General features: G+C 61.9%; 55 protein-coding genes (1 of these 55 running past the window's edge). 34 read left to right on the plus strand and 21 right to left on the minus strand.

Going from position 1 to position 55,813, the window contains the following annotated elements; translation table 11 throughout:
- Positions 1-73: 73 nt before the first annotated feature.
- The 4 genes from NTD84_RS14790 to NTD84_RS14805 all read right to left on the minus strand — a co-directional run bounded on the left by NTD84_RS14790 (position 74) and on the right by NTD84_RS14805 (position 3,667).
- Positions 74-280, minus strand: coding sequence for a hypothetical protein (locus NTD84_RS14790; RefSeq protein ID WP_262166768.1), 207 nt, complete (start codon positions 278-280; stop codon positions 74-76).
- Positions 281-725: 445 nt separating this feature from the next.
- Complete coding sequence (locus tag NTD84_RS14795; RefSeq protein WP_262166771.1) at positions 726-1,046, minus strand: DUF6124 family protein; 321 nt, start codon at positions 1,044-1,046, stop codon at positions 726-728.
- A gap of 659 nt (positions 1,047-1,705) precedes the next feature.
- Positions 1,706-2,743, minus strand: a complete 1,038-nt coding sequence (locus NTD84_RS14800; RefSeq protein ID WP_262166773.1) for an AraC family transcriptional regulator — start codon at positions 2,741-2,743, stop codon at positions 1,706-1,708.
- A gap of 9 nt (positions 2,744-2,752) precedes the next feature.
- Positions 2,753-3,667, minus strand: a complete 915-nt coding sequence (locus tag NTD84_RS14805) for a GGDEF domain-containing protein (RefSeq protein WP_262166775.1) — start codon at positions 3,665-3,667, stop codon at positions 2,753-2,755.
- 392 nt (positions 3,668-4,059) lie between these two features.
- Here NTD84_RS14805 and NTD84_RS14810 point away from each other — a divergent pair, with 392 nt between their 5' ends.
- The 6 genes from NTD84_RS14810 (at position 4,060) to NTD84_RS14835 (ending at position 11,964) form a co-directional block, all read left to right on the plus strand.
- Positions 4,060-6,588: a TonB-dependent receptor gene (locus NTD84_RS14810; RefSeq protein WP_262166777.1), complete on the plus strand. Its 2,529-nt coding sequence runs from the start codon at positions 4,060-4,062 to the stop codon at positions 6,586-6,588.
- Between the two features lie 44 nt (positions 6,589-6,632).
- Positions 6,633-8,546: a phytase gene (locus NTD84_RS14815; protein ID WP_262166779.1), complete on the plus strand. Its 1,914-nt coding sequence runs from the start codon at positions 6,633-6,635 to the stop codon at positions 8,544-8,546.
- A 97-nt stretch (positions 8,547-8,643) separates the two neighbouring features.
- Positions 8,644-9,345, plus strand: coding sequence for a protein TolQ (gene tolQ, locus NTD84_RS14820; protein WP_262166781.1), 702 nt, complete (start codon positions 8,644-8,646; stop codon positions 9,343-9,345).
- Positions 9,346-9,358: 13 nt separating this feature from the next.
- On the plus strand, positions 9,359-9,805 hold the full coding sequence (gene tolR, locus NTD84_RS14825) for a protein TolR (RefSeq protein WP_262166784.1): 447 nt from the start codon (positions 9,359-9,361) through the stop codon (positions 9,803-9,805).
- Positions 9,802-10,599 (plus strand): TonB family protein, encoded by a 798-nt coding sequence (locus NTD84_RS14830; RefSeq protein ID WP_262166786.1) that lies wholly within the window; start codon positions 9,802-9,804, stop codon positions 10,597-10,599. The genes tolR and NTD84_RS14830 overlap by 4 nt, the downstream gene beginning before the upstream one ends.
- A gap of 144 nt (positions 10,600-10,743) precedes the next feature.
- Positions 10,744-11,964: an MFS transporter gene (locus NTD84_RS14835; RefSeq protein WP_262166789.1), complete on the plus strand. Its 1,221-nt coding sequence runs from the start codon at positions 10,744-10,746 to the stop codon at positions 11,962-11,964.
- A 2-nt stretch (positions 11,965-11,966) separates the two neighbouring features.
- On the opposite strand, the gene NTD84_RS14840 is transcribed toward NTD84_RS14835, so the two are convergent.
- Positions 11,967-12,854, minus strand: coding sequence for a LysR family transcriptional regulator (locus tag NTD84_RS14840; RefSeq protein ID WP_262167231.1), 888 nt, complete (start codon positions 12,852-12,854; stop codon positions 11,967-11,969).
- Between the two features lie 164 nt (positions 12,855-13,018).
- Positions 13,019-14,125, minus strand: a complete 1,107-nt coding sequence (locus NTD84_RS14845; RefSeq protein WP_262166792.1) for an alkene reductase — start codon at positions 14,123-14,125, stop codon at positions 13,019-13,021.
- A 182-nt stretch (positions 14,126-14,307) separates the two neighbouring features.
- On the opposite strand from NTD84_RS14845, the gene NTD84_RS14850 reads away from it, so the two are divergent.
- The 4 genes from NTD84_RS14850 (at position 14,308) to NTD84_RS14865 (ending at position 19,375) form a co-directional block, all read left to right on the plus strand.
- Complete coding sequence (locus tag NTD84_RS14850; RefSeq protein WP_262166795.1) at positions 14,308-14,817, plus strand: sigma-70 family RNA polymerase sigma factor; 510 nt, start codon at positions 14,308-14,310, stop codon at positions 14,815-14,817.
- A gap of 3 nt (positions 14,818-14,820) precedes the next feature.
- Positions 14,821-15,774: a FecR domain-containing protein gene (locus tag NTD84_RS14855; RefSeq protein ID WP_262166797.1), complete on the plus strand. Its 954-nt coding sequence runs from the start codon at positions 14,821-14,823 to the stop codon at positions 15,772-15,774.
- A gap of 117 nt (positions 15,775-15,891) precedes the next feature.
- Entirely contained in the window at positions 15,892-18,378 is a 2,487-nt protein-coding gene (locus tag NTD84_RS14860; RefSeq protein ID WP_262166800.1) for a TonB-dependent siderophore receptor, read from the plus strand.
- A 301-nt stretch (positions 18,379-18,679) separates the two neighbouring features.
- A complete protein-coding gene (locus tag NTD84_RS14865) occupies positions 18,680-19,375 on the plus strand; it encodes a GNAT family N-acetyltransferase (protein ID WP_262166801.1) in 696 nt (231 codons plus the stop codon).
- Between the two features lie 288 nt (positions 19,376-19,663).
- On the opposite strand, the gene NTD84_RS14870 is transcribed toward NTD84_RS14865, so the two are convergent.
- Entirely contained in the window at positions 19,664-20,794 is a 1,131-nt protein-coding gene (locus NTD84_RS14870) for a P1 family peptidase (protein ID WP_262166802.1), read from the minus strand.
- A 40-nt stretch (positions 20,795-20,834) separates the two neighbouring features.
- Positions 20,835-21,938 carry a polyamine ABC transporter substrate-binding protein gene (locus NTD84_RS14875; RefSeq protein ID WP_262166804.1) on the minus strand — a complete coding sequence of 368 codons (1,104 nt, stop codon included), beginning with the start codon at positions 21,936-21,938 and terminating at the stop codon, positions 20,835-20,837.
- 111 nt (positions 21,939-22,049) lie between these two features.
- Between NTD84_RS14875 and NTD84_RS14880 the strand changes: the two genes are divergently transcribed.
- Positions 22,050-22,817, plus strand: a complete 768-nt coding sequence (locus tag NTD84_RS14880) for a helix-turn-helix transcriptional regulator (protein ID WP_262166807.1) — start codon at positions 22,050-22,052, stop codon at positions 22,815-22,817.
- Positions 22,818-22,970: 153 nt separating this feature from the next.
- On the opposite strand, the gene NTD84_RS14885 is transcribed toward NTD84_RS14880, so the two are convergent.
- Positions 22,971-23,906 carry a class I SAM-dependent methyltransferase gene (locus NTD84_RS14885; protein WP_262166809.1) on the minus strand — a complete coding sequence of 312 codons (936 nt, stop codon included), beginning with the start codon at positions 23,904-23,906 and terminating at the stop codon, positions 22,971-22,973.
- A 251-nt stretch (positions 23,907-24,157) separates the two neighbouring features.
- Here NTD84_RS14885 and NTD84_RS14890 point away from each other — a divergent pair, with 251 nt between their 5' ends.
- The 7 genes from NTD84_RS14890 (at position 24,158) to NTD84_RS14920 (ending at position 30,759) form a co-directional block, all read left to right on the plus strand.
- On the plus strand, positions 24,158-24,775 hold the full coding sequence (locus NTD84_RS14890) for a cytochrome b/b6 domain-containing protein (RefSeq protein ID WP_262166810.1): 618 nt from the start codon (positions 24,158-24,160) through the stop codon (positions 24,773-24,775).
- Positions 24,772-25,551: a molybdopterin-dependent oxidoreductase gene (locus tag NTD84_RS14895; protein ID WP_262166812.1), complete on the plus strand. Its 780-nt coding sequence runs from the start codon at positions 24,772-24,774 to the stop codon at positions 25,549-25,551. The genes NTD84_RS14890 and NTD84_RS14895 overlap by 4 nt, the downstream gene beginning before the upstream one ends.
- A 71-nt stretch (positions 25,552-25,622) precedes the next feature.
- Complete coding sequence (locus NTD84_RS14900) at positions 25,623-25,898, plus strand: pentapeptide MXKDX repeat protein (protein WP_262166815.1); 276 nt, start codon at positions 25,623-25,625, stop codon at positions 25,896-25,898.
- Between the two features lie 342 nt (positions 25,899-26,240).
- Positions 26,241-26,753, plus strand: coding sequence for a formaldehyde-activating enzyme (fae, locus tag NTD84_RS14905; protein ID WP_008043405.1), 513 nt, complete (start codon positions 26,241-26,243; stop codon positions 26,751-26,753).
- A gap of 10 nt (positions 26,754-26,763) precedes the next feature.
- Positions 26,764-27,798 (plus strand): aldo/keto reductase, encoded by a 1,035-nt coding sequence (locus NTD84_RS14910; RefSeq protein ID WP_262166818.1) that lies wholly within the window; start codon positions 26,764-26,766, stop codon positions 27,796-27,798.
- The gene (locus NTD84_RS14915; RefSeq protein ID WP_262166820.1) at positions 27,795-29,228 is read left to right on the plus strand and encodes an NAD-dependent succinate-semialdehyde dehydrogenase; all 1,434 of its coding nucleotides are present in this window, start codon (positions 27,795-27,797) and stop codon (positions 29,226-29,228) included. Before NTD84_RS14910 ends, NTD84_RS14915 begins: the two co-directional genes overlap by 4 nt.
- Positions 29,229-29,394: 166 nt before the next feature.
- A complete protein-coding gene (locus NTD84_RS14920; RefSeq protein WP_262166823.1) occupies positions 29,395-30,759 on the plus strand; it encodes an MFS transporter in 1,365 nt (454 codons plus the stop codon).
- A 125-nt stretch (positions 30,760-30,884) separates the two neighbouring features.
- On the opposite strand, the gene NTD84_RS14930 is transcribed toward NTD84_RS14920, so the two are convergent.
- Positions 30,885-31,760: a LysR substrate-binding domain-containing protein gene (locus tag NTD84_RS14930; protein ID WP_262166825.1), complete on the minus strand. Its 876-nt coding sequence runs from the start codon at positions 31,758-31,760 to the stop codon at positions 30,885-30,887.
- Positions 31,761-32,063: 303 nt separating this feature from the next.
- On the opposite strand from NTD84_RS14930, the gene NTD84_RS14935 reads away from it, so the two are divergent.
- Positions 32,064-32,471 carry a response regulator gene (locus NTD84_RS14935; protein ID WP_262166828.1) on the plus strand — a complete coding sequence of 136 codons (408 nt, stop codon included), beginning with the start codon at positions 32,064-32,066 and terminating at the stop codon, positions 32,469-32,471.
- 80 nt (positions 32,472-32,551) lie between these two features.
- Complete coding sequence (locus NTD84_RS14940; RefSeq protein WP_262166831.1) at positions 32,552-33,220, plus strand: HAD-IA family hydrolase; 669 nt, start codon at positions 32,552-32,554, stop codon at positions 33,218-33,220.
- A 104-nt stretch (positions 33,221-33,324) separates the two neighbouring features.
- On the opposite strand, the gene NTD84_RS14945 is transcribed toward NTD84_RS14940, so the two are convergent.
- A complete protein-coding gene (locus NTD84_RS14945; RefSeq protein WP_262166832.1) occupies positions 33,325-33,984 on the minus strand; it encodes a methyltransferase family protein in 660 nt (219 codons plus the stop codon).
- A 110-nt stretch (positions 33,985-34,094) separates the two neighbouring features.
- Positions 34,095-35,039 carry a GlxA family transcriptional regulator gene (locus NTD84_RS14950; RefSeq protein ID WP_262166834.1) on the minus strand — a complete coding sequence of 315 codons (945 nt, stop codon included), beginning with the start codon at positions 35,037-35,039 and terminating at the stop codon, positions 34,095-34,097.
- A 124-nt stretch (positions 35,040-35,163) separates the two neighbouring features.
- Here NTD84_RS14950 and NTD84_RS14955 point away from each other — a divergent pair, with 124 nt between their 5' ends.
- Positions 35,164-35,955, plus strand: coding sequence for an SDR family NAD(P)-dependent oxidoreductase (locus tag NTD84_RS14955; RefSeq protein WP_262166836.1), 792 nt, complete (start codon positions 35,164-35,166; stop codon positions 35,953-35,955).
- A 134-nt stretch (positions 35,956-36,089) separates the two neighbouring features.
- Here the strand turns inward: NTD84_RS14955 and NTD84_RS14960 are convergent, their stop codons facing one another.
- From NTD84_RS14960 to NTD84_RS14975, 4 genes are all read right to left on the minus strand, one after another.
- A complete protein-coding gene (locus NTD84_RS14960) occupies positions 36,090-36,407 on the minus strand; it encodes a DUF2388 domain-containing protein (RefSeq protein WP_262166839.1) in 318 nt (105 codons plus the stop codon).
- Positions 36,408-36,473: 66 nt separating this feature from the next.
- Entirely contained in the window at positions 36,474-36,827 is a 354-nt protein-coding gene (locus NTD84_RS14965) for a RidA family protein (RefSeq protein ID WP_262166842.1), read from the minus strand.
- Positions 36,828-36,855: 28 nt separating this feature from the next.
- Entirely contained in the window at positions 36,856-38,100 is a 1,245-nt protein-coding gene (locus tag NTD84_RS14970; RefSeq protein WP_262166844.1) for an NAD(P)/FAD-dependent oxidoreductase, read from the minus strand.
- A 4-nt stretch (positions 38,101-38,104) separates the two neighbouring features.
- Positions 38,105-39,523, minus strand: coding sequence for a PLP-dependent aminotransferase family protein (locus tag NTD84_RS14975; protein WP_262166847.1), 1,419 nt, complete (start codon positions 39,521-39,523; stop codon positions 38,105-38,107).
- Positions 39,524-39,873: 350 nt separating this feature from the next.
- Here NTD84_RS14975 and NTD84_RS14980 point away from each other — a divergent pair, with 350 nt between their 5' ends.
- The 7 genes from NTD84_RS14980 (at position 39,874) to NTD84_RS15010 (ending at position 46,274) form a co-directional block, all read left to right on the plus strand.
- On the plus strand, positions 39,874-41,307 hold the full coding sequence (locus NTD84_RS14980; protein WP_262166848.1) for an amino acid permease: 1,434 nt from the start codon (positions 39,874-39,876) through the stop codon (positions 41,305-41,307).
- A 78-nt stretch (positions 41,308-41,385) separates the two neighbouring features.
- The gene (locus tag NTD84_RS14985; RefSeq protein WP_262166851.1) at positions 41,386-42,351 is read left to right on the plus strand and encodes a transporter substrate-binding domain-containing protein; all 966 of its coding nucleotides are present in this window, start codon (positions 41,386-41,388) and stop codon (positions 42,349-42,351) included.
- A 16-nt stretch (positions 42,352-42,367) separates the two neighbouring features.
- On the plus strand, positions 42,368-43,144 hold the full coding sequence (locus NTD84_RS14990; RefSeq protein ID WP_262166853.1) for an amino acid ABC transporter ATP-binding protein: 777 nt from the start codon (positions 42,368-42,370) through the stop codon (positions 43,142-43,144).
- A 3-nt stretch (positions 43,145-43,147) separates the two neighbouring features.
- Positions 43,148-43,828, plus strand: coding sequence for an amino acid ABC transporter permease (locus NTD84_RS14995; protein WP_262166855.1), 681 nt, complete (start codon positions 43,148-43,150; stop codon positions 43,826-43,828).
- A 1-nt stretch (position 43,829) separates the two neighbouring features.
- Positions 43,830-44,477, plus strand: a complete 648-nt coding sequence (locus NTD84_RS15000; protein WP_262166857.1) for an amino acid ABC transporter permease — start codon at positions 43,830-43,832, stop codon at positions 44,475-44,477.
- Between the two features lie 286 nt (positions 44,478-44,763).
- Positions 44,764-45,552 carry an SDR family oxidoreductase gene (locus NTD84_RS15005; RefSeq protein WP_262166859.1) on the plus strand — a complete coding sequence of 263 codons (789 nt, stop codon included), beginning with the start codon at positions 44,764-44,766 and terminating at the stop codon, positions 45,550-45,552.
- 128 nt (positions 45,553-45,680) lie between these two features.
- On the plus strand, positions 45,681-46,274 hold the full coding sequence (locus NTD84_RS15010) for a DinB family protein (RefSeq protein ID WP_262166862.1): 594 nt from the start codon (positions 45,681-45,683) through the stop codon (positions 46,272-46,274).
- Here the strand turns inward: NTD84_RS15010 and NTD84_RS15015 are convergent.
- Positions 46,234-46,449, minus strand: a complete 216-nt coding sequence (locus tag NTD84_RS15015; protein ID WP_262166864.1) for a hypothetical protein — start codon at positions 46,447-46,449, stop codon at positions 46,234-46,236. The genes NTD84_RS15010 and NTD84_RS15015 overlap by 41 nt on opposite strands.
- Positions 46,442-47,392 carry a LysR substrate-binding domain-containing protein gene (locus NTD84_RS15020; protein ID WP_262166865.1) on the minus strand — a complete coding sequence of 317 codons (951 nt, stop codon included), beginning with the start codon at positions 47,390-47,392 and terminating at the stop codon, positions 46,442-46,444. The genes NTD84_RS15015 and NTD84_RS15020 overlap by 8 nt, the downstream gene beginning before the upstream one ends.
- A gap of 117 nt (positions 47,393-47,509) precedes the next feature.
- On the opposite strand from NTD84_RS15020, the gene NTD84_RS15025 reads away from it, so the two are divergent.
- From NTD84_RS15025 to NTD84_RS15035, 3 genes are read left to right on the plus strand one after another with little or no spacing between them, the layout of a single operon-like run.
- On the plus strand, positions 47,510-48,526 hold the full coding sequence (locus tag NTD84_RS15025) for an aldo/keto reductase (protein WP_262166867.1): 1,017 nt from the start codon (positions 47,510-47,512) through the stop codon (positions 48,524-48,526).
- A gap of 2 nt (positions 48,527-48,528) precedes the next feature.
- Positions 48,529-49,326, plus strand: a complete 798-nt coding sequence (locus NTD84_RS15030) for an SDR family NAD(P)-dependent oxidoreductase (RefSeq protein ID WP_262166869.1) — start codon at positions 48,529-48,531, stop codon at positions 49,324-49,326.
- A gap of 27 nt (positions 49,327-49,353) precedes the next feature.
- On the plus strand, positions 49,354-49,764 hold the full coding sequence (locus tag NTD84_RS15035; RefSeq protein ID WP_262166871.1) for an SRPBCC family protein: 411 nt from the start codon (positions 49,354-49,356) through the stop codon (positions 49,762-49,764).
- Between the two features lie 116 nt (positions 49,765-49,880).
- On the opposite strand, the gene NTD84_RS15040 is transcribed toward NTD84_RS15035, so the two are convergent.
- Both NTD84_RS15040 and NTD84_RS15045 read right to left on the minus strand, forming a co-directional pair.
- Positions 49,881-51,275, minus strand: coding sequence for a sensor histidine kinase (locus NTD84_RS15040; RefSeq protein WP_262166873.1), 1,395 nt, complete (start codon positions 51,273-51,275; stop codon positions 49,881-49,883).
- On the minus strand, positions 51,253-51,936 hold the full coding sequence (locus NTD84_RS15045; RefSeq protein WP_262166874.1) for a response regulator transcription factor: 684 nt from the start codon (positions 51,934-51,936) through the stop codon (positions 51,253-51,255). The genes NTD84_RS15040 and NTD84_RS15045 overlap by 23 nt, the downstream gene beginning before the upstream one ends.
- Before the next feature lie 278 nt (positions 51,937-52,214).
- On the opposite strand from NTD84_RS15045, the gene NTD84_RS15050 reads away from it, so the two are divergent.
- Entirely contained in the window at positions 52,215-53,144 is a 930-nt protein-coding gene (locus NTD84_RS15050; RefSeq protein WP_262166876.1) for a hypothetical protein, read from the plus strand.
- Positions 53,145-53,428: 284 nt separating this feature from the next.
- On the opposite strand, the gene NTD84_RS15055 is transcribed toward NTD84_RS15050, so the two are convergent.
- A complete protein-coding gene (locus tag NTD84_RS15055) occupies positions 53,429-54,034 on the minus strand; it encodes a glutathione S-transferase (protein WP_262166878.1) in 606 nt (201 codons plus the stop codon).
- Positions 54,035-54,439: 405 nt separating this feature from the next.
- On the opposite strand from NTD84_RS15055, the gene NTD84_RS15060 reads away from it, so the two are divergent.
- Positions 54,440-54,844, plus strand: coding sequence for a TraR/DksA family transcriptional regulator (locus NTD84_RS15060; RefSeq protein ID WP_224536388.1), 405 nt, complete (start codon positions 54,440-54,442; stop codon positions 54,842-54,844).
- 579 nt (positions 54,845-55,423) lie between these two features.
- Positions 55,424-55,813, plus strand: the start of a protein-coding gene (locus NTD84_RS15065) for a methyl-accepting chemotaxis protein (RefSeq protein WP_410017358.1). It continues 834 nt past the right edge of the window; only the first 390 of its 1,224 coding nucleotides appear in the window; the start codon lies at positions 55,424-55,426; its stop codon lies off the right edge, out of view.

Genomic DNA, 55,813 nt, shown 5'->3' on the forward strand with positions numbered 1-55,813 from the left:
CGCAACAGGGCTGTTTGTTACCGAGTGCTACACGGTGAGTAGCATCCGCCAAGCCATTTCGTGACTGGAACCGTCAGAGCGCGTAGCCGACAACCGGGCCAAGAGGGTTGTCCTGGGCGCTCGCGATCAGGTGCAGTGGTACGTGTGGTTGTGTGTCAACTGAAGTGACTTCGAAGCCACCGACCACCAGGGGTTGGCGCTCACACATTTCGGTCGACTCTCCCGCCAGTTTTTCCGCCATTTTCGCGTGGTTCGCTGCGATTTCATTGAGAGTTGACACGGTAAATCTCCGGGTAACCGACCCAGCGTAGTGCTGGCGTAGGTGAGTATAGATGATGGCCGCCACGTCAGAATTACGTCGTTCAGAGGTGGCTACGGCGAGCGTGTGCAAACCGTGCGCCAGACGCTGTGGTGTTTTCTTGGCGGTGGTTCTCAAGCGACGAATGGTGAGGTGGGATCACGACTCCATCGCACGACACGGACCTGTAGGAGCTGGCTTGCCCGCGATGGACGTTAACGATAACGCGGGCTGCCTGAATGAACACGGCGCACTCGAGTCCATCGCCAGCAAGCTGGCTCCTACAGGTTTTTGCGTGAACCCGGCCCTTTGGCACACCACAGAACCCTGTAGGAGCGAGCTTGCTCGCGATGGTCGTTAACGATGACGCGGGCTACTTGAATGAACGCGGCGCACTCAAGTCCATCGCCAGCAAGTGTGACGGCTGCTATTCGCAACCATCGAGTTGATCCAGCGCCCGGTTCACCGAGAGTTCACCGAGCATGATGACCTGGGCAATGCCCAACAGGGTGTTGACGCACGGCCCGTGGGTTCGATCCGCCAGGTCCAGGGTCATTACATGCGCCGAGGCCAGTGATTCGCAGGCATCGCCCAACAGGGTGATGACATCGATTGACGGGTCGATGGTGTACATCGCGCAAGGTCTGCGCGGGAGGGCCCGGATGTCAGCCGCAGAGGGAATGCGATCGGAATCTTCGAAGGTGAAGGCCGGATCTGGATTTGGGGGATTGGGGGTTGGTTTGATCATTGATGAAACTCCTGGAATGAAAAGAGGAGCCATCACCCCTCGCTACCAAACGATGGGTGGCAGCCATACGCAGGTTGGTAGACCGGTCCAGGAACCCGGCGCGTCCGAAAACGCCCCGCGCATGGCCACCATAAAAAGCAGAAAAACATGCACTGCATAAGGTGGCGCGATGCGCCTGGAAAATCCGGGCTACCAAACCCGATCGCTGTTTTTTTCAGCGACCGACCAACGATAGAGCCCGACCCCAAGGCGCACAAGCCGGCGGATTCTGGCGTAACCGTAGGCAATGACGCAAGGCGCTGTAGCTTTCGCGAAGTAACCTGCAGGGCTTTTAAACACGCGAGTGTTTATCGGATGGAATCGATATCCAGCCTGTACGGTGCGCCGATGGTGTACCCGTAGATCGACGCCATCAGCGCAGGGTGATTCGGGTCCATCGGCGCCATTGCCTACAGCTCCTTGACCTGGTTTTCAGGATGTTCCAGCCAGCGTGTCAGAATTTTCTCCAATTGCTGGCTCGGTGTAGCGCTAGCCAGCGCCCGCAGGAATTGATGTGTCAGACGCTTCCTACAATGTTGTTACACATCCGTCAGGTGAAATGGAGGCGAAGGTTTCGCGAGCGAGTTCGGGAACAACCGCGCACCCGCTTCGCCGCCAACTCAATTGGACGTGAACAGCTGCCGAATCAGGTTCGGCGTACTCCCGGTCCAGCGTTTGAACGAGCGCCGAAAATTCGCTGGATCGTTGAAGCTCAGGTACTCCGCGACTTCTTCGTTGCTGAAGCCCTTGATCTGATACAGGTACAGCGCCACGTGTTTGCGCACGCGGTCTACCTGTTGCTGGAAACCGGTGTCGTGTTTTTGCAGTTTGCGCTTGAGGGTGGCGGGGCTCATGGCGAAGGCCTGGGCCGCCTGTTCAAGGCTGGGGGCTTGGCGCACATGGGTTTGCAGGTAGCGGTAGAGGCAATCGACGAAGCTGGAGGCGAAGCCCAGTTGGTCGATCTGCCCTTGGGCCTCCTGGCGGGCGACCTGGCCGGCGGTGGCGGATGCGGCCGGCCAGGCCAGTGCGAGGTATTCCCGCGGGATGCGCATCAGATCCAAGGGTCGTTTGAACTGGGTGTGTTCGCCCAGATGCACCCAATACTGCTCAACGTAGCGCGGCTCGGCGTGACTGAAGCTGCATTCCCACGGCAGGCGCTGGCCACTGAGTGCCCGGCTCATGGCCACCAGCGAGGTCATGCTGGCCTCCAGCAGGAAACGCCATTGCTCTCCCGCCCCGCAACTGTCCAGCCAATAGAACCAGGCGTGTTTGTCATCGAGCACCAGCCGCGGTGTCACCAGTGGACTGAGCAGGGCTTGTTGCTGCACCAGTGTGTCGAGGGCCTGGTGCAGGTTCTGCGCATGCTGCAAGGCGTGGCTGGCCGGGCCGTAATGCCCGGGCAGCAAGCGCTGGCCGAAGAGGAAACTGCTGTCGTCGGCGTCGAGCAAACGCCGGCTGTTGCTGATCAGACCAAAAAACTGCTGCGGACTGAGGCGGGTCTGACCGGCGAGAATGTCTTCATGGAACAGGCCGGTCCCACGCAGCAGGCGATGGCTGTCGATGTCCCGGGACAGGGCCAGATCGATCAGGGTCGCCGGCTGGTAATGCCCGGGAATGAAGCGACTGTCGGCTTCGTACCAGGTGGTTTTCAAGGTCATGAGCGCGCCTCAGGCAGTTTTTGCCAGGGGTTGCTTGGCCCGGGCCAGTGCCAGGTTGAGGCGTTTGAGCAAGGCGTCCGGCGCCTCGTCGACCGCCATGACCACGGCGGTGCTGGCGGCCAGGTGCACGCGTTCGCCGTGTTGCCGGGTTTTGTGCGCCAGGCCTTGAACCGCCTGTTGCAGCTCCAGCGCCAGCAAGCGCGCCTGACTCTCGCCAGTGTTGGGCAACAACACCACGAAGCGGTCGCCGGCCAGGCGGCAGAGCAGATCCTGACGCCGCAGGTTGAGCAGCAATAAATGGCTGAGCGCCTGCAACACCGCATCGCCTTCAGCGTGGCCGAAGGTCTGGTTGATGGCGGTGAAGTTATCGATGTCCAGCGCCAGCAATGACAGCGGTTGCTGTTGCTGCCGACTTTCTTCGAGGCTGGCGGTGAGCTGCCGCTTGAGGTAGTCGGCGCCGCCCAGGGGGGTGAGTTTGTCGAACAGCCGATGCTCGCGGAACAGCTTTTCGCGTTTCTCCATCTGTGCACTGATCGCCAATTGTTCGCGGTGCCAGTGATAGATGCCGATGGTCAGCAGAATCATGCCCACCGGCATCGGCCCGGACTCCAGCCAGTGGTCCCAGGTGATGCTGTCGGGCAGGCGAATGAACTCGTCGAGGCTGTCGATCCACCAGGAGAAAAAGATCCCGCTCAAGCCAAGCGCCAGGTAATTGGTGACCCGCCCGGCCGGGCGACTCTTGAGCACCAGCCCCAGCCAGACCAGGGCCAGCAGCGCGGAGCCGCCTTCGCCGACAATGTCCAGCCAGACCCATTCACTGACGCTTTTCAGCTCGCCGCAGGCCAGGTGCAGCAACAGTCCCGCGTTCGCCGCCAACAGCAGCAGGCCGAGTTTCCAACGATGGGGTTTGAGCACTGAGAACATGGCCGGGATCCTTTGGCGAAGAGGCAATGGGCGTCAGCACAGCAGATGTTTGTGACAGTGGGGTGACCGCGGTTTCAGGCGCATATGGGGTCGAATCAGCTCATCCGGTCAGGCATTTTTTTTTCGCCGCACTCTGCAGGAGCCGGCTTGCTGATGCTGGTCGTCCTCGCAGCACTGCATAGTTGAAGATCAATCGCCAGCAAGCCGGCGCCTGCCGGGGGCGTGTCGGCGGGTCAAATCAGCTCAATTTCGCCTTGATCGCCGGCAAAACCCCGGTTTACCGCGTCTTCCGCCAACCCCTGTCACAGAACCGTCATCCCCCGACCCTAGCTTGCCCTCCCAGTTGCCGGGCTACTTGCCTGGCGTCATCGGACTCTTGGGGGAGGACCAACATGTACCAGCGCAGCAGCACCGCCGGGCTTGTCAGCTTTACGCTCACCGCATTGGCCATGGCGATGGCCAGCGAACGCCTGAGCGCTGCCGAAACCAGCACGAACACCGAACATGTCGAGGTCGTGGGGCAGGCGGCAAGCATCGACCAGGCGCTCAAGGAACAGCGCAATTCCGACAGCATCAAGAGCGTGGTGCACGCCGACGGCGTGGCGCAGTTGCCGGACGAAAACGTCGCCGAAGCGGTTCAGCGCTTGCCGGGCGTCAGCGTCGAGCGCGACCAGGGCGAAGGGCGGTTTGTCAGCGTGCGTGGCCTCGGGCCTGATCTCAACAGCGTGACCATCAATGGCACGCTGGTGCCGTCGCCGGAAAGCGAACGCCGCGCCGTGGCCCTCGATGTGTTGCCCTCGGAGCTGGTGCAGTCGTTGTCCGTGATCAAGACCCTGACCCCGGACATGGACGCCAACTCCCTGGGCGGCACTGTCGATGTGAAGAGCCTCTCGGCGTTCGATCACAAGGGCCTGTTCTATACCGGCAGCAGCGAAGCCAGCTACGACAAGAACACGCACCAGACCAGCCCGAAGTTTTCCGGTGCCGCCAGTAACCGCTTCAGCCTCGGCGACGGCGTCGACAACTTCGGTGTCGCTGCGGCGCTGAGCTGGCAGAAGCGCGACTTCGGTTCGGACAACGTCGAAACCGGCGGCGACTGGGATTTCGAGCGAGGCGCCAGGCTCGAAGAATTCGAACAGCGCGACTATGACATCAGCCGCGAACGCGCCGGCGGCGGCCTGAACTTCGACTACAAACCCGATGACCTCAGCAGCTATTACCTGCGCACGCTCTACAGCCGCTACAAGGACAGCGAAACGCGCAACGCCGCCGCTTTCGAATTTGCCAACCCACAGGCCCCGGGCGAATTGGGCGACTCCGAAGGTTCGCGCAAACTCAAGCAACGCGAAGAGACCCAGGAAATCCAGTCCTACGTGTTTGGCGGCGAGCGCATGTTCGGCCTCTGGACCCTCAGCGGCCAGGCCGGTTACAGCCGCTCCAGCGAGGACAGCCCGGGGCACATCGCCAATGCCGCGTTCGACGGCATCGATGACTTCGCCGACAGCGGTTTCTACGACAAGGACAAACCGCGGCCGATCATTGGCCAGAGCTTCTACGACCCGGCCAATTTCAGCCTCGACAAGGTCGAGTGGGAAAAGCAGAACACCACCGACACCGAGAAAAACCTGCGCCTGGACCTGGCCCGGGATTACGACTTCAAGGGCTACGCGTCCCAGGTCAAATTCGGCGGCAAGGTCAGCCGGCGCAACAAGGACAACGACCTCGACGCGTGGGTCTATGAAGATTTCGACGACCTGGGATTCAGCGATGACCAGCTCAACCTGTCGCAGTTCAGCAAGGGCTCGGTTGACTATCGCCTCGGCCGGTTCGGCCCGGGGATCAGCGGCAGCGCCATCAAACAGTTGATCGGTGGCCTCGATCGGGCGGACTTCTATGACGAAACCGAATCGCGGGTCAACGACTTCAAGATCAGCGAAGACATCAATGCCGGCTACCTGATGAACACCCTCGACATCGACGACTGGCGCTTCATCGCCGGCCTGCGCTACGAGGGCACCGAGTTCGAAGCCAAGGGCACCGGTGCGACCGATGGCGAATTCCGCTCCACCGAGACCAAGCGCCGCTATCACCACTGGTTGCCGGGCCTGCACGCGCGCTATCAACTGGACAAGAACACCCAGGTGCGCGCGGCCTGGACCAAGTCCGTGGTGCGCCCGACCTTCGGCCAGTTGGCGCCGGGCTTTGTCATCGACGATGACGAGGCCACCTTCGGCAACCCGGAGCTCAAACCGCTGGAGTCGAGCAACCTCGACCTGGGCATCGAGCACTACATGGGCCGCGCGGGCACCGTCTCGGCATTCGTGTTCTACAAAGACATCAAGAACTTCGTTTACAACACCGACCTCGCCGGCACCGGCGCCTGGGTCGATTTCTCCGAGGCCCATACGTTCGCCAACGGCGACAGCGCCAAGCTGTATGGCCTGGAGCTGGCGTACTCGCAAAAATTCGACTGGCTGCCGGCGCCCTGGAACGGCCTGCTGATTGGCGCCAACACCACCTTCAGCCGCTCCGATGCCGAGATCAAGGGCTTCGATGGCGCCAGTGGCACCAACCGCAAGCGCGGCATCGACCTGCCCAATCAGTCCGACACGGTGGGCAACCTGATGCTCGGTTGGGAAGACGACACGCTGAGCCTGCGCCTGTCGGCCAATTACAAGTCGGATTACCTCTACGAACTGGCCTCGATCAACGACAAGGCCCACGACCTGCACGTCGATGCCCAGACCTTCATCGACTTCAGCGCCCGTTACTCGCTGACCAAGAACCTGCAAGTCAGCTTCGAGGCGCAGAACCTCACCGACGAGTCGTATTTCGTCTACACCGGCCACCGCTCCTACAACGGCCAATACGAAGAATACGGCCCGACCTACAAGCTCGGCCTGACGTTCACCCACTTCTGACAAGCGCCGATGCGGCTGCCCCACGACAAGGATTTTGCCTGTTCATGAGCATTTCATTGCTACCCAAGCGCCACTGGCTGGCGGTACTGATCAGCCTGGCCGCCGGCCAGGTGCTGGCGTCCGCGCCAAGCCTGTCCCTCACACCCTGGGCGCCGAACCTGACGGTGGATGCCGTGACGTTCGTTCCCGCCGATCCGGCCGGTAAACGCCTGGCTGCCAGTGGGCGTGACGGCTTGTTGCTGCTCGACGAGCAAGGCCGGGAGCTGGCGCGTCTGCCGGGATCGTTCAGCGGCGTGGACAGCCGCGCCTCCGGCCAGCAAGTGTGGGTCGCCAGCCTCGACAACAGTCGTCAGCAAGCGCTTCTGGTCAGCCTCGATCCGCACAAGCGCAGTTGGGGCCAGCCGTTGTACTTGCCCGCACGGGATTATCCGGTGAACGGCCTGTGCCTGTATCGCGACGAAGCCAGCAACCTGTTCGTGTTCCTGGTGGGCGAGGAGGGCAAGGGCGAACAATGGCTGGTGGGCCACGGCGCGACGCTGAACGCGCAGCCACAGCGTGTGCGCGGCCTGTCGCTGCCGCCTTCGGCCACGGACTGTCAGGTAGACGACGGAGCCAATCAGCTGGTGGTCAATGAGGAGAACGTCGGGTGGTGGGCCTATCCGGCGCATCCCGAAGCCGAGGTCACGCGCACGCCGGTGGCCATGCGCGAACCGTTCGGCGAGATCAGCCACAGCGCCGGTGCCATGGCCCTGGTGCCGGGCGGCATGGTCGCGCTGGACCCGAAAACCGCGCAGTTGCATGTCTATCAACAACAAGGCGAACGCTGGGCGACTCAGGGCAATGTCGCCCTGAGCGGTTTGAAGGAACCGGAAAACCTCGCCGTGCGCCCGACGGACAAGGGCCTGCAGATCCTGCTGCGCGACGATGACAACGGCCATCTGTATCAGGGCGAACTCGACTGGCAGCCTACGCCGGTGCCCTTGGCCCCGGTGTTGCCGAACGTGAAGGCCCTCGGCCAGAGCGAGCCGGTCGGGCGTCAGGGCGACGCGGCGGATGACCCGGCGATCTGGATTCACCCGCAGCAACCGACGCTGAGCCGGGTGCTGGGCACCAATAAAAAGCAGGGCCTGCTGGCGTATGACCTGCAAGGCAAGTTGCTCCAGGAACTGCCGGTCGGGCGCCTGAACAACGTCGACGTGCGGCCGAATTTCAAACTCGGGCAACAGACCGTCGACCTCGCCGTGGCCAGCAATCGCGATCACAACAGCCTCAGCCTGTTCAGCATCGATCGTCGAACCGGCGAGCTGCGCGAAGCCGGGGAGATTGCCACGCCGCTCAAGGAAATCTATGGCATCTGTCTGTTCCAGCCCGCCAGCGGCGAGCTCTACGCCATCGCCAACGGCAAGGACGGGACCTTCCTGCAATATCGCCTGAGCGCGCCGAATGGCAGCGTGCAGGGTGAGCTGGTGCGCCAGTTCAAGGTCGACAGTCAGCCCGAGGGCTGTGTCGCCGACGACCAGCGTCAGCGGTTGTTCCTTGGGGAAGAAGATGTCGGCGTGTGGGCGGTCGATGCCCGCGCCGATCAACCGGCGACGCTGACCAGTGTGATCAAGGTCGGCCCGCAGCTGCATGCCGATGTCGAAGGCCTGGCGCTCTATCAGAGCGAGGCGCGCGACTACCTGGTGATCTCCAGCCAGGGCAACGACAGCTACCTGGTGCTGGACGCCGAGCCGCCGTTCGCCTCACGCGGCGCCTTTCGCGTCGGGCTGAATGCGGCGCTCGGCATCGACGGCGCCTCGGAAACCGACGGCCTGGAAGTCACTTCGGTGAACCTCGGCGGTCCCTGGAGCAAGGGCCTGCTGGTGGTGCAGGACGGCCGCAAACGGATGCCCGAGCAGACCCAGAACTTCAAATTCGTGCCCTGGGCCGAGGTCACTCAAGCCCTGGAGCTGCCCTGATCCCGTCCCGTCATCAACCTGTCATCGCACTTTCATCCAATAGCTGGACGGCCGTCGCGCATCGACGGCCCGACAGCGCCAGACAAGGAGTTTCACCATGCAGGCCACGCTCGAACACATGACGATCTGGGGGCTGATCAGCGACGCCAGCCTGTTGGTCAAGGCGGTCATGCTCACCCTGTTGCTGGCGTCGTTGCTCAGCTGGTACCTGATCATCCAGCGCAGCCGCGTGCTGCAACAGCATGAGCGGCAGATGAACGCCTTTGTGCAGCGCTTTCGGGGCGCTTCGGACCTGCTGCCGCTGTACCGGGAAACCGCGGGCAGCGACAGCGGAGTGGCCCCGATCTTTCACGCCGGGCTGCACGAGTTCAACCACCTCAACCAGCGTCAGGGCAACGCTCCCGAGGTGGTGCTCGACGGCGTGGAGCGTGCGTTGTACGTGGCGATCAGCGAGCAGGAAGTGCAGCTGGAAAAAGGCTTGCAGGTTCTCGCCACGGTGGGTTCGGTCAGTCCGTACATCGGCCTGTTCGGCACGGTGTGGGGGATCATGAATTCCTTTCTCGGCCTGTCCCAGGTGCAGCAAGCTACGTTGTCGACCGTGGCCCCAGGCATCGCCGAAGCGTTGATCGCCACGGCCATCGGCCTGTTTGCGGCGATACCGGCGGTGATGGCCTACAACCGTTTTTCCTCCCGCAGCCAGACCTTGCTGACCCGTTACTACGCCTTCGGCAATGAGCTTCAGGTGCGCCTGCACCGCACGTTGCACGGCACGCCGTCGACCCTGGCTGTCGCCGCCTGAGAGGAGCGTGAAGATGCTGATCCGACCGCAACGCAAGCACGGGCCCAAGGCTGAAATGAACGTGGTGCCGTACATCGACGTGATGCTGGTGCTGCTGGTGATTTTCATGGTCACCGCGCCGATGCTGACCCAGGGTGTGAAGATCGAATTGCCCAAGGTCGCCAGCGAGGCCCTGGCCACGGATACGCGCCAGCAAATCCTCACCCTGTCGGTGAAGGCCGAGGGCGGTTACTACTGGAATCTTGGCGGTGAGCTCGACACCCGACAGCAGACCGACAGCGCCGTGAGCCTCGACGAACTGCAGGCGAAAGTCTCCCGGGTCGTTGCCGAGCGGCACGATACCCAGGTGTACATCCGCGCGGACAAGGATGCCGGCTACGGGAGTGTCGTCGCGGCCATGGCGGCGCTGCAGCAGGGTGGTGTCAGCAATCTCGGGCTGGTGACCGAGGCCCCGCAATGACGGCGATGACCATGCACAGTCCTTTGATGACGACGCAGCGTTCCGGGCGTAGCGGGTTCTGGCAGAACAGTCTGGCGGCGAGCCTGGCGGTCGCGTTGCACGGGATTGTCCTGGCGCTGCTGGTGCATGGCTGGTCGCCGGACACCCCCCGCGCCGATCCGCCCGCGGTGCTGAGAACCCAACTGGTGATGTTGCCCCCGGCACCACCGCTGGTGGCCCCGCCGCCAACGCCGGCATTGGTCGAACCGACACCGCCTGAGCCGGTCGTTGCGGCGCCCGTCAAACCTGCCGTCGACCCACAACTTCAGGCGCAAAAGCTCGAGCAGGCCGCGTTGGCGCGCAAGCGGGTCGAAGACAAAAAACGCGACCTTCAGGCCGAGCAGCAACGTCAACGGCTGGAATCGGAACAGCGCAGCCGCGAGGCGGAACAACAACGTGTCGCCGAGCAGCAGGCACAACACGCCGAACAGGCACGGCTGAATGCCGAGCGCGCCCGCCAGCAATCGGCACAGGCTGCCGCCAACAGCCGCCAGTACCTGCCGTTGAGCAAAGAAGCCCCGGACTACCCGGAGCGGGCGCTGGACAAACACATCGAAGGCGATTGCACCGTGGAATACACCGTCAACCCCCAGGGCAAAATCGAAAACCCCAAGGTGCTCGATGGCTGCCATCCCCTGTTCATCCGCCCGTCATTGGCGGCCGCCAACACCTTCCGTTATCAGCCGAAAGTCGTCGACGGCCAAGTGGTTTCAGTGCCGGCGGTGCGCAACACGTTTCATTATCGGATCAAGTGACTGGATGTCCGGCGCCTTTGAAATCGCCGCCGCCAGCCCCTCCGATTACGGACTGATTGATCCAGAGTGATCGGAGCCGCGGCCCGTTTTTCTGCGGCGACAAGCTGCCTAGCATGGCTCCACTTATGACTGTGGAGCTTTCTTATGAACGATAGGCATGCAATACCCGCCGGCGTTGCGCTCGCGCCAACGCCGGCTTCCTCCTGGCACGACTGGCTGTCGGTGTTTTCCGTGGCCTTGGGCGCCTTCGCCTTTGTCACCACCGAATACCTGCCGGTGGGCATACTGCCGCAGATCGCCAACAGCCTGGCCATCACCGACGGGGTCGCGGGGTTGATGGTCACCGTACCGGGGATCGTCGCGGCGGTATCCGCGCCGGCGATCATGCTCGGGGCCGGGAGGATGAACCGTCGTCATTTGTTGCTGCTGTTAACACTGTTGCAGGTGGCGGCGAACTTGATCTCGGCGTTCGCGCCTTCGTTGCTGGTCATGCTGTTGGGCCGCGCGTTGTTGGGGGTCGCGCTGGGTGGGTTCTGGGCGGTGGCGATTGCCGTGGCCGCGCGTCTGGTCAATGAATCCAAGGCGGCAAAAGCCACGGCGCTGATCTTCGCCGGGATCACCTTGGCGACGGTGTTTGGCGTGCCGTTCGGTACGTTTCTCAGCACACTGTTTTCCTGGCGCGTGTCGTTCGCCGTCGCCGCAGGGTTGGCGCTGTTGGCGTTGATTGCACAAGGCCTGACCTTGCCTTCGCTGCCGTCCCGTGAAGGCTTGCGTTTGCGGGCGCTGCTGGAGTTCCTGGCGCGCAGGAATGCGCGTCGCAGCATGTTGCTGCTGGCGCTGGTGGTCGCGGCACACTTCTCGGCCTACACCTACATTGCGCCGTTCCTCGGTCGTGAAGCGGGCTTCTCCGCCAGCGCGATCACCTCGGTGCTGCTCGGTTTCGGCCTGGTCGGGATGCTGGCCAATTTCGCCATGGCCAGCGGTGTGGCCCGGCATCTGCGACTTTCCCTGGGCGCGGTGGTGGTGCTGATGATCATCGCCCAACTGGCCTTGCCACAATTACAAGGAGCAGGCGTGGTGCTGGCGGTACTGATATGGGGCATTGCCTATGGCGCGATTCCACTGGGCGTGAGCACCTGGATGCAACTGACGTCGCCACAATTGCCGGAGGCCAGTTCTGCGATGCTGGTGACGATGTTCCAGGTGGCGATCGCTTCCGGTTCGCTGTTCGGTGGTCTGATGGTGGATCATCACGGCGTACCGTCGGCACTGTGGCTGGGCGCCGGGATCGGCGTGCTTGGCCTGGCGGTAATGCTCAGCTTCGGCATCGGCAAAGCGCCGATTGCCGAAGCCCTGCAACGCTGAGTTCATGCTTTGAGAATGTTGTCCTTGAAGTAGTCGATCAACACACGCAACCGCGGTGCGGTCTGCTTGGACGCAGGCCAGAGCATCCACAGGTTACCCGTGTGGTCAGTAAAATCCTCCAGCAGCACCTTCAGCCTGCCGTCGGCCAACGGCTGACGGATTGAAAAATCCGGAAGGCAGGCAATCCCCACCCCATCAATCGCCAGGTACGTCAGCGGATCCATCGTCGTGCACGCCATCGACTTGGCCAGGTTCGGCTCGATGTGCGTGTCGCCGATGCGCAGCGGCCAGCGCTCGATCATTCCCGTCGCCGGAAACTTGTGCAGCAGGCACACGTGGTTGATCAGATCATCCGGATGCTCAGGCTCGCCATGCCGTTCCAGGTACTCCGGCGACGCCACCAGTTGCAGTTGATAACCCCCGAGCTTGCGCGCCATCAACCGTGAATCCTGCGGCGCACCGGTGCGGATCACCGCGTCGAAGCCTTCCTCGATCACGTCGACCATGCGGTCGGACATGTCCACGTCCAGTTCGATGTCCGGATAGGCGCGGATGAATCCGGCCAGCACCGGCATGATCAGCACGTTCTGGATCGGCACGCTGATGCGCACTTTGCCCCGAGGATTGCTGGACAGCTCCAGCAGCTCCATTTCCGCCGCTTCCACTTCACTGAGGATGCGTTTGCAGCGGTCGAGGAACAGCTCGCCTTCGGTGGTCAGGGTGACGCTGCGGGTGCTGCGATGGAACAGGCGCACACCCAGCCGCTCCTCCATCCGCGCCACGCTTTTGCCCACCGCCGACGAGGAGATTTCCAGCAGGCGGCCGGCTTCGGTGAAGCTGCGGGTTTCAGCCACCTGAATGAAGGCGGTGATGCCGCTGAGGCTGTCCATCATGGGAGGCGTGCTCGGTGCAGGGAGGGTTAACGCAGAGTAGAGGGGGGCGGGGGATTTGCAAAGCGGGGGAGTGGCTGGGGGGCATTTCAGAAAGATCGAGTTGCGCCCATTCGCGAAGAAGTCGAATGGGCGCAAAGACGGTTATATATTCAACGCAACTGTCAGGCAGTGGCTTGGTAGAACGGATAATCCGTAAACCCGACCTCAGTGCCGCCATAAAACGTATCGCGGTCATAAGCATTCAACGGCCGGTCATGACGAATGCGCTCCGGCAGATCCGGGTTGGCGATAAAGTCCCGTCCAAACGCCACCAGGTCCGCATCACCGGCCTGCAAAATCTGCTCGGCAGACGCCGCGGTGAAGCCACCCGCCGCGATGATCAAACCGTGGTAGTGCCGGCGAATCAACTGCGCCGCCACCGGGTTCTGATCCTTGCTCTCGTCAATCGAGTTGCCCAGCACTCGCGGTTCGATCAAATGCAAATACGCCAGTTTCAGCGTTGCCAGTTGCTCGGCGACGTAGACAAACAATGCTTCTGGATCGCTGTCCTTCATGTCACCGAAGTTGCCGCTCGGCCCAAGGCGTACGGCCACTCGCTCACTGCCCCATACCGAAATCACCGCACGGGTGATGTCCAGCAGGAAACGCGCACGCTTAGCGAGGGTGCCGCCATAGGCGTCGGTGCGGCGGTTGCTGCCGTCCTGCAGGAACTGGTCGATCAGGTAACCGTTGGCGCCGTGGATTTCCACGCCGTCAAACCCGGCTTCCAGGCCCCGTTGCGCGGCGCTGCGGAAGTCTTCGACCAAGGCTTCGACTTCCGTTGCGGCCAGTGCACGGTGCGGCGTGCTTGGCACCCAGCCGTTGGCGGTGTAGGCGACGCCGTCGTAATCGACGGCCGACGGGGCGACCGGCTGCGCGCCATCGGGCTGCATGTCGCGGTGGGACTGGCGACCGGCGTGGAACAGTTGCAGGAAAATCCGCCCGCCCTTGTTGTGCACCGCTTCGGTGATAGCTTTCCAGCCGGGGATCTGTGCGTCGTTGTACAGACCAGGCGAACCCAGGTAGCCGTTGCCGGTGGTGGACACCACCGTGGCTTCGGAAATGATCAGGCCGCCGTCGGTCGCCCGTTGCGAGTAATACTCGGCCATCAACGCGCCAGGCAGGTCGCCGGGCTCGGAACGCATGCGCGTCAGCGGCGCCATGACCACGCGGTGGGAGAGGGTGTAAGGACCAATCTGGATCGGGGAAAGCAGGGTGGAATGTTTCATGGTGACCTCCAATAAGTGTCTGGGGGCTACCTTAGGCCGGTACGGCGATTAGAAAAACGGGTCAGCGATCCGCTCTCTTTGGACGGATTTGTCCGTAATCAAAGTAGGACTGGTCTTGCAATAATGTAGTCCCTTGGAAGAAAATGAGAGTCATTATCAAATAATCTTCCCGGGCCTTCTTCATGTCCTCCGTTGATCTTTCTCTGCAACACGCCGTGCATTCGCTCTATGAGGACCATCACTCATGGCTTTGCGGCTGGCTGCGCAAGCGAATCGGTTGCGTCGATAATGCGGCGGATCTGGCCCAGGACACCTTCATTCGCGTGCTGACTCAGCGCAAGGCCCCGGAACTGCGCGAGCCGCGGGCCTACCTGAGCACCGTCGCGCGCAGCCTGATGATCGACATGTTTCGCCGCCGGGCGCTGGAACAGGCCTATCTGGAAACGCTCGCGCTGTGCCCGGAACCCGTGGACATCTCGCCCGAAACCCGCACGCTGATCATTGAAACCCTGATGGAGATCGACCGCCTGCTCGATGGTCTCGGTGGCCGCACACGCGAGATTTTCCTGTTGGCGCAGCTCGACGGCCTGAGTTACGTGGAGATCGGCCGGCGCCTGAGCGTCTCGGTGAACACGGTGAAGAAACACACGGTGCGCGCCCTGACGCACTGCCTGCTGCTGATCGAGGACTGAGCGATGGCCCGTTCGCAAAGCCTGGATCACGCGACCCTCGAAGCCGCCGCGCGCTGGTACGTCGATTTGCGTGGCGAGGTGCCGGACGAGGCCACCCGCGAGGCGCATCGACGCTGGCTCGAACGCGATCCCCGGCATGCGCAAGCATGGGAGCGCCTGGCGCGGTTGCAGGACAAACTCGGCCAGGTCGCCCCCGGCATCGCTCGGCCGACCCTGGCCAATGCCCGTGCCAGGCGGCGCGACGTGCTCAAGGTGTTGTCGATCCTGATGGCCGCGGGCGGGGCGGGTACGCTGGCCTGGAACACCACAGCGCTGCCGACCCTGATGGCCGACCAGCGCACCGGAACCGGCGAACATCGCCGCCTGCGCCTGGACGACGGCAGCCAATTGCAACTGAACACCGCCACGGCGGTGGACATTCGGTTCAGCGCCACCCTGCGCGAAGTGCGCTTGCTCAGTGGCGAAATCCTGATTGAAACCGCGCGCGACGATCTGGCGCGGCCGTTCATTGTGCACACGGCCCAAGGCAGCGTCCGCGCCTTGGGCACTCGGTTTATCGTCCGCAGCGACGCGGGGCGCACGCTGGTCTGTGTGCAGGAACATGCGGTCGAAGTGCGCGCCGCCAATCGGCTTGGCCGGGTCGTGCGTGTCGACGCCGGTCAGCAACTGAGCTTCAGCGATAACAGTGTCGGTCCCGTGCAGCGCGCCAACCCTCAGGCCGACGCCTGGACCCGCGACATGCTGGTGGTCGACGACTGGCGCCTGGGTGATTTCATTCGTGAGCTGCAACGCTACCGTCCGGGCCATCTGGGCTGTGATCCGGCAGTGGCGACGCTGCGTATTTCCGGGGCGTTCCACCTCGGCAGCACCGACACGATTCTGGACAACCTGACCGCGACGTTGCCGGTGCGCATCCGCCGTTTCAGTCGGTACTGGGCAAGCGTGGAAGCGGTTTGAGCGTGTCATCGAAAAGAAATTGCGGCGAGGGGTTGTTGATTGTGATTCTCGTTCGACCTTGTAGGTAGAGGCGCAACAGACGCCGCCAATCAATGCCACCGGGCGAAAGGAAACTGCATGACCCCTCGCAACCCCTCTATCGGTTTTTCTGCTGTAAACCTGTCCGTTAAACCTCTGAATCGCGCGGTGCATGCGGCGTTGCTCGGCATGGCGCTGATGGTGCCGGTGGGTTTCACGCTGCTGGCACAACCCGCGTGGGCACAGACCAATGCTGAAACGCAATTCGATATCCCGGCCGGTTCGCTGGCGTCGGCGCTGACCCAATTCGCTTCCACGGCCGGGGTGACGGTGTCGTTTGAGCCGGCCGCTGCCAATGGCCAGAACACCGCGGGGCTGCACGGTCGCTACAGCGTGGACGCCGGTTTGCGCCAGTTGCTTGCCGGCAGCAAGTTGCAGCTGGTGCGCCATGACAACGGCAGTTATTCGCTGCTGCCGGCGGCAGAGGGTTCGGCGCTGCAACTGGGGGCGACCAACATTTCCGGGCAGGTCATCGAGTCGGCCTACGGCCCGGTCGACGGTTACGTCGCCACCCGCAGCGCCACCGGCACCAAGACTGATACGCCGATTCTGGAAATTCCCCAGGCCATCAACGTGGTGACCGCCGCGCAAGTCGAAACCCAGGGCGCGCGCAACCTGACCCAGGCCCTGCGCTACACGCCGGGGCTGAACACCGGCGGCTTCACTGACCGCAATTCGATTGCCGACGAAATCACCAGCCGCGGTTTCGCGCCGACGCCGTTGTACCTGGACGGCGCCTACATTCCTTACGCCGGCAGCCTCGGCGGCGCGCCGCAAATCGACCCGTACACCCTGGAGCGCATCGAGGTGCTCAAGGGGCCGTCGTCGGTGCTCTACGGGCAAAACCAGCCGGGCGGGCTGATCAACCTGGTTTCCAAGCGCCCGACCACCGAGCAGCGCAGCCAGGTCAAACTTGGCGCGGGCAGCTACAACCGGGTCAACGGCGCCTTCGACGCCAGTGGCCCGATCGATGATCAGAAGGCGTTTTCCTATCGTCTCATCGGCGTCGCGAACAAAGGCAACGAACAGGTCGACCACACTCACAGCGAACGCCTGTTACTGGCGCCGAGCCTGACCTGGACGCCCACCGACGACACTTCGCTGACCCTGCTGGCGCAGATCCAGCGTGACGACGGCCTAGAGGATTATCAGTCGCTGCCGCGGATCGGCTCCCTCGATCGCGGCCCGACCGGGCAAAGAATCGACCGCCATTTCTTTTCCGGCGACACGCGCTTCAACGACTACAAACGCGATCAGTACGTCTTCGGCTACGACTTCAGCCACAACCTGACCGATGACCTGACCTACCGCTCAACCGCGCGTTACACCGACGTGCGCGACCAGTACAAAGGCTTCTACCTGCGGGCGTTCGCCACCGACGCCGCGGGCGAGACCGATTACACCCGCGCGAGTCGCACCAAGGTTGACTGGCGCCAGCACAACATCGCCTACACCATCGATAACAACCTGCAATACACATTCAACACCGGCGACCTCGAACACACGCTGCTTACGGGCGTGGACTATCGCCATTTCAACCGCAAGTACGATGGGCTCAACGCGTACAACGTGATGCCGGTCAACCTCTACGGCCAGAACAACTTCGACACCGGCAGTGTGGTCCCGGTGCTGGACACCCGCTGGGACAACACCCTGCGCCAGACCGGCGTGTACGTGCAGGACCAGATCAAGCTGAACCAGTGGATCCTGACCATCGGCGGGCGTGAGGACTGGGCGGAAATCGATAACAAGGACATCCTCGCCGAGACTGTCACGTCCCAGCGCGACCATAAATTTACCGGTCGCGTGGGCCTGACTTACGTCACCGAGTTCGGCCTGGCGCCCTATATCAGCTATTCCGAATCGTTCCTGCCGACCCTCGGCACGGCGGCACCGGAGCGCGGTGGCAAGGCGTTCGAACCGACCGAGGGCGAGCAATACGAAGTGGGCGTGAAGTATCAGCCGTTCGACAAGACGCTGATTACTGCCTCGGTCTTTCAGGTCAAACAGAAGAACGTGCTGACCGGTGACGATGACTACCCGCAGTACCAGACCCAGGACGGCGAAGTGCGCTCGCGCGGCGTCGAACTGGAAGTCAAATCCAGCCTCGACAACATCGACGTGCTGGCCGCCGCGACCTACATCGACTCGTTCTATACCAAGAGCAACTACGGCGACCAGGGTAATCGCAACGAAGCACAGGCGCCGGTCTCCGCCTCGTTGTGGGCCGACTACCACTTCACCCAGGCGACCCTCAACGGTCTGACCTTCGGTGCGGGTGCGCGCTATACCGGGCGCAAACCGGGTGATTCGTCGCACTCCTTCGAAGTGCCGTCGTACGTCGTCTACGACACCACGATCAGCTACGACCTGGGCAAACTGGACGCCAGCCTGCGCGGTCTGCAGACCCGCCTGAACGTGCAGAACGTGTTCGACCGCAAATACATCTCGGACTGCAACTACTCGTTCGGTTGCTACTACGGCCAGGAGCGCGTGGCTGCGGTGGAAATGTCCTACGACTGGTAACGTTGCCCCGATCGGAGTTGCTGGCGATGGTCGTTAACGATAACGCGGGGCGGCCCGATTCAACGCGGCGCCCTTTGAATCCATCGCCAGCAAGCTGGCTCCTACAGTGTTCGGTGTGATCCCGATGCCGTCGCACGACAGGGATTTTCGTCAGTCGCATATCCGAGCTTCACCACGGACACTGTGGGAGCGGGCTTGCCCGCGAAGGGGCCGCAACTGACACACTACGTCGTCCCGCCAGCGCGTTATCATAGGCGCCCCGCGAACCCACGCTTCACGCCCGCCCGTCAGAGCCAACTCAATGCCGCAGATCAGCCACTTCAAAACCCCATGCCCCGAGCACCTCACCAGCCAGATCCTGCAGATGGTCGTCGACAACCTGACCGACATCAGCATGGTCGCCATCCCGCCGAGCAACCTGTTGTACAACGTGTACCAGTACGCGATCGGCTATGAGGTGCACCTTTACCTGGAGGCGCTGAATGGGGCAAAGGGGATTGCGGTGGAGCTGATCGTCGCCACGGACGTGGACGATCCTGAAAAAGTCATCGGCTTCTTGCTGTACCTGCCGATCAAGGACGACCCCGAGGCGTGCGGCGTAGCCTACATGGCGGTGCAGGCCGGTTATCGGCGCCAGGGCGTGGCGCGCAAGATGGTGCGGGAAATGGTCGGTCGTTATCCCCATGCGGAACTGACCTGCGCGGTGGCCAAGGTGACGTGGTTCGAGTCGATGGGTTTTCAGGTGCTGGGCGTGCGCGGTTCGCAAGTGCTGATGAACACCCGCGATCACAGCGCCGACGGCTTGATGGGGTTGCTGGATGTGGCGTCGATTTATAGCTCGCTGGAAGTGCGGCAGATTCATACGTACCTGCTGCAAAAGCACGGCAAGCGGGCAATGATCGATGCGGAGAAACAGCGCGACCGGCACCTGGACCAGCTCACGCACAAGGCCAATGAATTTGTCCGGCAACGCCGGAACCACGCCGATTCACTGTAGGAGCGAGCTTGCTCGCGATGGACTCGAAAGCGCCGCGTTCCAGTCAGAAAACGCGCGTGATTATTGAGATCATCGCGAGCAAGCTCGCTCCTGCAGAATAAACGTGCACAAAAAAAAGAGCCTCAACGCTCTTTGATGGGGAGGAAGTAGAGCCCTTGAGGCTCAAGATGCACGTGAAGCAAAGCGGTGAGCTTGGTAGGGTTCAGAACACTCACCACTTACGCAACCGCTTGAGTTGAGCAAACAAACGGCCGCGTAGACTCATCGTAGGAACATGCAGTTTGGCACTCAAGTACCGCTAGTCGTCTCCTGGCCCGGCCAGCCGGCTCGCCGTAACGCTTTGAGCAGCGTCCCGGCGTCCAGCCCCGGCACCGCGTGGCCATTGCCCTCGGCGGTGTCGGCGGCCAGCAAGGCATTGATGATCGCTTCCTCCACCGCTTCCGTAGCCGCCAGGAACAACTCGCTGATGTGATCGTTGTTGACCATGCTCAGGTTGTCGCAGGTCGGTGACTTCTTCGATTCATACGCGGCCGGCGGCACATCGTTGCCGGTCGCAAAGGCGATAAAGAGGTCGCCGCTGTGGTCTTCATTGCCGCCGCCGGTGCGGGCGAGCCCGAGGCTGGCGCGCTGGGCGAGGCGGGTGCATTGGTGCGGCAGCAACGGCGCATCCGTGGCGAGGCAAACGACAATCGAGCCCATGCCCGGATGCGGTAACGATGCCTTGAGAAACGGTGAGTCAGCCTTTTCCATGTAGCGCCCGACCGGGTAGCCGTCGACGCGCAGTTCGTTGCGGATACCGTGGTTGGCCTGGACGATGGCGCCGACCGTCCAGCCGCCCTGGGCGCTGTTCAAACGCCGCGAAGCGGTGCCGATCCCACCCTTGAATTCATGACAGATCATGCCGCTGCCACCGCCGACATTGCCCTCGGTCACCGGTCCGCCAATGGCGGTGTTCAGGGCTTCGGCCACGTGTTCGGGCTTCACGTGAAAGCCATTGATGTCGTTGAGCAAACCGTCGAACGTCTCCAGCACCACCGGCATGTTCCAGTAGAGCCGGCCGTCGTCCGGTTGCTGTTGACGGTCCAGCACGATCAACGCATCGCGCACCACGCCCAGGCTGTGGGTGTTGGTGAAAGCCACCGGGCTGGTCAGCAAACCGGCCTCGCGAATCCACTCCAGACCGGTGGCATCGCCGTTACCGTTGAGCACATGGACACCAGCGAAACAGGGCTGCTGACTGGTGGATCCGGTGCGCGGCTCGATCACGGTGACGCCGGTGAGGATGTCGCGTCCATTGGCGGTGCGGCCGCGCACATTGCTGTGGCCGACTCGCACACCGGGGACATCCGTGATGGCGTTGAGCGGGCCGGGTTGGAGTTGGCCGAAGCGGATATTCAAATCGCGGGCACGTGGTTTCATGCAGGAACTCTCAGGCAGGTTAAACGGAAAGGAGGGCGGTTCAGTTGCCGTTCTTGATGTTGCTCCAGACGCGCGTACGGACACGTTCGATCTCATGGGGCTGCGGCTGCAAGGTGAAAGCCTTGGCGATCACCTCGGCTGAGGGATAGATATTGCTGAACCGGCGCACTTCGTCCGAGACCAGTGCAGTGGCGTCTTTGTTGGCATTGGCGGTGAGCGCCAGATTGGTGGCGGGTGCAATCACCTCGGGCTGCAGCAGGTAATTGATAAAAGTCAGCCCCTGTTTCGTATTGTTGGCGTCCTTGACCATGACCAGGTTATCGGACCAGAGCGGCGCACCTTCGACCGGGATGCTGTACTCGATTTTTACACCCTTCGCGGCTTCATTGGCGGCCTGCTTGGCCCCGAATACTGTGCCGGACCACGTCAAGGCGACGCAGATGTCGCCGTTGGCCAGGTCGGTCTGAATCTTCGACGAATTGAAATAGGTGATGTAGGGACGCAACTTCAGCATCAGGGCTTCAGCTTTTTTGTAGTCGGCGGGGTTGCTGCTGTTGGGCGGCAGGCCGAGATAGTGCAGGGCGATCGGGATGATTTCGGCGGGAGCGTCCAGGATCCCCACGCCGCATTGGCTCAGCTTCGCCAGGTTCTGTTCCTTGAACAGCAGGTCCCAGGAGTTCACCGGCGCCTGGTCGCCCAGGACTTCGCGGACCTTGTCGACGTTGTAGCCGATGCCATCGGTGCCCCACAGATAAGGCACGGCGTATTGATTGTCCGGGTCGTTCGCACGCAGCTTTTCCAGCAACACCGGATCAATGTGGTGCAGGTTGGTCAGTTGGCTGCGGTCCAGTTTCTGCAAGGCGCCGGCCTTGATCAGGGCCGGCAGGATGAAGTTGCTGGCCACCACCACGTCGTAACCGCTATGGCCGGTCATCAGCTTGGCTTCCAGGACTTCGCCGCTGTCGAAGGTGTCGTAGACGGTTTTGATCCCGGTGTCGCGCTGGAAATCCTTCAGGGTGGTAGGGCCAATGTAGTCAAACCAGTTGTAGACGTGCACGGTGGGCTCATCCGCCGCTGCGAGCGCTATCCAGGTCGACAGGCAAGCGCCCAGTCCCAGGTTGATATACGTGCGGTGACCACTCATGATGCGGCGCTCCTGGCCTGCTGCAGGCCGGTGATAATCAGGAGCTTGCAGCGTATCGACCGGGATGGGCGTCACCCATTCCCATCATGGGTTACTCGAAAGGGGTAGGGCGTGGACGCGTTGTTAAAAGAACTGCCGGTGCACCAAGGGCTGGCGCGGGTGTTTGGCGCATTGGGCCACGACGGATTCTGGCGGGCGCTGGTGGATACCTTGCGCCTGCTGGTGCCGCTGGATAACGCCTTGGTCGCGGTGATGCAAGCGGGGCGAGTGCCGCGTTTGCTGATCGATTTCGACTCCCGCAGCAGCGGCGACGAGGCTGAAGAACTCGCCGGCTACAGCGCCGGCATGTACCTGCTCGACCCGTTTTACCAGGCTGCCTGCGCCGGCATTGCCGACGGTTTGCACAGCCTTGACTCAGTGGCCCCGGACCAGTTCCAGCAGAGCGAGTACTACCAGAGTTACTTCCGTTCCGTGGTGGGCGGCGATGAGTTGCAGTTCATGATCAACCTCGACGGCGCCGTGCTTGGTTTGTCTTTGGGGCGAGTTGCGCGTTTCACCCTGGAAGAACAGGGACGTCTGCTGTGCGTGCGCGACTGGGTGCTGGCGGCCATGGGCCGACACCTGCAACTGGTGCCGCCGGAAGGGCCGACGGCCGTGGCCGGAGACCTGGCAACCCTGCTCGATCAGTTCGATGCGCGATTGACGGCGCGGGAAGTCGAAACCGCGCGGCTGATCCTCCAGGGTTTCTCCAGCAAAGCCATCGCCCAGCACCTGGGGATTTCACCGGAAACGGTGAAGGTGCATCGGCGCAACGTCTATCACAAGCTCAATGTGAACGGGCATGGCGAGTTGTTTGCATTGGTGTTGCAGCCGCGTTGATCCCACCATCCCCTGTAGGAGCGAGCTCGCTCGCGATGAACCTGAGCGCGCCGCGCAGAGTCAGGAACCGCGCGTTATCGTTGACGACTCTCGTCGGAACGCCGCCCGGAGCCTGCTCGCTCCTACAGGGATCGCTTCAGCGGCGACGCGCTCTTAAAAACGGAATACCAACGCCTTCAACCCGGCCTCGTCATCCGCATCCGGAAACTCCGGCGGGTTCGCCAGCCGCTCCACAAAACGCAAGCTCGGCGCCTCACGGGTCACGCCCTCGATCAGGAAGTCCGAACCCAATGCCGGGTCGTTCATGCAGGCCAGCACAGTGCCTTGCGGGGTGAGCAATTCCGGCAAGCGGCGCAGCACCCGCTGGTAGTCCTTGGTCAGCAAAAAGCTGCCTTTCTGAAACGACGGCGGGTCGATGATCACCAGGTCGTACGGACCCTTGCCGATCACCTTGCCCCAGGACTTGAACAGGTCGTGGCCGAGAAAGCTCACTTTGCTCAGGTCGTGGCCGTTGAGCCGGTGATTGTCGCGGCCGCGATTCAGGGCCGGGCTGGACATGTCCAGGTTGACCACGTGTTCGGCGCCGCCCTCGACAGCCGCCACGGAAAAACCGCAGGTGTAGGCGAACAGGTTCAGCACACGTTTACCCACCGCGTTGGCGCGGACCCAGTCGCGGCCGTAGCGCATGTCGAGGAACAGCCCGGTGTTCTGCTTGCGGCCGAGGTCAACGCGATAACGCAGGCCGCCTTCGGTGATGGTCATGTCCTCGATCACTTCCCCGACCAGCCATTCGGTGGTGCTTTGCAGCAAATAGCGATGCTGTAGCGCCAGGGTGTGCGCACCGGATTGCGTCCACTCGGGCGAGCGGGTGATGTCCATCAACCGCTGTTTCAACCCTTCCAGCTGCGCCGCTTCCGGCTCCTTGAACAGCGACACCAGCACCACGCCCTGCAACCAGTCGACGGTCACCTGCTCCAGCCCCGGCCAGCATCGACCGCGACCGTGGAACAGCCGGCGGGTTTCTGCGGGGGCGGCCGCGAGGGCAGTCAGCAGATGGTCGTGGAGGGTGATGAGAGCTTCAGGGTTCATCGGGTTCGGTCGGTCATTGGGAGGGGGCGGCATTTAACCATAGTTGAGCGATGGGCGGTCGACACCAAACTCTGGAGCGGGCGTGCTCGCGAAGGCGGTATATCAATCGCCTTGTCATTGCCTGATACACCACCTTCGCGAGCAAGCCTGCTCCCATCGCAGTTATCACGGTTAATTTAACTTTACGTGAGGATTTGGCGATCTTCCGGCTTTCATACTCGGCTCCAACGAATAACAACCTGGAGCCGGACATGTCGCAGTCAACTGCCGCACCCAAGGCCAGCCACCCCCGCTGGCTACGGTTGACCCATTGGCTGAATGCCCTGGCGGTGCTGGTCATGGTCACCAGCGGCTGGCGCATCTACAACGCCTCCCCGCTGTACGACTTCAGTTTCCCGACAGGCATCACCCTGGGCGGCTGGCTCGGCGGCGCGTTGCAGTGGCATTTCGCGGCGATGTGGTTCCTCGCCCTCAACGGGCTGGTTTACCTGGCCATCAATCTCGCCAGTGGCCGTCTGTCACGACGCTTTTTCCCGGTCTCGCCCAGCGGTGTGTGGCGGGACCTGGGGGCCGCGTTGCGCGGTCGGTTGGGGCATGCCGACCTGAGTCATTACAACCAGGTGCAACGGCTGGCGTACCTGTTCGTGATGCTCGACATTGCGCTGCTGGTGATCTCCGGGCTGGTGTTGTGGAAGTCCGTGCAGTTCCCGCTGCTGCGTGAACTGCTCGGCGGCTACGACGCAGCGCGGCATGTGCATTTCATCGCGATGACGTTGTTGATGGCCTTTGTGGCCGTGCATCTGGTGATGGTCGCCCTCGTGCCGAAAACGCTGCTGGCCATGATCATCGGTCGCAAGGAGCCGGTATGAAAAAGCGCATCGAAGGTCTCGACGAATCCTCGATCCTGAAAGACGCCCGCAAGATCATTGCCCCGCAGATCGAAGACCGCTCGCGCCGCTCGTTCCTGCTGCGTGGCCTGACCCTTGGCGGCGTGGCCATGCTCTCCGGCTGCAACATCAGCGATAACGACAGCGTCGAGACTGCGCTGTCGTCGATGTCGCGGTTCAACGATCGGGTGCAGGGCTGGCTGTTCAATCCCAACGCCCTGGCGCCGACCTATCCGGCGTCGATGATCACCCGGCCGTTTCCCTTCAACGCTTTTTACGGCATCGACGAGGCGCCGACGGTCGAGGAAGAAAGTTATCGGCTGGAAGTGACCGGGCTGGTCGCCGACAAGCGCACTTGGCGCCTCGAAGAACTGCGCGCCATGGCGCAGAACGAACAGATCACCCGGCACATTTGTGTTGAAGGCTGGAGCGCGATCGGGCGCTGGGGCGGCGTGCGTTTCAGCGATTTCCTGAAGCGGGTCGGCGCCGACACCGATGCCAGATACGTTGGCTTCAAATGCGCCGACGATTACTACACCAGCATCGACATGGCGACCGCGCTGCACCCACAGACTCTGCTGGCGCTGACCTATGACGGCGCGGTGCTGCCGCGCGAATACGGCTTCCCGATGAAGCTGCGCATGCCGACCAAGCTCGGCTACAAGAATCCCAAACACATCCAGGCGATATTCGTCAGCAACACCTACAGCGGCGGCTACTGGGAAGACCAGGGCTACAACTGGTTCGGCGGCAGCTGACGGCGCCCGACAGCTTCACCGCGCAGCATTCGCTGCGTTCAATCGCAACCTGTGCTTCAAGGAGTTTCATCATGAAAAAGTTAACCACCGTCGTTCTGTCCATGTGCCTCGCCATGGGCGCTGCCAGCGTATTTGCCGCCGAAACCACCAACGGCATGAGCAACGACAGCATGAGCAAAGACTCGATGTCCAAAGACGCCATGAAAAAAGACACGATGAAAAAGGATGCCATGAGCAAGGACACAATGAAGAAAGACGCCATGTCCAAGGATTCGATGAAGAAGGACGAAATGAAAAAAGACGCGATGTCCAAGGACGCCATGAAAAAAGACGCCATGTCGCAGTAATCCGAAACCACACAATCCCCTCAGGAGCGAGCCTGCTCGCGATGGTCTGTCAGTTGGCATCAATGCAGCTGACACACCATCGCGAGCAGGCTCGCTCCTACAGGTTTTTGGGGTATGACTTGAAGTCATGCCCTCATGACTTTTAATGGTTACAGCCCCGCCAACCCCCAGTGTTAAAAAATCGCAAACACAGCTCATCAACAACAAAAAAGAGCGTTTGCACCCATGACTGATCCTCTCCGCCATACCCAGCGCTCTTCGACCTCCGCCATTCGCCACGCGACCTGCACCGTCCGCGTGCATTGCTGATCCTCCAAAAAAATCACTGAAGAGTAACGACCCATGAAAGAACTCGACCTGTACATCGGTGAAGGCTTCGAAGGCCCTGGCGTCAACGCCGCTCACATCAACATCCTGATCGGCCCGCGCAACGGTCCGGCGGGGCAGGCGTTCGCCAACAGCCTGGCGTCGCCGAGCCAGGGCCATTGCCCGTTCATGGTGATTGCCCAGCCCAATATCCCGGTCAAACCGATGACCCTCTACGTCAACAAAGCCGCGATCAGCAGCGACCTGCACGGCAACGCCACCTGGGGTGCGTCGCAAGCCGGGATCGCCAAGGCGGTTCTGGAAGCGTTGCTCGACGGCACCTTGCCGCCGGAAGCCGAAGATGAATGGGCCATCGTCACCGCCAACTGGGTCAACCCGGCGTGCGATGACCTCGATGCCGTGTACTTGAACAACTACAACGCCTGCCGCACGGCGATCCGTGCCGCGCTGACCGGCAAGCCGGAAACCGCGCAACTGGCGGACGTGGTCAATCACATCAGCAACCCTTTCTACACACCAAAAGCCTGAGGTCCGCGCCATGCAATACATTCGTTTGGGCAACTCCGGCCTGCAAGTCTCCCGCCTGTGCCTGGGCACCATGAACATGGGCACCCCGGACTGGAAGCCGTGGATCTTCGATGAGAAGAAAAGCGAGCCAATCGTCGCGCACGCCCTGGACAACGGCGTCAACTTCATCGACCTCGCGGACTTCTATTCCGCCGGTGTCGGCGAGGAAGTAGTGGGGCGCATCGTCAAGCGCCTGGCCCGCCGCGAAGACCTGGTGATCACCACCAAAGTCGGTTACGGCACCCGCACCGGAATCAACGCCAGCGGCCATTCGCGCAAGCACATCATGGACAGCATCGACGCCTCGCTGCAGCGTCTGAACATGGATTATGTCGATGTGTTCATGCTGCATTACTTCGATGTGAACACCCCGGTCGAAGAGACCATGAGTGCGATGAACGACATCGTGCGTTCCGGCAAGGCGCGTTACATCGGCGTGTCGACCATGCTCACCGGGCAGTTGGCGAAGATCCTCATGGCGTGCGAGCGCAATGGCTGGGTCAAGCCGATCAACATGCAGCTGCAACTGAACTGTGCCTACCGTGAAGAAGAGCGCGAAATGATTCCGTTCTGCCGCGACCAGGGTCTGGGCGTCTCGGTATTCAGTCCGCTGGCCCGTGGTCTGCTGACCGGTGACGTGCAGTCGACCCGCAACCAGACTGACTTCTTCACCCAGCAGATGTACAGCGACGAAGCCTCGTTCGAGATCGCCCATTCGGTGCAACGAGTGGCCCGCGCGCGTGGTGTGTCCAACGCGCAAATCGCCCAGGCCTGGGTCGCCAACCATCCGGGGGTGGATTGCATGCTGGTCGGCGCCGACACCACCGAGCAGTTCGACAGTGCCCTGGCGGCGCTCGACACCCAGCTCGACGCTGACGAGCTGCACGAACTGGAACGCAATTACACCCCGTGCGATGTGATCAACGATTACACCGCTGGCAAACGCATCCTGCGTTCGGCCCGTCCGGGCCTGGAACGCTTCACGTTGACCGAGGCTGTGGCATGAGCGCGCTGATCCGTCACGGCCATTTCATCGACGGCCAATGGTCTTCCGGTGGTTCGACATACCCGGTGTTCAACCCCGCCAATGGCGAGTTGATCACCGAGGTGCAGCAGGCCGGCGCCGAGGAAACCAACCTCGCCATCGACGCCGCCAACCGCGCGTTGCCGGCCTGGCGCGCGCTGACTGCGAAGGAGCGCAGCCAGAAGCTCAAGCGCTGGAGCGAACTGATGCTCAGTCACCAGAAGGAGCTGGCGACGCTGCTCAGTCGCGAGCAGGGCAAACCGTTGGCCGAAGCGATGGGCGAAGTGGTCTACGCCGCGAGCTTTCTCGAGTGGTTCGGCGAAGAAGCCAAGCGTGCTTACGGCGACGTGATCCCGAGCCACAAGGCGGACGCGCGGATCATCGTGGTCAAGGAAGCCATCGGCGTGGTCGCCGCGATCACTCCGTGGAACTTCCCGCTGGCGATGGTCACCCGCAAGGTCGGCCCGGCGCTGGCGGCGGGGTGCACAATGATTCTCAAGCCATCGGAAGAAACACCGCTGTCGGCCTTCGCCCTGGGGGTGCTGGCCGAGCAGGCCGGGATTCCGGCAGGCGTGTTCAACATCGTCAGTGGTGACGCCGTGGCGATCGGCGGTGCGCTGCAAGCCTCCGGGGTTGTGCGCAAATTGTCGTTCACCGGCTCCACCCGCACCGGCAAGTTGTTGATGCGCCAGGCTGCCGAGACCCTGAAAAAAGTCTCGCTGGAACTGGGCGGCAACGCGCCGTTCATTGTCTTCGACGATGCCGATCTGGACGCCGCCGTGAAAGGCGCAATGGCCTCGAAGTTCCGCAATACCGGGCAAACCTGCGTCTGCGTGAACCGCTTCTTCATTCAGGACAGCGTGTACGAAGCCTTCACTGGCAAACTCGCCGAGGCGGTGGCGGCCATGCGCGTCGGCAGCGCTCTGGAAGGCGAAACCGAGCAAGGTCCGCTGATTAACAATGCGGCGCTGGCCAAGGTTGAACTGCACGTGAGCGACGCACTGGAGAAGGGCGCCAAACTGTTGTGCGGCGGCCGTCGTCACGCGCTGGGCGGCACGTTTTATGAGCCGACCATTCTCGCCGAAGCCAGCAGCGACATGCTGATCGCCCAGGACGAAACCTTTGGCCCGGTGGCCGCGTGCTTCCGCTTCAAGGACGAAGCCGAGGTGATGCAAATGGCCAACGACACGCCGTACGGCTTGTCCGCTTACTTCTACAGCCGCGACATCGGCCGCGTCTGGCGCATGGCCGAAGGCCTGGAAGCGGGCATGGTCGGGATCAACGAAGGGATCATTTCCACGGAAGTGGCGCCGTTCGGCGGCATCAAGGAATCGGGCCTCGGTCGCGAGGGTTCGAAGTACGGTCTGGATGACTACCTGGAGATCAAATACCTGCTGATGGGCGGCCTCTAACCCCCCCTTGTAGGAGCGAGCAAGCTCGCGATGGACGTTAACGATAACGCGGGGAGCCTGACGCACCACGGCGTTCTCAGACTTTTCGCGAGCATGCTCGCTCCTACAGAAGAGCACACCGATTTCGCTTTCATTTCTCCGTCAATAACAACAATTGGAGATTTACATGTCCGTACAACCGGTAAAAATCGACGACCTGCCCATCGGGCGCTTTCACCTCAAGATCGCCGGGCTGACCTTCGGTGCGCATTTCACCGACGGCTACATCCTCGGCCTGATCGGCATCGCCTTCACCCTGCTGAGCCCGCAGATGCAACTGGATGCCTTCTGGCAAGGATTGATCGGCGCATCGGCGCTGATCGGGCTGTTCCTCGGCAGCCTGTTTTTCGGCTGGATTTCCGACAAGGTCGGTCGCCAGAAGATCTTTCTGGTCAGCTTCGTGCTGATCACCCTCGCCTCGGTGATGCAGTTCTACGCCGAAACGGCCATGGGCCTGTTTCTCTGCCGGGTATTGATCGGCATCGGCCTCGGCGGTGATTTCAGCGTCGGCCACGCCATGCTCGCCGAGTTCTCGCCGAAGAAGCACCGCGGCGTGTTGCTCGGTTCGTTCAGCGTGATCTGGACCTTCGGTTACGTCGCCGCCACCTTCGTCGGCACCGCCATGCTCAGCCTCGGCGACGATGCCTGGCGCTGGATGCTGGCGTCGTCGGCGATCCCGGCGGCGTTGATCCTGATTGCCCGAATCGGCACGCCGGAGTCGCCGCGCTGGCTGGTCAACCAGGGGCGGGTTGCCGAGGCGCGCGCCATCGTCAAGAAACACCTGGGCGCCAACGTCGAACTCGACGAAACACAATCCACCGAAACCCGTTCCGGCTATGCGGTGCTGTTCAGCCGCGAATACCGCAAGCGCACCGCGTTCAACTGCCTGTTCTTCGTCTGCATCGTGATGCCGTACTTCGCGATCTATACGTTCCTGCCGTCGATCCTGCAGAAGATGGGCCTGGCCGAAGGCTTCGGCACCGAACTGATGCTGAACATGCTGCTGATCCTCGGCGCGTTGATTGGCATCTGGTGCACGATCAAGTTCTCGCGACGCGGGTTCCTGATCAACTCGTTCATCATCCTCGCGGTCGCGTTGTTCATGCTGGCGGTGCTGCCCAGCAGTGCGGCGTTCCTGATGGTGCTGGTGTTCGGCTTGTTTACGCTGGTGTTGTCGGCGGTGAGTAACCTCGTGGGGGTGTTCCCGGCCGAGAGTTTCCCGACCGAAGTACGGGCCAGCGGGATTGGCCTGGCCACCGCGGTGAGCCGCCTGGGTTCGGCGGTCAGCACGTTCTTGCTGCCGGTGAGTGTGGCGGGGATCGGCCTGAGCCCGACCATGGGTATTCTTGCGGCGATCCTGGCACTGGGCGCGTTGCTGTCCTGGGCGTGGGCGCCGGAGACCAAGTCGCTGACGCTGAGCCAGGCGTGCAAGGCGCAGAGTCCGGTGGAGGGGAGTGCGGCGGTCGCCGTCAAAACCGCTGCTCCGATCTAAACTACAGCCACAAACTTAACTGTGGGAGCGGGCTTGCTCGCGAAGGCGGTGTATCAGTCAACATAGATGGCGACTGGCACTCCGCCTTCGCGAGCAAGCCCGCTCCCACAGGGGATACCGGTGGTTCAGGGATTGCTGACCAGTCCCAACCAATCGGTGAACAACTTCACCTTCGACAACCCCTGCTTGTCGTTCGCCACGTCCAGCCAATAGCCATAAGGCCCGATCACCTCCACCGGCGTGATCGGCAGCAGGCTGCCATGGGCCAGTTCCTTCTCGATCATCTGCCGGTCGATCACTGCCAGTCCGCCGCCCGCCAGCGCGGTATGGATCACCTGATCCAGCGTACTGAACTCCAGCCCTTGGCCCGCATCGACATCGTCCCGGCCCATCGCCGCCAGCCAGTTCTCCCACACCTTCAGGCGCTTGCCGTCGTGCAGGATGTGCAGCAACGGAAATTGCCGCAGGTCCGGCGGCTGGCCATCGTTGAACAGCTCGGGGCTGGCCACGGCGATGTGCCGCTCCATGACCAGCAACTGGCTGTTGCAATGGGGCGCGGCTTCGAGGCCGAAGCGAATGTGACAGTCGATCTCGGCCAGACTGTCGTGCCCGGCCTGGTTGGTCACGCTCAGGCTGATGTCCGGGTAGCGCTGGCAAAACACCCGCAGGTGCGCCGACAACCACCGCGTGGCCCAGGTCGGCGGCGCCAGGATGCGCAGGCGCTGGCGCAGGTTGGGCACGCGCACGGCTTGCAGGGCGCGTTCGATGTGGTCGAAGGCTTCTGCCAGATGCGGTGAGAGGGCGCTGCCGGTTTCAGTCAGTGACAAGCCTTGCGGCGTGCGGATGAACAGCGCGACGCCGAGGTAGTCTTCGAGCTGCTTGATCTGCCGGCTCACCGCTCCCTGGGTAACGTTCAGACCCAGCGCCGCCTGGCTGAAACTGCGATGCCGCGCGACCTCTTCGAAAACGCGCAGCATATTGAGCGAGGGCAGTTGGCGCATGGCAGAAGGGCTCCGCACCGGCCTCGGGTGTTGCGTCGGGCCGGTTGTTGTAGAGGTTGGTTTTATGGTGCCTATCTGACTATCAGCAAGAACCTGATGCAAGCGTTGTTTGGGCCGTCCTTGGCGACGCCAAAATCCCGCCCGCACCTGAATTACTCAATGTTTCGTCCGCCCGTCCCCTGGGACGTTTGATTTTTTACCCTGTGTGGCATCAAAAATGAATTTCCGCCGAGCCCGCTGCTCATACCTGTAAGCAGCGGATTTGAGCCCGCGAAATCATTAGGCAATCAGGGAGTGGCAATCATGTGTCCAGTATCGGCGGCGGGCGAGCAGCTTTCTGGCGGGTTGATTCTTGTGGTTGAGGACGATCCGTTGATCCTGGAGTTTCTCTGCGAAATTCTGCAGGAGGAAGGTTTTACGGTCGAACCGCAGATCAGCGCGGATGCGGCGGCGGGTTATCTGGAGCAGCACGCGGACAACGTGGCGCTTTTGCTGACGGACATCACAATGCCCGGCAAGCTGAATGGCGCCGATCTGGCCAATCAATTCGGTGACCGCTGGCCGGACAAGCCGATCATGATCATGTCCGGGTTCGAAACGCCAGAAACCTCAGGGGTGCGGCACGAGGTGTCTTTCATCAAGAAACCCTGGGCGCTGGGGCAATTGCTCGATTGCGTCGAAGGCGCTTTGAAGTCGAAGACGGTGGGCTGAAAACCGGCGGTACGCGAGCCGCGCGAACTTGCTACATTGCGTGGCAACCGCCGTCCGGCTCCTGCGAAGGAAGTGCATCCTTGTCAGATCAAACATCGGTTTTTAACAAACCTTATCGCGCCTTTCTATTTGATATGGACGGTACCGTCCTCAATTCCATCGCCGCCGCCGAGCGCATCTGGACCACCTGGGCGTTGCGCCACGGGCTGGATGTCGCGACGTTCCTGCCGACCATTCATGGCGCTCGTGCCATTGACACTGTCAACCGCCAGGCCTTGCCGGGTATTGATCCCAAGGCTGAGGCGGCGTGGGTGACCCAGGCGGAAATCGATGACGTCGAGGGGATTGTCGAGGTGGCCAGTGCGGCGAAATTTCTCGAGTCGTTACCGGCGCGGCAGTGGGCGATTGTCACGTCTGCGCCCAGGGCGTTGGCGCTGCGGCGCATGGCGGCGGCGGGGATTCCCGAGCCCGAGGTGATGGTCACGGCGGAAGATGTCAGTGCCGGTAAACCGGACCCTGCGGGATACTTACTGGCGTCCAAGCGCTTGGGAGTGGACGTCACGGAGTGCCTGATATTCGAAGATGCCGCGGTCGGCATACGCGCTGCCGAAGCGGCGGGGGCAGACCTCTTGATCATTACCTCGACGCACGACCACCCGATCGTAACGCCACATGCAACGCTGGCCAGCTACGATGCGGTCAGCGTTCACCTGGATGCCACGGGGTTCATCCGTTTGCTCCCGATCTAACAAATGTGGGAGCGAGCCTGCTCGCGAATACGGCGTGTCAGACCACATCTTTATGGAGTGACATTCCGCCTTCGCGAGCAGGCTCGCTCCCACAGTTTTGTTCCTCAGTACAAGCCAGGAACCAACCGCCAACTCCGAGCGCAATACGCCTCATATTCACTGCCAAACTGCGCCCGCAGCAGCGCCTCTTCGGAATGAATGCGGGCGATCAGCGGGATGACCGTCAGCGCCGCCAACAGCAAACCAACGCCGGAACGAAACGCCAGCGCCCAGCCCACGGCTATCACCAGCATGCCCAGATAGCTGGGGTTGCGTAGCGTCCGATAAATCCCGTCAGTCACCAAGCGGTGCCCCGGCTGGATCGCCACCAACCCGCTGAAACGGTTTCCCAGGACAAACACCGGCCACAGACGCAACACGCCGCCGACGATGAACACCAGTGCACCGAACCAGCGCACGCCTTCGCCACCGAAGGTCCAGACGCCGATGCGATCGGTGTAGGCCGGGAGAAAACCGCTCAGTATCCCGATCACTCCGAAAGCCGGGAGCACCCAGCGATTGGCCCGGTCTTCACGATCGCCAGAACTGAGATTGACCTCGGTGAACAGCGACGCGAGCGCCATGCCCAGCGTCGCCAAGGCAACGACCACCAAGGCGCCGTGAGAGAAAAACGCTGCAGATCCGCCGAACCCCCACACCGCGAGCCAAAGGTAGGCGAGGGTGCCGACGATGGCGAAAAATGCCAGTTTGGCCGAGATTTTCATACGCTCCGCTCCAGGAGAACCCATGCATATCATTGTAGGAGCTGGCTTGCCGGCGATGACGATTTCAACATCACCGCATGGCTGGGGCCTGATCGCCAGCAAGCTGGCTCCTACAGGATTCCGGCTCGGGCGCTGCGGCGGATGACTTGCGGCGGTTGGCCGAAGGCTCTGAGGAAGGCTTCGCGCATGCGGCGGGGATCGCAGAAGCCGGTCTCGGTCGCAATCTGTTCCAGGGTCAGGCGCCCGCGTTCCAGCATTTGCCGCGCGGCTTCCAGGCGCAGGTTTTCGATGGCCTTGGCCGGCGACTGGCCGGTTTCGGCGCGGAAGGCGCGGCTGAACTGGCGCGGGCTCAGGCGTGCGACGTCCGCCAGTTGTTCCACCGACAAGGTGTCGGCGAGGTGTTCCCGGGCATAGCCGAGCACGGTCTGGATGCGGTCGGATTTCGGCTCCAGCTCCAGCAGCGCCGAGTGCTGGGACTGGCCGCCCGCGCGCCGGTGGTACATCACCAGTTTCTGCGCCACGGAGCGCGCGAGTTCGGCGCCGTGGTCCTTCTCGACCATGGCCAGGGCGAGGTCGATGCCGGCGGTCATCCCGGCCGAGGTCCAGATCGAACCGTCGACCACGTAAATCCGGTCTTCCTCGACCTTGATCGAGGGAAACCGTGCTTGCAGCTCCCGCGTGTAAGCCCAGTGCGTGGTCGCCCGGCGGCCCTCGAGCAAGCCAGCCTGGGCCAGCACGAACGCGCCTGAACAAATCGACGCTGTACGCCGCGCGGTTTTCACGCTGGCGCGCACGTAATTCAATACACCTTCGGGCGCCTGCTCGAGTATGGAATCACCGCCGACCACGATCACCGTGTCGAACAGCTGCTCATCAAACGCCTGGGTGCCGATGCTCAAACCGCCAGAAGCACGCAACGAACGGCCGTCCTCGGACACCACGCTCACCTCGTAAAGCGCTTCGCCAGCGCTGACGTTGGCGTACTCGAACACCGGCATGGCGGCCAGTGCCATGGACTGGAAACCTTCAAACACCACGAACGCTACGGAAGTCATGAGCGAACTCTCAATGGGCATGTCCTGAAAACGTACTTTAAACGTCATTTGAGACAAGCGTCAGTCCCTTTATAAAGGTTCACACCCGGCGAATACCTCGCCTCACTTATGAAGGACACTGAACATGGCTCTCTCATCCAAAGGCACTGCACTGATCACGGGCGCTTCTTCCGGCATCGGCGCGGTCTACGCCGACCGTCTCGCCCGGCAAGGCTACGACCTGATTCTGGTCGCTCGCAGCCAGGCCAAACTGAATGCCCTGGCCAATCACCTGAGCAACGAAACCGGACGTGCGGTGGAAGTGGTCGCGGCCGATCTGAAAGACAAGGCCGATGTGCGCCGGGTGGAGGACATCCTGTGCACCGATGCCAGCATCACCTTGCTGGTCAACAACGCCGGGGTCGGCGGGGTCATGCCGCTGCTGGGCAGCCCGGTGGACGAGATGGAGGACATGATCACCCTGAACGTCACCGCGCTGATGCGCCTGGCCTACGCGGTCGTTCCCGGATTTGTCGCCCGAGGCACCGGCACGGTGATCAACATTGCCTCGATCGTGGCGATTGCCCCGGAAATCCTCAATGGCGTATATGGCGGCACCAAGGCCTTCGTGTTGAGCCTGAGCCAATCCATGCAACATGAACTGGCCGACAAAGGCCTTCGCATCCAGGCCGTGCTGCCCGGCGCCACTGCGACCGATTTCTGGAGCGAGGCGGGCAATCCGGTGGAAAACCTGCCGCAGGAAATCGTGATGACCGCCGAAGACATGGTCGATGCCGCGTTGGTCGGGTTGGCGAGCGGGGAGGTGGTGACGATTCCAGGGTTGCACGACGGCGCGCAGTTCGAGCGGTACGAAGCTCAGCGCAAGCTTTTGTCTGGCTTGTTCGGCAACTCCACAGCGGCACCGCGGTATCGCTGATAAGCAGGCGCGTCCTTAGAAGGGGTCGGCAAGCCGGCTCCCACGAGGGCTCGCAGGTAAACATTGGAGCTGAGGCGAAGCAGGGCCGGAAACGCTATCCAGGTGTTACAAGCCCCACCGCGACTGGTTCAGCTTCATTGCCCGGCAGCATTACCATCCTGGATGAGAATGGCTCTGGCCAGGTCTTCATCGCTGGCGTTGAGCCCGGGATTGTCCTGGCGGATCTGCTTCATGACCGACTCCAGATACACGCCACGAATGGCACCGCCACTGGCCACGAAGCTGGAGGCGTCATCCCGTGCGGGAATCATGAGTTTATGGTCTTTGAACGTCGAGTACAGCGAAGCAGAAACCCCGGCCGAGGTGGCAACATCGCCCGCATCCACTCTCGCGAAAGCCGAACCGAAAGGTAAACACAACACAAGGGAAGAGATAAGTATCAGACGGCGCATGACGGTGTCCTCCGAAAGCGTGAAGCGTAAAGGAAGTACCACACAGTTTAGGATACGTGGCGGCCGTCAGGAGTTCCTTGCTGCGCAAACAATCACTTCAACGCGTAAGGCAGGATCCGCCAGTTTCGCCTCACCGCAGGCCCGCGCCGGTGCACAACCTGTTGGCACCCAGCCATCCCACACCGCGTTCATCGCCTCGAAATCCTCCATGTCGGCCAGCCAGATAGTGGCTTGCAGCAGGTGGTTGCGGGTCGAACCTGCTTCCACCAGCAAGGCGTCCACCCGCGCCAGCGCGTCACGGGTCTGGTCGGTCACCGAGTGGTGAGGTTCGCCGACCTGACCGGCGAGGTACACCGTGTCGCCATGGATGACGATCTGGCTCATGCGTTGATTGGTATGTTTGCGCGCGATGGTTTGCATCAAGGGCTCTCCTGTGGAGTGACGTCGTTCAGAAGCGTTGCACGGAAAAACTGTCCAGCCATGACGGCGCCTTGCCGGCGATGCACTGGGCGACCAGTTGGCCAGTGGCACCGGCCAGCGTGAGGCCCAGGTGTTGATGGCCGAAGGCGTAGATCAGCCGAGGTTCGTTCGGCGATGGGCCAATGACCGGCAAAGAGTCGGGCAGGGACGGCCGGAAACCCAGCCATCGACGGGCGACCGGCGTCGTCAGACCCATGACCCGACGCACATGGCGTTCCAGATAATCAAAACGCTGGGGATTGGCCGGGTCGTTGATCGAGCCCAGTTCGACGGTGCCCGCGACCCTCAGCCGCCCGGCCATGGGGGTCATGTAGAACGCACTTTCCACCGGGCAGCAAGGCCGGTTCAGCAGCGTGTCCTCAAGGTCGAATTCGATGTGATAGCCGCGCTCGGTATCCAGTGGAATGCGATCCCCGACCTGCCGCGCCAGCGCCGCCGACCACGCACCGCCGCACACCACGGCCCGATCTGCGCGATAGACCTGGCCTTCGGCGCTCAACAGCTGCAGGCCATTGGGCTGACGTTGCACGGCGGTGATCGTCGCCTGGTGCAACGTGCCGTCGGCCACCAGCGGTGCGGCGAGCGCTTCGATAAAGGCCCGTGGGTCATCCATGTGGGACGACTCGGGAAACAGAATCCCCGCCACCGCCTGGCCCGCCAGCGCCGGTTCCAGTTGTTCGACATCCGCGGCGTTCAATACCTGCTGCGCGATGCCCAGGGAGCGGCGCAGCGCGATGGCAGCCTGGGCGCCGGCAAAGCCTTGCTCGGTGCCGTACGCATAGAGGCAGCCGTTGTGACGCACGTGCTGGTCGGCCTGCGGACAATCAGCCAGCAACGGCGCATACCCACTGTAGGTGTGCTGGAGAATGTTCATCAACGCCAAGGTGTTGGCTTCGCAGCGCGAGGCTCGACATTCATTGAGAAACCGCAGCAGCCAGGGCATCAGCCGCGGCAGGCGTGCCCAGTTGATGACAAAGGGCGATTCCTTCGAAAACAGCAGCGACGGAATCGCCTTCAGCAACGAGGGCTGGGCAATTGGCATAACGCCGTAGGGCGCCAGCGTGCCGGCATTGCCGTAGGACGCGCCCGCGGCAATCGCCTCGCGCTCCAGCAGCAACACCCGATAACCCTGGCGGCGGAGCCAGAGTGCGGTGGCAACGCCGACCACGCCGGCGCCGATAACGGCGATTTCGCAATGAACTGACTGTGTCATGTCCTCAGATCCGGTTGTGCATGTAGAGGTGACCCTGACGTGCCAATTGGCTGATGACGCTCAGGGCGTTGATCAGTTGTTCACGCGACAGCGCCGCCGAGATATTGATGCGCACCGCTTGCGGCGAGAGTTCCGGACGCAAGGTGAAGGCGCCACCGGCCAGCAACACCACGCCGCGATCCTGGCACAGGCGGGCGAAGCGCGAGCCGGTCCAGGGTTCCGGCAGGACCAGCCAGGCGTGGGTGCCGGTGGCGCTGTGCTGAAACTCCAGGCCGTCGAGGTGCGTGGCGAGCAGCGCCTGGCGGATGCGCAATTCTTCGCGCTGTTCCGACACCAGTTGCTCGGCATGACCGTCCTCGATCAGCCGGGTGGCGATCAACGCGGTCAGCGGCGAAGTGCTCCAGCAGTCGATGCGCTGCATGGCGGCAATGTCTTGCACCAGTGGCTGTGGCGCCATGACGAAGCCCATGCGCAACCCCGGAGCGATGCATTTGGACAGAGCCGAAATGTAGATCGTCCGTTCCGGCATCAATGTCGCGAAGGGCGCCGGCGATTGATCCAGCAAAGGTCGGTACACGTCGTCTTCGATAACCAGCAGGTTGGTTTCGCGAATCACGGCCGTCAGTGCTTCACGGCGCTCGGCGTCGAGGGTGATGGCGGTCGGGTTGTGGATCGACGGCACCAGAAACAGCAGCCGTGGCTGATGTTCGGTGCAGGCCTGGCGCAACGCTTGTGGCGACATCCCGCGGGCATCCGCGTCGACGCCGACCAGGATCAGTCCCAGGGAACGGCACAACGCGTTGATGCCCTGATAGGTGACGCTGTCGGCCAGCACGGTGTCGCCGCTGTTGGTCAGGCTGCGCAGGGTGCTGGCGATGCCATGCTGGGCGCCTTCGACGATCAGCATCTGCGAGGCCTGGGCCTGCACGCCGGTGTGGCGCAGCCATTGCGCGGCGGCTTCACGGGCCCAGAGCGGACCTTCGGACGGGTGATAGTCCTTCATGTCACCGAAGCGTGGATCACTGGAAAGTCGTGGCAGCAACTGCGCCAGCACCCGATTGAAACCGTCGGTGGCGGGGCGGTTGACGCTGAGGTCGACGGTGCCAGGGTCGTTACTTGGCGCCGATTGGAACTGAGCCGGCGGATGACGCGGCTGTGCGACTTGGGTGCCACGCCCGGGCCGGCTTTCCACCAGGCCTTTCTGCTGCAGCACGGCCATGGCTTTGGTCACCGTGGTGATGTTCACCCCCAGTGCGCTGGCGAACTCGCGATGGGGCGGCAGACGCTCGCCTGGTTTGAGTTTGCCCTTGCCGATCGCCTCGGCCAAGGAGTCTGCCAGTTGCGCATAAAGGGTTTCCGCTTTGTCCCGCTGCAAGGCCGCACTGGCCTTGAGCTCGTCCAGCAGTTGTTCGAATTGACTCATGGTGCTTTATCCCTGCTTGTCATGCTTGTAGCAAGACAATAAGCAAATTTGTATTGCTTTTTATCCGATACAACGCCCATTGACAAGCTAAAAAACCGTGATTAGTGTGTGAGTTGTAATGCTTGTCATGCAACACAATAAGAAAAAATGGCTGCCATGCTCAGCCCAACGGGTACGCACATGACTATCGACACCTTCTCGCCGGGCACGTCCTCGGCGCACCGGCACCACCGACGTTCCAGGCTGTCAGCGGGCGGCACAGGATATCCGCTGTGTTGTCTGGTTCGCAGAAAATCTTCGACGAAATTATCCGGTCGAGCGACCCCACCCTGTCACACGGAGGTCATCCAATGAGCACTCCCCACCCAACCGATACAAAACCTGGCCAGCAGCGTCTGAGCGGGGCCTTGCGCCAGCGTCATATCACCATGATTTCCCTCGGCGGGATCATCGGCGCCGGTCTGTTTGTCGGCAGTAGCGCCACGATCCAGGCGATTGGCCCGGCGGCTTTCCTGAGTTATCTCGCTGCCGGCATCGTGGTGATGCTGGTCATGCGCATGCTGGGTGAAATGGCGGTGGCATTGCCCGGCGTCGGCTCGTTTACCGAGTACGCCAGGATTGGCCTGGGTAATTGGGTCGGCTTTACCAGTGGCTGGTTGTACTGGTACTTCTGGGTGATCGTGGTGGCGGTAGAAGCGGTGGTCGGCGCCAACATCCTTGAGCAGTGGATACCGCTGCCCGCGTGGATGATCGGCCTGAGCCTGTTGGCGATCATGACCGCCATCAACTGCCTGTCTGTGAAGTCATATGGCGAATTCGAGTACTGGTTCGCGTCATTGAAGGTGTTCGCGATCATCGTCTTCATCTTCGTGGTCGGCGCCTACCTCTTCGGTTTTGCGCCGAGCACCAGCGCCTTGATGGGCAATCTGGTGAACGACCGCGGCTTCATGCCGTACGGCGTCAGTGCGATTCTGGCGGGAGTGCCGACGGTGATCTTCGCGGTAGGCGGGGCCGAGATCGCGACCATTGCGGCCGCCGAATCCGACGATCCTTCGAAGAATGTGGCGAACATGACCCGTTCGGTGATCTTCCGCGTGATCACCTTTTATGTCGGCTCGATCTTCCTGATTGTCTGCGTGGTGCCATGGGGACAAATCGTCGCCGGTCATTCGCCGTTCGTGGCGGCACTGGAGGTGATGCGCATTCCCGGCGCGGCGATGATCATGCAAGCGGTGGTGCTGGTGGCGGTGCTGTCAGCGTTGAATTCCGGCTTGTATGTGTCGTCGCGGATTCTGTTCGGCCTCAGCCAGCGCGGCGATGCACCGGCGCAGCTGTCGCAGCTGACCGGGCGCAAAGTGCCGCGGGCCGCCGTGCTGCTCAGCAGTGTGATCGGCTACCTCGCGATCATGGCGGCGATCATTTCTCCCGAGGGCGTGTTTCTGTTTCTGGTGAACGCTTCCGGCGCGGTGATGCTGTTCGTGTACCTCGCCGTGGCCGTGGCGCAGATCAAGGTTCGCCGTCAGGTCGAAGCCACGGAACCGGCCCGGCTGACCCTCAAAATGTGGCTGTTTCCGTGGCTGTCCTATGCTGTGGTAGCAGTGATTGCAGGTGTTTTGGTCGCCATGGCGCTCCAGGAATCCTTGCGTACGCAATTCCTGGCCAGCCTCGTCAGCCTCGGCGTGGTCTCAGCCGCCTATCTGATGCTCAAGCGTCGTCGCCAACCAACCCATAAACCCCACGTCAACGCCATCGACATCCTGGCGGGCTTGCCGACGCGGTCGTGAAAAAGGCAGGGAAATCGAGCCACGGACGGCGGTAAGGCGTGTACCGGTCAACACAATAACTTGCCCCATAGGTGATCTATGTCCGATTTCAAGTGTGATACCCAGGGTTTCTCCCGACGCGGCCTGCTCAAGGCGACTGGCTACGGTTCATTGGCGGCGCTGGTGGGCAGTGCGATGGGCCCGATGTCCTTCGCTTTCGCGGCGGGGCAACCGATCAAGACCGTGCGGCCCGGCTACCTGACCGCCGCGTGCCTGGGCGACATGCCCTTGGGCGCATTGCGCGAAGGCGTGCCCATTGGCACCGACCTCGAATTGCTGAACATCATTGCCAACCGCCTGGAACTCAAGCTCGATGTGCTGACCATGGGTTTCCCGGCGGTGGTCGAAGCGGTGAGGTCGGGGCGGGCCGACTGGTTCGGTGGCAACTTCGCCTGGAACCCGATGCGCTCGAAGATCCTCCTGCTCACCGACCCGGTGTTCTACACCGGGGCCTACGTGATCATGCGCGACAGTGAGCCGTTCGACAGCACCATCACGGTCAACGATGTGAAGGGCCGCACCATCGGTGCCATCACCGGCTATTTCACCATCCCCGACATGAAGAAAATCCAGGGCGTGAAGGAGGTCAAGCTCTACGACAACACCGATTCCTGCCTGCGCGATGTGCGCGCCGGGCGCCTGGATTTTGCTGTGCTGGATGCTCCGACCATCGACTACATGATCCTCCAGGACCCAAGTCTCAAGCTGAAACAGATCCCCATGGCCTACGATGAAAACTTCCCCAGCCTGACTGCCAAGTTCGAGGCGATCTGGGGCGTTCATCCGCAGCATCAGGATCTGTTCGACGGTATCAACCAGGGCCTGCGCTGGTTGAAAGCCACCGATCAGGTCAAGCCGGTCCTGGCCAAATACGGGATCAAGAACCCCGACTATCTGGTGCCACCGTCCAAGGATCCGCGCATCGGCGTGGATCGCGACGAAAAAGGCAACCTGATCGGGCCGTTCGAACATCCCGCCCGTGATTTCAGCCAGGCCTTTGCCTGAGTCGAGGAGCTAGCGTATGGCTGAGTCAACCGCACTGGTGCGAATCGAAGGGCTGTACAAGTCCTTCGGCAGCCTGGACGTTCTCAAGGGCATTGACCTCAATGTGCAGCAAGGTCAGAAGATCTCGCTCATCGGCCCCAGCGGCTCGGGCAAGACGACCTTGTTGCGCTGTGTCAATTACCTGGAAGAGCCGACCAAGGGCGACATCTACATCGACAACGAGCTGATCGGCCAGCGCCTGGCGGGCACACGGAAAGTGCCCATGAGCGACAAGGAGCTGGCGCGGATGCGCGCCGGCATCGGCATGGTGTTCCAGCGTTTCAACCTGTTTCCGCATCTCTCGGTGCTGGACAACATCATCCTCGGCCCGCTGAAGGTGCAGCAGCGCAACCGCGCCGAAGCGGTGGCGCTGGCCGAGGATTTGCTGAACAAGGTCGGCATGTTCGCCAAGCGTGACGCGTTCCCGGAACAGCTCTCCGGCGGGCAACAGCAACGCATCGCCATCGCTCGGGCACTGGCGATGAAACCCAAGCTGATGCTGTTCGACGAAGCCACCTCTGCCCTGGACCCGGAGCTGGTGGGCGAAGTGCTGGGCGTCATGCGCAAGCTCGCGGAAGAGGGCATGACGATGATTATCGTGACCCATGAAATGAGCTTCGCCGAAAGCGTTTCCGACCAGGTGATCTTCATGGCCGACGGCAACATCGTCGAGCAAGGCCCGCCGCGACAGATCTTCCGCGAGAGCCAGGTCGAACGCACCCGCAACTTCATCCGCGCCGTGCAGGAGCATTGATCGATGTTCGATTCGACCGCACTGCACAAAGCCCTCGAACTGCTGCCGTACTTTTTGAACGTGCTGGGCCTCGGCGCGCTGACCACCGTAGGCCTCACGGCCGCCGCGTTTGTCGTGGCGACGTTGCTGGGGTTTTGCTTGGCGCTGATGCGGCTCTCGCGTAGCCGCATCCTTAGCCTGATAGCCAGCGTGTACCTGGAGGTGTTTCGCAACATTCCCATCCTGACCCAGTTGTTCATTCTGTACTTCGGGCTGACCTATATCGGTATCACGCTGCCGGCGATCGGCGCGGCGATTATCGGCTTCGGCCTGAACGGAGCGGCGATTCTGTCGGAGGTGTTTCGTTCGAGCATCCGCACCATCGATCGCGGGCAGAGCGAGGCGGCGTTTTCCATTGGCATGACCCGCTCGCTGGCGATGCGCATCATCGTGCTGCCCCAGGCGTTCAAGGTCGCGATTCCGGGAATGGCCAACTTCGCCATCGGCCTGCTCAAGGACACGTCGCTCGCCTCGGCAGCGGCGGTGCCGGAGCTGACCTTCAAGGCGCGGATGCTGGTCAGCGAAACCTACCAGACCAACCTGATCTATTTCCTGCTGGCAATCATCTACCTGGCCCTGAGCCTGGTGCTTTCCCACTGGGCGGCGCGCACCGAGCGCCGGCTGAAAGTGGTCAAGGAGAACTGATATGGGTTATGGCGAGTTGTGGGAAGCAGCCCATGTGGAATTGCTGGCGGCGGCCTGGGCCACGCTGCAACTGGCGTTCGGGGCGTTGGTGATCGGCTTGATTGTCGGTCTGCTGGTGGCGCTGGCGCGGTTGTCCAAGAACCGGCCGTTGCGGCGTGCCGCGCTGATCTACATCGAGGTGTTTCGCGGCACGCCGGCGTTGGTGCAGTTGTTCATCGTCTACTTCAGCCTGACCGAAATCGGGGTGCAGTTCAGCTCGTTCCAAGCGGCAATGATTGGCCTGGGGCTGAATGCGGCGGCCTACCTGTCGGAGATTTACCGTGCGGGTCTGGAGGCGGTGCCCAAGGGCCAGGTGGAAGCGGCGAAAGCGATTGGCATGCCGCATCTGAAGGTGTTGCGCTGGGTCGTGTTACCCCAGGCCATTCGCATCGTGCTGGCGCCCATTGGCAATGTCGCGATCTCGCTGCTGAAAGACACCTCCGTGGCCTCCCTGATCGCCGCGCCGGATTTGATGCTGCGGGCCCAGGATTTGAGTTCCGTGTACTTCATGCCGTTGGAGATCTACATCCTCGTCGGCGCGATTTATTTTGCGCTGTGTTATCCGTTGTCATTGGGGGTGCGGTTGCTGGAGCGCAGGACCCGGCATTGATCCACAGAGGCCCGTGCTCATCGTCGCGGGTAACCCGCGTGTCCAACGGCTAAAGCCGATCACTGTAGGAGCGAGCACGCTCGCGATGGACGCTAACGATGGCGCGTGAAGCCTGACACGCCGCGGCGTCCTCAGGTTTTTCGCGAGCAAGCGCGCTCCTACAGGAACCCGTCTCCATACGTGATAATCCGGAACAAGTCATTTGCCCGGCCCGGGCTGTTTCCCTTCGCCGTGCCCTTGGCTGACAGTGGTAACGTAAGGCTTTCAAACCGTCGGGAGCATCGTCATGGAGTTGGGAATATCGGGTCGCTGGGCCATCGTCTGTGCCGCCAGCAAGGGCTTGGGACTGGCCTGCGCGCGGGCGTTGGCGAAGGAAGGCGTTAATCTGGTGATCAACGCCCGTGGCAACGCAACCTTACAGGCTGCCGCCACGCAATTGCGCAGCCTGGCGCCGACCATCGAAGTACGCACAGTGGCCGGCGACATCAGCGAGCCGGCGGTGCGTGCGCAGGTGCTGGCGGCCTGTCCGCAGGTCGACATCCTGATCAACAACGCGGGTGGCCCGCCGCCGGGCGACTTCCGTGACTGGCAACGGGAAGACTGGCTGAAGGCGCTGGACGCCAACATGCTCACCCCCATCGAGCTGATCAAGGCCTGTGTCGATGGCATGGCCGAGCGTGGTTTCGGCCGCGTGGTCAACATCACCTCCGGTGCGGTGAAGGCGCCCATCGATGTGCTCGGACTGTCCAACGGCGCCCGCAGCGGTCTCACCGGGTTTATCGCCGGTCTGGCCCGCCAGTCGCGTCTGGCCGGGAACAACGTCACGATCAATAATCTGTTGCCCGGCCCGTTCGATACCGAGCGCCTGCACAAAACCCTGAGCGCTGCCGCCAAGGCCAACGGCGCCAGCGTCGAACAGATCAGCGAGCAGCGGCGCAACAATGTCCCGGCTCAACGGTTCGGTCAGCCCGACGAATTTGGCGCCTATTGCGCCTTCATCTGCAGCGCCCACGCCGGTTTCCTCACCGGGCAGAATCTGCTGCTGGATGGCGGCAGCTACCCCGGCACGTTTTGATCCCGGCATTGAAAGGGCAGGCCTTCAGGTTTGCCCACGCGTCAATCGACCGATGATCAGCGTTTGCGGCGCTTTCGGGCACGAGGGCTATGCTTGGCAGTGTGCCCCATCGCCATGGGAGACCTCTGATGATCAACGTACGCACGGCCCGCCTGCTGGCCGATTACAAGCGCTGGGCCGACCAGCGTCTCTTTGACAGCCTGGCCGAGTTGCCGCCGGGCGAAGTCAATAAAGAGCGGGTCTCAGTGTTCAAGAACATCATCGGCACCCTCAACCACATCTACGTCGTGGATTGCATCTGGAAGGCCCACCTCGAAGGCCGTGGCCACGGCTTCAAAACCTCTCACGATCTGCTGCATCCCGACCTCGCCGAGCTGCGCCTGGCACAGAGAGGCATCGATCGCTGGTATTGCGACTGGAGCGAATGGCAGACCGACAGGTCGCTGGATAAACCCGTCGAATTCACATTTGTCTCGGGCGAGAGCGGCACCATGAGCGCCGGCGCGATGCTGATGCATGTCGTCAACCACGCCAGTTACCACCGCGGCTGGGTGATCCAGATGTATTTCGACATCCCGGCCATGCCGCCGATGACCGACCTGCCGATCTTCCTGCGCGAGACCGATCCGGCTTTCCACTCGATCAATCCACCGGCAGTGGCGCCGACATGTGTTGGCCAATTCAAGAGTGCAACCAACGTTCTGCCGGATCGTTATCGTTGACGCTGTTCCAGGTCAGCATGGCGATCTGACCGACATGGGCACCGGAGATGCCGAACGTCGCGGCAATCAGCGGCAGCATGGTCTGGTTGTAGTAAATGGTGGCGACGGAAAAGCCGTAACAAATGGCCAGTGTCAGCGCGACGCTGGCGGGCAACCCGGTTTTGCTGTCAGGCATCGAAACTGTTCCCTGAACATGACCCTGTAGGTGCGAGCAGGGGAGGTGTATCCGCACCGGGGTCCGTCAGCACTTTCCTGAACGTTTCCACCAGTGGCCGCAGATTGACCCGGTGCCACGCCGCCCACAAGGGTGTGGTGAAGGAAATCCACGGCACTTCCCGCAGGACCACGCCCGGCGGCGCGTTGCGGCTCAAGCCTTTCTGGATCATCGCGATCCCCAGGCCCGACGCCACCAGCCCCAGCGCGGTAAACGGCTCGGTGGCCTCCATGCGAATGTCCGGGGTGAAACCAGCGCGGATGCAGGCGCTGATGAAGTCGTCGCGGCTGGCGCAATTCTGCCGGTGCTGCACTCCAATCCATTCCTGATCGGCGAGATCGGCCGGCGCCAATGTTGCCTGGCGGGCGAGGACATGGTGCTCAGGTACGGCCAATAGCATCGGGTCATCAAGCACCTGGAAACCGAGCAGATCCGGATCGTCGGCGACAGGCGGCTCACCGACCAGGGCGATATCGAGACTACGCTGTCGGAGGCCCTCGAGTTGTTCGGCAGAACTCAGGTTGTACAACGCGACGTGCACGTTCGGCCGGTCGACCCGCAGCACCCGCAATGCGTTCGGCAGTACGCCGGCATGCATGGCGTTTTCGATGTAGCCGATGCACAGGCCGCCTTCTTCGCCGCGACCCAGGCGTTTGCCCAGGGACTCCAGGCGATTGGCGTGGGTCAGCAGGGCGCGGGTTTCGGCGAGGAAGGTCTGGCCGTCGCGGGTCAGGCGGATGCGTTGCTGGCTGCGCTCGAACAGCGTCAGGCCCAGGCGTTCTTCGAGCTGGGCGATCTGCCGGCTCAAGGGCGACTGGGAAATGTGCAGGCGCTCGGCGGCGCGACCGACGTGTTCTTCTTCGGCGACGGCCACGAAATAGCGCAGTTGGCGGATGTCGATCATGTCAGACCTGTAGGGACTCAAGTGGTGCACATTATGTCTTGGACGGTCCGATCCCGGCAATCTAGGATTTGCCCATCGGTCATCTGAACTGACCACTGACACCAAGAGGATTTATTCATGAGCCTGAAAGACAAACTGCCCGGCGCGTTGGGCTTCGGTACCGCTCCGTTAGGCAACATGTTTCGCGCCATCCCGGAAGAAGAGGCGATGGCCACCGTCCACGCCGCCTGGGAGGCCGGCGTGCGTTACTTCGATACCGCGCCGTTTTACGGTTCGGGTTTGTCGGAGATTCGCCTCGGTGCCGCGCTGGCCCACTACAACCGCGACGACTATGTGCTCAGCAGCAAGGTCGGCCGGGTCATTCTCGACGAAGTCGAAGACGCCGCGGCGCGTGACCTGGGCGAGAAAAGCGGGGTGTTCGAGCACGGTCGCCCGAACAGGATCGTCAACGACTACAGCGCCGACGCGACGATGCGCTCGATTGAAGACAGCCTCAAGCGCCTGCAGACCGATCGCCTGGACATCGTCTGGGTGCACGACATCGCTCAGGATTTTTATGGCGATCAATGGCTGGAATACTTCAACCAGGCCCGCACCGGCGCCTTCAAGGTACTGACCCGCTTGCGTGAAGAAGGCGTGATCAAGGGCTGGGGCCTGGGCGTGAACAAGGTTGAGCCATGCGAACTGACCCTCGACCTGACCGAGGCCCAGCCGGACGGTTTCCTGTTGGCCGGGCGCTACACGCTGCTCGATCACGACCGTGCTTTACAACGTCTGATGGACGCAGCGCTGGCGCAGAACGTCGAGATCGTGGTCGGTGGTCCGTACAGCTCGGGCATTCTCGCGGGCGGTACACACTTCGAATACCAGCAGGCCAGCCCGGCGATCGTCAGCAAAGTCGAGCAGATCAAACGCATTGCAGCGGCGCATGGGGTGAGTATCAAGTCGGCGGCGTTGCAATTCTCCCTGGCGAACCCGGCCGTCGCGGCGGTGATTCCCGGTTCCAGCCGTCCCGAGCGGATTGCTGAAGATGTCGCAGCTTTGTCCGCCGTCATTCCGGCGGCGTTCTGGCAGGCAATGCGCGAGGCGAAACTGGTGTCCGAGCGCGCTCCATTACCTATCGCAGGAGTTTGAGCATGAAAATCGATCTGACGGGAAAACTCGCCATTGTCAGCGGCAGCACTGCCGGCATCGGCTTGGGCATCAGCAAGGCGCTGGCCGAGTGCGGTGCCACGGTGGTGGTGATCGGTCGCGACACGGCCAAGGTCGAGCAGGCACTGGCGAGCATCCGCCAGCGTGTGCCGGGCGCGCAACTGCGGGGCGTGACCGCGGACCTGGGGACCGCCGAGGGCGCCGAGAAATTGTTCGCCGCCGAACCGCGGGCGGACATCCTGGTCAACAACCTCGGCATCTTCAAAGCCGTGGATTTTTTCGACACGCCGGACAGCGAGTGGACGCAGTTCTACGAGGTCAACGTGATTTCCGGCGTGCGTCTGTCACGGCATTACGTGCCGGACATGGTCAAGCAGGGCTGGGGCCGGGTGATTTTCCTGTCTTCGGAATCCGGGATCGCGATCCCGGCCGACATGCTTAACTATGGCGTGACCAAAAGCGCTTACCTCGCGGTGTCCCATGGCCTGGCCAAACGGCTGGCGGGCACGGGGGTAACGGTCAACGCGATCCTGCCGGGGCCGACCTTGACCGACGGTGTGGAACAGATGCTCAAGGACGCCATGGCGCAATCGGGGCGTAGCGTTAAAGAGGAGGCTGACGCGTTTGTGCGCGAGGCCCGGCCGACGTCGATCATCCAGCGTGTGGCGGATGTCGAGGAAGTCGCGAATCTGGTGGCTTACATTGCTTCACCGCTGTCATCGGCGACCACCGGCGCGGCGTTGCGTGTTGACGGTGGCGTCGTCGACAGCATGGCGATCTGAAAATCATTGATTGAACGAGAGGACTACATGGCAACTGCATCAGCATCTATCGACATCCCGGCTTCGGCCGAGCAGGTCTGGCAATTGATCGGTGGCTTCAACGCGCTGCCGGACTGGCTGCCGTTCATTCCGAAAAGTGAGCTGAGCGAAGGCGGGCGCGTGCGCAGCCTGCAAACGGCGGATGGCGCGGTGGTGGTTGAACGACTTGAGTCGTTTGATAACGCCGGCAAGACGTACAGCTATTCGATTGTGCAGGCGCCGTTTCCGGCGACGGATTATCAGGCGACGATTCGCGTTGAAGCCCAGGGCGAGGGCGCGCGGGTGACTTGGTCGGGGCGGTTTGCGCCGGTCGGAGTGACGGAGGAAGAAGTGGCGGCGCTGTTTGACGGGATCTACAAGGGCGGGCTTGAGGCGCTGCGGGCTAACTACCCGGCCTGATCAACCGCAAATCCCCTGTAGGAGCGAGCTCGCTCGCGAAGCGGTGCATCAGGCAATGACGATGCGATGACCCACCGCCTTCGCGAGCAAGCCCGCTCCCACAGGTTTTGTGTGGTTCAGGCGGGCGGTATCAGGCTCTGCCGACAATCCAGCATCAACCTGGCCCCGCCCAATTCACTGTCACCCACTTCCAGCGTAAACCCGTGCAGGCTGGCAATCGCTGCCACGATCGACAGCCCCAGCCCGAACCCGCTTTGCTGGCTGCCACCTTCAGCGCGGTAGAAGCGCTGGAACACCGCCTTGCGCTCGGCCAGTGCAATGCCAGGCCCGGAGTCGAGCACTTCGATCCGCGTACGACCGCCTTCGTTGATCCCCCGCAAAATCACCTCGCCACCCGGCGGTGTGAATTTGATCGAGTTGCTCAGCAGGTTCGCCAGCGCCTCGAACAACAACGCCCGGTCGCCACACAGTGGCGGCAGGTTTTCAGGCAGTTGCAGTTTAAACGTCAGTTCGCCTTCCTCCGCCAGTGGCAGATAAAAGTCGTGCAGTTCCTGCAGCAGTGGCATGGGATCGAGCTGCACGAAACCGGAACGGCGCTGCCGGTCTTCCAGCTCGGAAATCCGCAGCAACCCGCGAAACCGCGCCATCAACGTGTCCGCTTCCGCCAACACCGAATCCAGCTGCGCCGCTTCCGGTGAGCCTTCGCCGGCCTGTTGCTGCATGCGGTACAACTGCGCCCGCAAGCGGGTCAGTGGCGTGCGCAAGTCATGGGCAATGTTGTCGCACACGCCCTTGACCTCGTTCATCAGGCGCTCGATGCGTTCGAGCATGGCGTTGACGATGGTGGCGAGCATGTCCAGTTCGTCACGGCGATTGGACAGCGGCAGGCGTCGGGTCAGGTCGCCGGCGACGATGGCTTCGGCGCTCGCCTGAATCCCGCGGATGCGCCGCAGCGGCCGGCGGCGCAACAGGTGCCAACCGGCGATGCCCGGCAAGATGGTCAGGGTCACCCCCCAGAACAGCGCGTGCAGAATGATCCGGGTCACGGCGAACAGCGAACCGTTGTCGCGCACCAGGATCAGCCAGCGCCCGTCGCGGGTCTGGGTCGCCACCGCGTCGCAACTGTCGCTGGGCAGGGTCGGGTCGTCGGAGTCGGTGCAGTCGCTGAGCATATGGATCTTGCCGTCCAGCGGCAGGCCGTCGGGAATGTGCCGCAGAGCGCCGCTGAGGTAGCGATGGTTGGCGTCGAACAGGCCGTAGGCGTCGATGCCGCGAATGTCGAAGGTCATGCTGACCGCGAGGGCATCGACCAGTTGCTCACCGGAAAAACGCGAGAACAAATGCTGACGTTGCATCAGCGAATGTTTGGCGAGGTTGTCCAGGTAGGCGGAGACCTCGTAGTACATGACCCCCATCAGAATCCCGCTCCACAGCACGAACAGCGAACTGTAGAGCGCGAGCAAGCGGCTGCTGGAGGAGCGCCAGCCCTTAGACGGGTTCGGCAATGACATAACCCGAGCCTCGCACGGTCCGAATCAGTGGGACATTGCCAGGCGGGTCGATCTTCTTGCGCAGTCGGCCGATGTGCACGTCGATCAGGTTGGTGCCGGGATCGAAGTGATAACCCCAGACCTCCTCGAAAATCATCATCCGCGACAGAATCTGCCCGGTATTGCGCATCAGGAATTCCAGCAGTTTGTACTCGGTCGGCAGCAGCGTCAGCAACTGACCGTCGCGACTGGCTTCGTGGCTGATCAGGTTCAGTTCCAGGTCGGCTACTCGCAGCGTCGTGGCCTGGGTGGCCACGGTGTTCTGCCGCCGCAGCAGGACTTCCACCCGGGCGGCCATTTCATCGGTGGCAAACGGCTTGGTCAGGTAATCGTCGCCGCCGGCGCGCAAACCACGCACACGCTCATCGACATCGGAGAGGGCGCTGATCATCAGGATCGGCGTCGCGACGCCCATGGTTCGCAATGTGGTGACAATCGCCAGGCCATCGAGCTCGGGCAACATGCGGTCGAGGGTGATCAGGTCATAGTTGCCACTGACCGCACGCTCCAGGCCCTCGCGGCCGTTGTCGACCCAATCGACCTCAAGGCCGTGGCTGCTCAGTTCGGCGACGATTTCCCGGGCGGTCACGGCGTCGTCTTCGATGGTCAAGATGCGGGTCATGGGCTGGCCTGATAAGAGTTCACAACGATGTGCGGCATTTTGCCAACAAATGATCGGTGGCTTTCTAAATAAAACTTCATTAAAGACGTTAATTCCGAGCAATGCAGAAAACCCGCTGATATTGACATTTCATTGCAAAATGCATGAAAAAAGAAAGTTCAAACTTTATAAGTTATTGAAATTTATGGATTTATTTAATTGATGTGACTGGCACGGTGACTGCAATTCATCTGATGACAAGTTGTAACACCATCTTTCTTGCCTGGAGCGACACAACAATGAATAGATCCTCTGATGGTTTCTATCCTGCCGCGGAAGAATCAAGCACGCTGTCGGGCGTTTCCTGGGGGGCGATATTCGCCGGGGCCGCTGCGGCGGCGGCGTTGTCGCTGATCCTGGTATTGCTCGGTTTCGGACTTGGCTTTTCGGCAGTTTCCCCTTGGGCCCATGAAGGCGTGAGCGCCAAGGGCCTGGGCATTTCCACCATTATCTGGCTGGCGGTGACGCAAATCGTCGCTTCCGGGCTCGGTGGCTACATCGCCGGTCGCCTGCGGGTGAAGTGGGCAAACATGCATGGTGACGAGGTGTATTTCCGCGACACCGCCCATGGCTTCCTGGCCTGGTGCGTGGCGACGCTGGTGACGGCGACGCTGGTGGTCGGTTCGGTCAGCAGCATCGTCAGCGGTGGTGTACAGGCCGGAGCCAGTGTCGTCGGTGGTGCCGCCAGCGTGGCGACCCAGGCCGCCGGTACTGCCGCCGCCAACACCAACAGCGACCAGTACGGCTACTTCGTCGACAGTCTGTTCCGCGACGATCGCCCGGCTGCCGTCAGTGATGACGCCGCTCGTGGCACCGTGACCCGGATCTTCGCCCGCTCCCTGAGCGACGGCCAATTGTCGGCCGAAGACCGTACCTATCTGGCGCAACTGGTGGCTCAACGGACCAACCTGAGCCAGGCAGACGCTGAACGTCGCGTCGATGAAGTCTACGCCCGCACTCAGAAAGCCGTCGCCGATGCCAAAGTGGCTGCGCAGCAAGCCGCAGACACCGCCGCCAAAGTCGCTGCCTGGACGTCGCTGTGGATGTTCATCGCACTGTTGATCGGCGCGTTCTTCGCCAGTTTCGCCGCTACCTTCGGCGGTCGTCGTCGCGATGCCGTGGTGTACCTGGAAACCGACACCTACGTCACCAACACACCTGTTCGCTAAACCAGGATTCAACCAGGAGATACGTCATGCGCTCATTACTGTTGTTCTTTCTCGGTGTACCTATCCCGATCATCATCCTGATCGCCCTATTCATGCACTGATACCTCTGGGCAATTGCCTGTGCCGCTTCCGCCTCTGGTGGAAGCGGCGTTTTATTTGGGGGCTGTATTAGAAGGTGACTGTGAGGGCGTCTTCGCGAGCAAGCCCGCTCCTACAGTTGAACGCGGCCCCCTGTGGGAGCGAGCCTGCTCGCGAAGACGATGGACCGGACACTACAAAGCTTTCTATTCGATCGGCGTGCTTTTAAACACCTCAAGCCCCTCCGCATAAGCAGTAAACGCGCTGATCCGTGGAAACTGCTGTGCATTCACCTGATCAGGCACAACGAGGTTGGTAAAACTCCAGGCCACTGCCAGCGTGATCCCGTCCTGGTCGATCGCTTCATCCACCTTCAGCGGTTGCTTCTCCAACTCCCGCTCCAGCGCCGAATACGCCGCCGCCAGTTGCCCCTCGACCCGTTGCACCCAAGGCTCGAACTGAATGTCGGCCGGGCGCAGGTTACGTTCGTAATACAGCTGCACGGATTTCTCGCACGCCGCCAAAGCCAGACCGATCAGGCGCAGCGAACGCAGACGCTGATCCAGTTCGCCGGGCATCAGGCTTTTACCCGCCAGCGCTTCCAGATAGTCGATGATCAGCGTCGAGTCGATCAGCACCTCGCCGTTATCCAGGACCAATGTTGGCGCTTTGACCACCGGGTTGATCTGCTCGAACTGATCGAAGTGGCGGAACACCGAAACCGATTGGTGGTCGAGGTCGATGCCCAGGCGTTTGGCCGAAATGGCGACGCGTCGTACGTAAGGTGAATCCAGCATGCCGATCAGTTTCATTGCAGCGCTCCTTCAAACGTCCGTTTCGGGAGCGACAACCTTAGCTGAGGTTCCACGGGCTGCAAACGGGGTCGTGCATGCGGCTCATCAGTCATCGCCAGCGGCCGACAACTCGCGCTGCGCGAGCCGTTTGTCTTCTATATACAGCCGCTCGGTTGAATTTCTTGCTATAAACGCACTCCGATAACCACCGCAAAGGCTGCCATAGAGCACTTTCAGGGCTTTGTCGGACAAATTCGCTGTCTTTTCAGTTGCTGATGCCTCAAGTGGGCCTTAGACTGCCGCCCCTCGTAAATTGAGTGCCGGGTGGCGCTTGGAATAAACGGCGCCGTTCCGATGGCCAGACCTGGTCTGCCGGGACGCTCCCTAATTCGCCTTAATGCACGTTTTTTTATAGAGATATCAATGACAAAGGACAAGTTGCTGGCCATGCCGGCGGATGACTACATGAATGCCGAGCAACATGCTTTTTTCTCCGAGCTGTTGCAGAACATGAAAGTCGAAACCCATGAGCGCATCGAACAGAATCGCATCGCCATCGAAAGCCTGGACTCCCCGGCCGATCCGGCTGACGCGGCTTCTGTCGAAGAAGAGCGCACCTGGCTGGTGAACGCGATCGATCGCGACCAGCGCATGCTGCCTCAGTTGGAACAGGCGCTGGAACGCATCAAAGAAGACAGCTTCGGCTGGTGCGACGACAGCGGCGAGGCCATTGGCCTGAAACGTCTGCTGATCAGCCCGACCACCAAGTACTGCATCGAAGCCCAAGAGCGTCACGAACAGATCGACAAGCACCAGCGTCAGGCCTGATTTCGTAGCGCCACGCATCGCGGGGCAGCCCGACTCCCACAGGAGCAAGGCTGGCCCGCGATGCTTTTTTTCGTCCGCGAAAAAGTGCGCGCACTGCTGTTGATCGGCTGCAAGGCCCACGACTAATGGACCATGGATAATGGCCCGGTAGTGGCGTTTAATGCCGATACAACAATTAGAAGTGTGTGGGGTGACGATATGACGCGAGACGGATCTCTGGTCGGGGCAGCGCCTTCGCCCGTGCGGTTGCCGAAATACCTGTGGTTGACGCCCACCCTGCAAAGCATCGCCTTGATGCTGTTGTTGTGCGGCATGACCCTGGGTAGCTGGTCGCTTTACCTCGGCCTGCCATTGGCCGTGTTGATTATCTGGCTGCCGCGCCTGCGATATCGCGCCACCCCCGGCGCCGCTCCCGCCGACAGCACCCGCGCCATTGCCGAGCTAACCCGCGATCTTTCCTACACGACCAGTCACAACGCGCTGTCAGCGGCGGGGGTGGCCTATTCGGTCAAGCAACTGGCGGACAAACTGCAATCCCAACTCGGTGCCGCCGCGCGGATTGTCAGCAACGCCGAAGTGATGATCGCCACCGAACAAGCCACTTCGGCACTCAGCCGGACCGCCCTCAGTGCCGCCAGCGAGGCTCACCAGAGCAGCGCGTTGGGACGCACGGAACTGATCGAGTCCATCAGCCGCATGCATCAACTCAGTCAGCGCGCCAGCAACAGTCGCGAGCTGATCGAGGCCTTGAGCCTGCGCAGCGACGATATCCAGCGAGTCACACTGGTGATCCAGTCGATTGCCAGCCAGACCAATCTGCTGGCGCTGAACGCGGCCATCGAAGCGGCCCGCGCCGGGGAACACGGGCGCGGGTTTGCGGTGGTCGCCGACGAGGTCCGTGGCCTGGCTGCGCGCACGGCGACGGCGACCGGTGAAGTCGGCGAGATGGTCGCCGACATTCAGCAACGC

Origin of the sequence: Pseudomonas sp. 14P_8.1_Bac3 (assembly GCF_025466085.1) — a bacterium.
In the GTDB taxonomy this organism is placed as follows: domain Bacteria; phylum Pseudomonadota; class Gammaproteobacteria; order Pseudomonadales; family Pseudomonadaceae; genus Aquipseudomonas.

What these genes read in the sequence shown, in the direction of transcription:
- NTD84_RS14995 (WP_262166855.1), top strand. Translation starts at nt 43,148, where the DNA reads ATGTTCGATTCGACCGCACTGCACAAAGCCCTCGAACTGCTGCCGTAC.
- NTD84_RS14810 (WP_262166777.1), top strand. Translation starts at nt 4,060, where the DNA reads ATGTACCAGCGCAGCAGCACCGCCGGGCTTGTCAGCTTTACGCTCACC.
- NTD84_RS14990 (WP_262166853.1), top strand. Translation starts at nt 42,368, where the DNA reads ATGGCTGAGTCAACCGCACTGGTGCGAATCGAAGGGCTGTACAAGTCC.
- NTD84_RS15060 (WP_224536388.1), top strand. Translation starts at nt 54,440, where the DNA reads ATGACAAAGGACAAGTTGCTGGCCATGCCGGCGGATGACTACATGAAT.
- NTD84_RS14935 (WP_262166828.1), top strand. Translation starts at nt 32,064, where the DNA reads ATGTGTCCAGTATCGGCGGCGGGCGAGCAGCTTTCTGGCGGGTTGATT.
- NTD84_RS14875 (WP_262166804.1), bottom strand. Translation starts at nt 21,938, where the DNA reads ATGAGTGGTCACCGCACGTATATCAACCTGGGACTGGGCGCTTGCCTG.
- NTD84_RS15015 (WP_262166864.1), bottom strand. Translation starts at nt 46,449, where the DNA reads ATGCCTGACAGCAAAACCGGGTTGCCCGCCAGCGTCGCGCTGACACTG.
- NTD84_RS14855 (WP_262166797.1), top strand. Translation starts at nt 14,821, where the DNA reads ATGGCCCGTTCGCAAAGCCTGGATCACGCGACCCTCGAAGCCGCCGCG.
- NTD84_RS14955 (WP_262166836.1), top strand. Translation starts at nt 35,164, where the DNA reads ATGGCTCTCTCATCCAAAGGCACTGCACTGATCACGGGCGCTTCTTCC.
- NTD84_RS15005 (WP_262166859.1), top strand. Translation starts at nt 44,764, where the DNA reads ATGGAGTTGGGAATATCGGGTCGCTGGGCCATCGTCTGTGCCGCCAGC.
- NTD84_RS14915 (WP_262166820.1), top strand. Translation starts at nt 27,795, where the DNA reads ATGAGCGCGCTGATCCGTCACGGCCATTTCATCGACGGCCAATGGTCT.
- NTD84_RS14840 (WP_262167231.1), bottom strand. Translation starts at nt 12,854, where the DNA reads ATGGACAGCCTCAGCGGCATCACCGCCTTCATTCAGGTGGCTGAAACC.
- NTD84_RS14805 (WP_262166775.1), bottom strand. Translation starts at nt 3,667, where the DNA reads ATGTTCTCAGTGCTCAAACCCCATCGTTGGAAACTCGGCCTGCTGCTG.
- NTD84_RS15000 (WP_262166857.1), top strand. Translation starts at nt 43,830, where the DNA reads ATGGGTTATGGCGAGTTGTGGGAAGCAGCCCATGTGGAATTGCTGGCG.
- NTD84_RS14970 (WP_262166844.1), bottom strand. Translation starts at nt 38,100, where the DNA reads ATGACACAGTCAGTTCATTGCGAAATCGCCGTTATCGGCGCCGGCGTG.
- NTD84_RS14835 (WP_262166789.1), top strand. Translation starts at nt 10,744, where the DNA reads ATGAACGATAGGCATGCAATACCCGCCGGCGTTGCGCTCGCGCCAACG.
- NTD84_RS14890 (WP_262166810.1), top strand. Translation starts at nt 24,158, where the DNA reads ATGTCGCAGTCAACTGCCGCACCCAAGGCCAGCCACCCCCGCTGGCTA.
- NTD84_RS14860 (WP_262166800.1), top strand. Translation starts at nt 15,892, where the DNA reads ATGACCCCTCGCAACCCCTCTATCGGTTTTTCTGCTGTAAACCTGTCC.
- NTD84_RS14885 (WP_262166809.1), bottom strand. Translation starts at nt 23,906, where the DNA reads ATGAACCCTGAAGCTCTCATCACCCTCCACGACCATCTGCTGACTGCC.
- NTD84_RS14850 (WP_262166795.1), top strand. Translation starts at nt 14,308, where the DNA reads ATGTCCTCCGTTGATCTTTCTCTGCAACACGCCGTGCATTCGCTCTAT.
- NTD84_RS15010 (WP_262166862.1), top strand. Translation starts at nt 45,681, where the DNA reads ATGATCAACGTACGCACGGCCCGCCTGCTGGCCGATTACAAGCGCTGG.
- NTD84_RS14895 (WP_262166812.1), top strand. Translation starts at nt 24,772, where the DNA reads ATGAAAAAGCGCATCGAAGGTCTCGACGAATCCTCGATCCTGAAAGAC.
- NTD84_RS14795 (WP_262166771.1), bottom strand. Translation starts at nt 1,046, where the DNA reads ATGATCAAACCAACCCCCAATCCCCCAAATCCAGATCCGGCCTTCACC.
- NTD84_RS15040 (WP_262166873.1), bottom strand. Translation starts at nt 51,275, where the DNA reads ATGTCATTGCCGAACCCGTCTAAGGGCTGGCGCTCCTCCAGCAGCCGC.
- NTD84_RS15025 (WP_262166867.1), top strand. Translation starts at nt 47,510, where the DNA reads ATGAGCCTGAAAGACAAACTGCCCGGCGCGTTGGGCTTCGGTACCGCT.
- NTD84_RS15035 (WP_262166871.1), top strand. Translation starts at nt 49,354, where the DNA reads ATGGCAACTGCATCAGCATCTATCGACATCCCGGCTTCGGCCGAGCAG.
- NTD84_RS14965 (WP_262166842.1), bottom strand. Translation starts at nt 36,827, where the DNA reads ATGCAAACCATCGCGCGCAAACATACCAATCAACGCATGAGCCAGATC.
- NTD84_RS14960 (WP_262166839.1), bottom strand. Translation starts at nt 36,407, where the DNA reads ATGCGCCGTCTGATACTTATCTCTTCCCTTGTGTTGTGTTTACCTTTC.
- NTD84_RS15050 (WP_262166876.1), top strand. Translation starts at nt 52,215, where the DNA reads ATGAATAGATCCTCTGATGGTTTCTATCCTGCCGCGGAAGAATCAAGC.
- NTD84_RS15030 (WP_262166869.1), top strand. Translation starts at nt 48,529, where the DNA reads ATGAAAATCGATCTGACGGGAAAACTCGCCATTGTCAGCGGCAGCACT.
- NTD84_RS14945 (WP_262166832.1), bottom strand. Translation starts at nt 33,984, where the DNA reads ATGAAAATCTCGGCCAAACTGGCATTTTTCGCCATCGTCGGCACCCTC.
- NTD84_RS14865 (WP_262166801.1), top strand. Translation starts at nt 18,680, where the DNA reads ATGCCGCAGATCAGCCACTTCAAAACCCCATGCCCCGAGCACCTCACC.
- NTD84_RS14800 (WP_262166773.1), bottom strand. Translation starts at nt 2,743, where the DNA reads ATGACCTTGAAAACCACCTGGTACGAAGCCGACAGTCGCTTCATTCCC.
- NTD84_RS14985 (WP_262166851.1), top strand. Translation starts at nt 41,386, where the DNA reads ATGTCCGATTTCAAGTGTGATACCCAGGGTTTCTCCCGACGCGGCCTG.
- tolR (WP_262166784.1), top strand. Translation starts at nt 9,359, where the DNA reads ATGCTGATCCGACCGCAACGCAAGCACGGGCCCAAGGCTGAAATGAAC.
- NTD84_RS14950 (WP_262166834.1), bottom strand. Translation starts at nt 35,039, where the DNA reads ATGACTTCCGTAGCGTTCGTGGTGTTTGAAGGTTTCCAGTCCATGGCA.
- NTD84_RS14980 (WP_262166848.1), top strand. Translation starts at nt 39,874, where the DNA reads ATGAGCACTCCCCACCCAACCGATACAAAACCTGGCCAGCAGCGTCTG.
- NTD84_RS14830 (WP_262166786.1), top strand. Translation starts at nt 9,802, where the DNA reads ATGACGGCGATGACCATGCACAGTCCTTTGATGACGACGCAGCGTTCC.
- NTD84_RS14900 (WP_262166815.1), top strand. Translation starts at nt 25,623, where the DNA reads ATGAAAAAGTTAACCACCGTCGTTCTGTCCATGTGCCTCGCCATGGGC.
- NTD84_RS15020 (WP_262166865.1), bottom strand. Translation starts at nt 47,392, where the DNA reads ATGATCGACATCCGCCAACTGCGCTATTTCGTGGCCGTCGCCGAAGAA.
- NTD84_RS14975 (WP_262166847.1), bottom strand. Translation starts at nt 39,523, where the DNA reads ATGAGTCAATTCGAACAACTGCTGGACGAGCTCAAGGCCAGTGCGGCC.
- fae (WP_008043405.1), top strand. Translation starts at nt 26,241, where the DNA reads ATGAAAGAACTCGACCTGTACATCGGTGAAGGCTTCGAAGGCCCTGGC.
- NTD84_RS14845 (WP_262166792.1), bottom strand. Translation starts at nt 14,125, where the DNA reads ATGAAACATTCCACCCTGCTTTCCCCGATCCAGATTGGTCCTTACACC.
- tolQ (WP_262166781.1), top strand. Translation starts at nt 8,644, where the DNA reads ATGCAGGCCACGCTCGAACACATGACGATCTGGGGGCTGATCAGCGAC.
- NTD84_RS15055 (WP_262166878.1), bottom strand. Translation starts at nt 54,034, where the DNA reads ATGAAACTGATCGGCATGCTGGATTCACCTTACGTACGACGCGTCGCC.
- NTD84_RS14910 (WP_262166818.1), top strand. Translation starts at nt 26,764, where the DNA reads ATGCAATACATTCGTTTGGGCAACTCCGGCCTGCAAGTCTCCCGCCTG.
- NTD84_RS14930 (WP_262166825.1), bottom strand. Translation starts at nt 31,760, where the DNA reads ATGCGCCAACTGCCCTCGCTCAATATGCTGCGCGTTTTCGAAGAGGTC.
- NTD84_RS14815 (WP_262166779.1), top strand. Translation starts at nt 6,633, where the DNA reads ATGAGCATTTCATTGCTACCCAAGCGCCACTGGCTGGCGGTACTGATC.
- NTD84_RS14920 (WP_262166823.1), top strand. Translation starts at nt 29,395, where the DNA reads ATGTCCGTACAACCGGTAAAAATCGACGACCTGCCCATCGGGCGCTTT.
- NTD84_RS14870 (WP_262166802.1), bottom strand. Translation starts at nt 20,794, where the DNA reads ATGAAACCACGTGCCCGCGATTTGAATATCCGCTTCGGCCAACTCCAA.
- NTD84_RS15045 (WP_262166874.1), bottom strand. Translation starts at nt 51,936, where the DNA reads ATGACCCGCATCTTGACCATCGAAGACGACGCCGTGACCGCCCGGGAA.